General features: G+C 28.1%; 53 protein-coding genes. 26 read left to right on the top strand and 27 right to left on the bottom strand.

Features of this window, described 5'->3' with window-relative positions:
* The first annotated feature begins 32 nt into the window (after positions 1–32).
* The gene (locus tag WC168_RS01975; RefSeq protein ID WP_372617247.1) at positions 33–1,787 is read left to right on the top strand and encodes a YgiQ family radical SAM protein; all 1,755 of its coding nucleotides are present in this window, start codon (positions 33–35) and stop codon (positions 1,785–1,787) included.
* 43 nt (positions 1,788–1,830) lie between these two features.
* On the opposite strand, the gene WC168_RS01970 is transcribed toward WC168_RS01975, so the two are convergent.
* Positions 1,831–2,472 carry an adenylate kinase gene (locus tag WC168_RS01970; RefSeq protein WP_115588469.1) on the bottom strand — a complete coding sequence of 214 codons (642 nt, stop codon included), beginning with the start codon at positions 2,470–2,472 and terminating at the stop codon, positions 1,831–1,833.
* Between the two features lie 212 nt (positions 2,473–2,684).
* Between WC168_RS01970 and WC168_RS01965 the strand changes: the two genes are divergently transcribed.
* From WC168_RS01965 to rhuM, 3 genes are read left to right on the top strand one after another with little or no spacing between them, the layout of a single operon-like run.
* A complete protein-coding gene (locus WC168_RS01965) occupies positions 2,685–3,254 on the top strand; it encodes an adenylate kinase (RefSeq protein ID WP_372617245.1) in 570 nt (189 codons plus the stop codon).
* An 18-nt stretch (positions 3,255–3,272) separates the two neighbouring features.
* Positions 3,273–4,031, top strand: coding sequence for a competence/damage-inducible protein A (locus WC168_RS01960; protein ID WP_372617243.1), 759 nt, complete (start codon positions 3,273–3,275; stop codon positions 4,029–4,031).
* Entirely contained in the window at positions 4,024–4,680 is a 657-nt protein-coding gene (rhuM, locus tag WC168_RS01955; protein WP_372617241.1) for a RhuM family protein, read from the top strand. The genes WC168_RS01960 and rhuM overlap by 8 nt, the downstream gene beginning before the upstream one ends.
* Here rhuM and WC168_RS01950 read toward each other — a convergent pair.
* The 6 genes from WC168_RS01950 to uvrC all read right to left on the bottom strand — a co-directional run bounded on the left by WC168_RS01950 (position 4,672) and on the right by uvrC (position 11,704).
* Positions 4,672–5,016 (bottom strand): type II toxin-antitoxin system HicB family antitoxin, encoded by a 345-nt coding sequence (locus WC168_RS01950; RefSeq protein WP_066351012.1) that lies wholly within the window; start codon positions 5,014–5,016, stop codon positions 4,672–4,674. The genes rhuM and WC168_RS01950 overlap by 9 nt on opposite strands.
* Positions 5,016–5,264 carry a type II toxin-antitoxin system HicA family toxin gene (locus WC168_RS01945; protein WP_066161635.1) on the bottom strand — a complete coding sequence of 83 codons (249 nt, stop codon included), beginning with the start codon at positions 5,262–5,264 and terminating at the stop codon, positions 5,016–5,018. Before WC168_RS01945 ends, WC168_RS01950 begins: the two co-directional genes overlap by 1 nt.
* A gap of 44 nt (positions 5,265–5,308) precedes the next feature.
* The gene (locus WC168_RS01940) at positions 5,309–6,469 is read right to left on the bottom strand and encodes a MalY/PatB family protein (protein WP_372617238.1); all 1,161 of its coding nucleotides are present in this window, start codon (positions 6,467–6,469) and stop codon (positions 5,309–5,311) included.
* Between the two features lie 17 nt (positions 6,470–6,486).
* On the bottom strand, positions 6,487–8,760 hold the full coding sequence (locus WC168_RS01935) for a methyl-accepting chemotaxis protein (RefSeq protein ID WP_372617236.1): 2,274 nt from the start codon (positions 8,758–8,760) through the stop codon (positions 6,487–6,489).
* Positions 8,761–8,838: 78 nt separating this feature from the next.
* Positions 8,839–9,870 carry an alanine racemase gene (locus tag WC168_RS01930; RefSeq protein ID WP_372617234.1) on the bottom strand — a complete coding sequence of 344 codons (1,032 nt, stop codon included), beginning with the start codon at positions 9,868–9,870 and terminating at the stop codon, positions 8,839–8,841.
* A complete protein-coding gene (gene uvrC / locus WC168_RS01925) occupies positions 9,842–11,704 on the bottom strand; it encodes an excinuclease ABC subunit UvrC (protein WP_372617232.1) in 1,863 nt (620 codons plus the stop codon). Before uvrC ends, WC168_RS01930 begins: the two co-directional genes overlap by 29 nt.
* Before the next feature lie 158 nt (positions 11,705–11,862).
* Between uvrC and WC168_RS01920 the strand changes: the two genes are divergently transcribed.
* The 4 genes from WC168_RS01920 (at position 11,863) to WC168_RS01905 (ending at position 17,405) form a co-directional block, all read left to right on the top strand.
* Positions 11,863–14,283 carry a methyl-accepting chemotaxis protein gene (locus WC168_RS01920; RefSeq protein ID WP_372617230.1) on the top strand — a complete coding sequence of 807 codons (2,421 nt, stop codon included), beginning with the start codon at positions 11,863–11,865 and terminating at the stop codon, positions 14,281–14,283.
* 176 nt (positions 14,284–14,459) lie between these two features.
* Positions 14,460–14,642: a hypothetical protein gene (locus WC168_RS01915; RefSeq protein WP_279133426.1), complete on the top strand. Its 183-nt coding sequence runs from the start codon at positions 14,460–14,462 to the stop codon at positions 14,640–14,642.
* Between the two features lie 32 nt (positions 14,643–14,674).
* Complete coding sequence (locus tag WC168_RS01910; protein WP_279133424.1) at positions 14,675–15,019, top strand: hypothetical protein; 345 nt, start codon at positions 14,675–14,677, stop codon at positions 15,017–15,019.
* 154 nt (positions 15,020–15,173) lie between these two features.
* A complete protein-coding gene (locus WC168_RS01905; protein WP_372617228.1) occupies positions 15,174–17,405 on the top strand; it encodes a methyl-accepting chemotaxis protein in 2,232 nt (743 codons plus the stop codon).
* Between the two features lie 86 nt (positions 17,406–17,491).
* Here the strand turns inward: WC168_RS01905 and WC168_RS01900 are convergent, their stop codons facing one another.
* The 14 genes from WC168_RS01900 to WC168_RS01835 all read right to left on the bottom strand — a co-directional run bounded on the left by WC168_RS01900 (position 17,492) and on the right by WC168_RS01835 (position 33,956).
* Entirely contained in the window at positions 17,492–19,147 is a 1,656-nt protein-coding gene (locus WC168_RS01900) for an efflux RND transporter permease subunit (RefSeq protein ID WP_279135455.1), read from the bottom strand.
* Positions 19,144–20,703: an efflux RND transporter permease subunit gene (locus tag WC168_RS01895; RefSeq protein WP_372617226.1), complete on the bottom strand. Its 1,560-nt coding sequence runs from the start codon at positions 20,701–20,703 to the stop codon at positions 19,144–19,146. The genes WC168_RS01900 and WC168_RS01895 overlap by 4 nt, the downstream gene beginning before the upstream one ends.
* A complete protein-coding gene (locus tag WC168_RS01890; protein ID WP_066161619.1) occupies positions 20,696–21,418 on the bottom strand; it encodes an efflux RND transporter periplasmic adaptor subunit in 723 nt (240 codons plus the stop codon). The genes WC168_RS01895 and WC168_RS01890 overlap by 8 nt, the downstream gene beginning before the upstream one ends.
* Positions 21,415–22,776, bottom strand: a complete 1,362-nt coding sequence (locus tag WC168_RS01885) for a TolC family protein (RefSeq protein ID WP_372617224.1) — start codon at positions 22,774–22,776, stop codon at positions 21,415–21,417. The genes WC168_RS01890 and WC168_RS01885 overlap by 4 nt, the downstream gene beginning before the upstream one ends.
* A gap of 117 nt (positions 22,777–22,893) precedes the next feature.
* Positions 22,894–24,840 (bottom strand): HD domain-containing phosphohydrolase, encoded by a 1,947-nt coding sequence (locus WC168_RS01880; protein WP_372617222.1) that lies wholly within the window; start codon positions 24,838–24,840, stop codon positions 22,894–22,896.
* A 20-nt stretch (positions 24,841–24,860) separates the two neighbouring features.
* Positions 24,861–25,589, bottom strand: coding sequence for a flagellar type III secretion system pore protein FliP (fliP, locus tag WC168_RS01875; RefSeq protein WP_066161613.1), 729 nt, complete (start codon positions 25,587–25,589; stop codon positions 24,861–24,863).
* Between the two features lie 54 nt (positions 25,590–25,643).
* Entirely contained in the window at positions 25,644–27,422 is a 1,779-nt protein-coding gene (gene mrdA, locus WC168_RS01870; RefSeq protein ID WP_066350996.1) for a penicillin-binding protein 2, read from the bottom strand.
* Complete coding sequence (locus WC168_RS01865) at positions 27,419–27,847, bottom strand: hypothetical protein (RefSeq protein ID WP_372617219.1); 429 nt, start codon at positions 27,845–27,847, stop codon at positions 27,419–27,421. The genes mrdA and WC168_RS01865 overlap by 4 nt, the downstream gene beginning before the upstream one ends.
* A 6-nt stretch (positions 27,848–27,853) precedes the next feature.
* Positions 27,854–29,092, bottom strand: a complete 1,239-nt coding sequence (locus tag WC168_RS01860) for a murein hydrolase activator EnvC (protein WP_279135472.1) — start codon at positions 29,090–29,092, stop codon at positions 27,854–27,856.
* Entirely contained in the window at positions 29,085–29,903 is an 819-nt protein-coding gene (locus WC168_RS01855; RefSeq protein WP_372617217.1) for an FtsX-like permease family protein, read from the bottom strand. The genes WC168_RS01860 and WC168_RS01855 overlap by 8 nt, the downstream gene beginning before the upstream one ends.
* Positions 29,890–30,552: a cell division ATP-binding protein FtsE gene (locus tag WC168_RS01850; RefSeq protein ID WP_066350988.1), complete on the bottom strand. Its 663-nt coding sequence runs from the start codon at positions 30,550–30,552 to the stop codon at positions 29,890–29,892. Before WC168_RS01850 ends, WC168_RS01855 begins: the two co-directional genes overlap by 14 nt.
* Entirely contained in the window at positions 30,549–31,739 is a 1,191-nt protein-coding gene (gene trmB / locus WC168_RS01845) for a tRNA (guanosine(46)-N7)-methyltransferase TrmB (RefSeq protein WP_372617215.1), read from the bottom strand. Before trmB ends, WC168_RS01850 begins: the two co-directional genes overlap by 4 nt.
* A gap of 8 nt (positions 31,740–31,747) precedes the next feature.
* The gene (locus WC168_RS01840; RefSeq protein WP_372617213.1) at positions 31,748–33,022 is read right to left on the bottom strand and encodes a hypothetical protein; all 1,275 of its coding nucleotides are present in this window, start codon (positions 33,020–33,022) and stop codon (positions 31,748–31,750) included.
* Positions 32,970–33,956, bottom strand: coding sequence for an RluA family pseudouridine synthase (locus WC168_RS01835; RefSeq protein ID WP_372617211.1), 987 nt, complete (start codon positions 33,954–33,956; stop codon positions 32,970–32,972). The genes WC168_RS01840 and WC168_RS01835 overlap by 53 nt, the downstream gene beginning before the upstream one ends.
* 18 nt (positions 33,957–33,974) lie before the next feature.
* Here WC168_RS01835 and WC168_RS01830 point away from each other — a divergent pair, with 18 nt between their 5' ends.
* Positions 33,975–35,090, top strand: coding sequence for an FtsW/RodA/SpoVE family cell cycle protein (locus WC168_RS01830; RefSeq protein WP_066161591.1), 1,116 nt, complete (start codon positions 33,975–33,977; stop codon positions 35,088–35,090).
* Between the two features lies 1 nt (position 35,091).
* On the opposite strand, the gene WC168_RS01825 is transcribed toward WC168_RS01830, so the two are convergent.
* Complete coding sequence (locus WC168_RS01825; protein ID WP_372617209.1) at positions 35,092–35,802, bottom strand: energy transducer TonB; 711 nt, start codon at positions 35,800–35,802, stop codon at positions 35,092–35,094.
* Positions 35,803–35,906: 104 nt separating this feature from the next.
* Here WC168_RS01825 and hemL point away from each other — a divergent pair, with 104 nt between their 5' ends.
* The 4 genes from hemL to WC168_RS01805 are packed head-to-tail and all read left to right on the top strand — an operon-like array spanning position 35,907 to position 38,367.
* The gene (gene hemL, locus WC168_RS01820) at positions 35,907–37,190 is read left to right on the top strand and encodes a glutamate-1-semialdehyde 2,1-aminomutase (protein WP_372617207.1); all 1,284 of its coding nucleotides are present in this window, start codon (positions 35,907–35,909) and stop codon (positions 37,188–37,190) included.
* Positions 37,190–37,513: a pyrimidine/purine nucleoside phosphorylase gene (locus tag WC168_RS01815; protein ID WP_066161582.1), complete on the top strand. Its 324-nt coding sequence runs from the start codon at positions 37,190–37,192 to the stop codon at positions 37,511–37,513. Before hemL ends, WC168_RS01815 begins: the two co-directional genes overlap by 1 nt.
* 7 nt (positions 37,514–37,520) lie before the next feature.
* The gene (locus tag WC168_RS01810; RefSeq protein WP_319045026.1) at positions 37,521–37,832 is read left to right on the top strand and encodes an AtpZ/AtpI family protein; all 312 of its coding nucleotides are present in this window, start codon (positions 37,521–37,523) and stop codon (positions 37,830–37,832) included.
* A complete protein-coding gene (locus WC168_RS01805; protein ID WP_372617205.1) occupies positions 37,819–38,367 on the top strand; it encodes a hypothetical protein in 549 nt (182 codons plus the stop codon). The genes WC168_RS01810 and WC168_RS01805 overlap by 14 nt, the downstream gene beginning before the upstream one ends.
* Before the next feature lie 18 nt (positions 38,368–38,385).
* Here WC168_RS01805 and rpoD read toward each other — a convergent pair whose 3' ends face one another.
* Complete coding sequence (rpoD, locus tag WC168_RS01800) at positions 38,386–40,260, bottom strand: RNA polymerase sigma factor RpoD (RefSeq protein WP_109065805.1); 1,875 nt, start codon at positions 40,258–40,260, stop codon at positions 38,386–38,388.
* A 155-nt stretch (positions 40,261–40,415) separates the two neighbouring features.
* Here rpoD and WC168_RS01795 point away from each other — a divergent pair, with 155 nt between their 5' ends.
* From WC168_RS01795 to WC168_RS01785, 3 genes are read left to right on the top strand one after another with little or no spacing between them, the layout of a single operon-like run.
* Positions 40,416–40,913, top strand: coding sequence for a 3-isopropylmalate dehydratase small subunit (locus WC168_RS01795; protein ID WP_066350962.1), 498 nt, complete (start codon positions 40,416–40,418; stop codon positions 40,911–40,913).
* A complete protein-coding gene (gene leuB / locus WC168_RS01790) occupies positions 40,913–41,980 on the top strand; it encodes a 3-isopropylmalate dehydrogenase (protein ID WP_066408965.1) in 1,068 nt (355 codons plus the stop codon). Before WC168_RS01795 ends, leuB begins: the two co-directional genes overlap by 1 nt.
* A 9-nt stretch (positions 41,981–41,989) precedes the next feature.
* On the top strand, positions 41,990–42,919 hold the full coding sequence (locus tag WC168_RS01785; protein WP_066161566.1) for an exopolyphosphatase: 930 nt from the start codon (positions 41,990–41,992) through the stop codon (positions 42,917–42,919).
* On the opposite strand, the gene WC168_RS01780 is transcribed toward WC168_RS01785, so the two are convergent.
* Entirely contained in the window at positions 42,916–43,275 is a 360-nt protein-coding gene (locus tag WC168_RS01780) for an HIT family protein (RefSeq protein ID WP_372617202.1), read from the bottom strand. The genes WC168_RS01785 and WC168_RS01780 overlap by 4 nt on opposite strands.
* 214 nt (positions 43,276–43,489) lie before the next feature.
* Between WC168_RS01780 and rpmJ the strand changes: the two genes are divergently transcribed.
* The 8 genes from rpmJ to guaB all read left to right on the top strand — a co-directional run bounded on the left by rpmJ (position 43,490) and on the right by guaB (position 49,354).
* Positions 43,490–43,603, top strand: coding sequence for a 50S ribosomal protein L36 (rpmJ, locus tag WC168_RS01775; protein ID WP_066161561.1), 114 nt, complete (start codon positions 43,490–43,492; stop codon positions 43,601–43,603).
* Positions 43,604–43,608: 5 nt separating this feature from the next.
* Positions 43,609–43,977: a 30S ribosomal protein S13 gene (gene rpsM / locus WC168_RS01770; protein WP_066161559.1), complete on the top strand. Its 369-nt coding sequence runs from the start codon at positions 43,609–43,611 to the stop codon at positions 43,975–43,977.
* A 9-nt stretch (positions 43,978–43,986) separates the two neighbouring features.
* Positions 43,987–44,379, top strand: coding sequence for a 30S ribosomal protein S11 (rpsK, locus tag WC168_RS01765; RefSeq protein WP_066161557.1), 393 nt, complete (start codon positions 43,987–43,989; stop codon positions 44,377–44,379).
* A 10-nt stretch (positions 44,380–44,389) separates the two neighbouring features.
* A complete protein-coding gene (gene rpsD / locus WC168_RS01760; RefSeq protein WP_066161555.1) occupies positions 44,390–45,016 on the top strand; it encodes a 30S ribosomal protein S4 in 627 nt (208 codons plus the stop codon).
* Between the two features lie 18 nt (positions 45,017–45,034).
* Positions 45,035–46,033 carry a DNA-directed RNA polymerase subunit alpha gene (locus WC168_RS01755; protein WP_066161553.1) on the top strand — a complete coding sequence of 333 codons (999 nt, stop codon included), beginning with the start codon at positions 45,035–45,037 and terminating at the stop codon, positions 46,031–46,033.
* Positions 46,034–46,045: 12 nt separating this feature from the next.
* Positions 46,046–46,396, top strand: a complete 351-nt coding sequence (gene rplQ / locus WC168_RS01750; RefSeq protein ID WP_066161551.1) for a 50S ribosomal protein L17 — start codon at positions 46,046–46,048, stop codon at positions 46,394–46,396.
* A 136-nt stretch (positions 46,397–46,532) separates the two neighbouring features.
* Positions 46,533–47,891 carry an Asp-tRNA(Asn)/Glu-tRNA(Gln) amidotransferase subunit GatA gene (gene gatA, locus WC168_RS01745; RefSeq protein WP_066161548.1) on the top strand — a complete coding sequence of 453 codons (1,359 nt, stop codon included), beginning with the start codon at positions 46,533–46,535 and terminating at the stop codon, positions 47,889–47,891.
* 17 nt (positions 47,892–47,908) lie between these two features.
* Positions 47,909–49,354 carry an IMP dehydrogenase gene (gene guaB / locus WC168_RS01740; protein WP_319047702.1) on the top strand — a complete coding sequence of 482 codons (1,446 nt, stop codon included), beginning with the start codon at positions 47,909–47,911 and terminating at the stop codon, positions 49,352–49,354.
* A gap of 31 nt (positions 49,355–49,385) precedes the next feature.
* Here the strand turns inward: guaB and rmuC are convergent, their stop codons facing one another.
* Genes rmuC through WC168_RS01725 form a run of 3 tightly spaced genes read right to left on the bottom strand, consistent with a single transcriptional unit; the run spans position 49,386 to position 51,699 of the window.
* Positions 49,386–50,744 carry a DNA recombination protein RmuC gene (gene rmuC / locus WC168_RS01735; RefSeq protein ID WP_372617196.1) on the bottom strand — a complete coding sequence of 453 codons (1,359 nt, stop codon included), beginning with the start codon at positions 50,742–50,744 and terminating at the stop codon, positions 49,386–49,388.
* Positions 50,741–51,232 (bottom strand): type II toxin-antitoxin system antitoxin SocA domain-containing protein, encoded by a 492-nt coding sequence (locus WC168_RS01730; RefSeq protein WP_372617194.1) that lies wholly within the window; start codon positions 51,230–51,232, stop codon positions 50,741–50,743. Before WC168_RS01730 ends, rmuC begins: the two co-directional genes overlap by 4 nt.
* 8 nt (positions 51,233–51,240) lie before the next feature.
* Positions 51,241–51,699, bottom strand: coding sequence for a J domain-containing protein (locus WC168_RS01725; protein WP_066161539.1), 459 nt, complete (start codon positions 51,697–51,699; stop codon positions 51,241–51,243).
* Between the two features lie 93 nt (positions 51,700–51,792).
* On the opposite strand from WC168_RS01725, the gene WC168_RS01720 reads away from it, so the two are divergent.
* Together WC168_RS01720 and WC168_RS01715 are read left to right on the top strand one after the other, a co-directional pair.
* On the top strand, positions 51,793–52,059 hold the full coding sequence (locus WC168_RS01720; protein WP_372617192.1) for a DnaJ domain-containing protein: 267 nt from the start codon (positions 51,793–51,795) through the stop codon (positions 52,057–52,059).
* An 8-nt stretch (positions 52,060–52,067) separates the two neighbouring features.
* Positions 52,068–53,153: a glycoside hydrolase family 3 N-terminal domain-containing protein gene (locus WC168_RS01715; RefSeq protein ID WP_372617190.1), complete on the top strand. Its 1,086-nt coding sequence runs from the start codon at positions 52,068–52,070 to the stop codon at positions 53,151–53,153.
* Positions 53,154–53,356: the final 203 nt, after the last annotated feature.

Raw genomic sequence — 53,356 nt, 5'->3', positions numbered from 1 at the left:
TACTTTAAAACTTAAAATATAAAAGAAGAATTATGAATAAACAAAATAGATTTTTGCCAACAACAAAAGATGAGATGAAACAGCGAGGCTGGGATGAACTTGATGTTGTTTTAATAACAGGAGATGCATATATTGATTCTCCTTTTATGGGAATTGCAGTTGTTGGAAGAATCTTAGAAGATATTGGTTTAAGAGTTGGAATTATTGGGCAACCAGATATTAACAGTGATGTTGATATAAAACGACTAGGGGAGCCAAAACTGTTTTGGGGAGTTAGTGGTGGAAGTATTGATTCTATGGTTTCAAACTACACTGCTACAAAAAAGTTTAGAAATGATGATGACTATACTCCAGGTGGGAAAAACAACAAACGACCAGATAGGGCTACTTTAGTTTATACAAATCTTATAAGAAGATATTTTAAAAATACAGTTCCTATTGTTTTGGGAGGAATAGAAGCAAGTTTAAGACGACTTACGCACTATGATTATTGGTCAAACACTCTTAGAAAACCAATTTTATTTGATTCTAAGGCTGATTATATGATTTATGGAATGGGTGAACAAGCAATAATAGATTTAGGTCTTTATTTAAAAGAGGGTAAAGATGTAAGAACTATTGCAGGATTATGTTATATCTCAAAAGAGCCTGTAAAAGAGTATTTACAAATTCCATCACACAAAGAGTGTTTGGATAACAAAGAGAAATATATTGATCTATTTAGAGCTTTTTATGATAACAACGACCCAATGTATTCAAAAGGTCTTTGCCAAGAAGTAGATGGCAGATTTCTAATACAAAATCCACCAAGTAGGTATTTAGAAGAGAGTGAGATGGATAAAATTGCCTCTTATCCATATCAAAGAGATTTACATCCATATCATGCAAAAGATGGAAAAGTAAAGGCATTGGAAACTATAAAATTCTCAATTATGACTCATCATGGATGTTGGGGAGAGTGCAACTATTGTGCGATTGCAGCTCATCAAGGCAGAACCATAAGAACAAGAAGTGAAGAAAATATTTTAAGTGAAGCAAAACATTTTACAACACTAAAAGATTTTAAAGGAATAATCTCAGATGTTGGAGGACCAACAGCCAATATGTATGGTTATGAGTGCAAAAAGAAGATGAATCTTGGAACTTGTATAGATAATAAAAGATGTGTGGATGCTCATAGACTTTGTCGTACAATGAAAGTAGATCATAGCAGAAACATAAAACTTCTAAAAGATATAAGAGCTATTCCAAAGGTTAAAAAAGCATTTATTGCTTCAGGTATTAGATACGATTTTATAGCTGCTGATAAAAATCATGGAAAAGAGTATTTAAAAGAGATAATTGATCATCATATATCAGGTCAAATGAAAATTGCACCTGAGCATACAAGTGATGAAGTGCTTCATCATATGGGAAAACCTGGTAAACAATCACTTATTGAGTTTAAAAAGATGTTTGATGATTTAAATAAAACAAGTGGTAAAAAACAGTTTTTAACATATTATCTAATTGCAGCACATCCAGGATGCAAAGAGAGCCATATGCATGAGCTTAAACAATTTACAACTCATGAATTAAAGATTAATCCAGAACAAGCACAAGTTTTCACACCAACACCTGGAACTTACTCAGCTGTTATGTACTATACAGAGTTGGACCCTTTTACAAAAAAGAAGATATTTGTTGAAAAAGATACATTAAGAAAAGAGAGACAAAAAGAGATAGTAGTTGCAAAAAAAGAGTTTGCTAAAAATAAAAAAGGTAATAATTTAGGGATGCAAGGTTGAAAATTTAATATAAAGCAACCAAAAAATGGTTACTTTAAAATATTTAAGCTAAAGCGTTTATCATATCTTTTGTAACTTCTGATACATCTTTTGTACCATCAAGTTCCATAAACAGACCCATTTTTTTGTAAAAATCAATTAGTGGTGCCGTTTGAGAGTGGTATGCTTCAAGTCTGCTTTTTACAGTTTCTGCATTATCATCTTTTCTAATAGTTAATTCTCCACCACAATAGTCACAAACACCATCTTTTTTTGAAGGATTAAACTCAACATGAAAAGATGCTCCACAACCAGAACAAACTCTTCTTCCTGTAATTCTTCCTACAATTAAGCTATCAGGAACATTTAAAGAGATTACTTTATCAAGTTTAATTTTCATATTTTCCATAAGTTCACTTAAAGCCTCAGCTTGAGCCAAAGTTCTTGGAAAACCATCAAGAATAAATCCATTTTTACAGTCAGCAACAGCTAGTCTATCTTTGATAATTCCAATAATAGTTGAATCTGGAACTAATTGCCCAGCATCCATAAATTTTTTTGCTTCCATTCCCATATCTGTTTTGTCTGCAATTGCTGCTCTTAAGATATCTCCTGTTGAGATTTGTGGGATATTGTACTTCTCAATTAAAAATTTAGCTTGAGTTCCTTTTCCAGCTCCTGGTGCTCCAAATAGCATTAAATTCATATTTTATCCTTAAAATTTTTTCGCTTATTGTAGTAAAAAAGGATTTAATAGTAGATAAGTTATAGATAGTAGATTAGGAATTTAATCGATTTTTGATACAATGATTGCTTAAAACTCAAGGCTTCATTCTTGAAGCCCTTTAGAATTTTGCTACTTTTAGGAATTTTTTATAAATTCCGTTAAAAAGTAGTAATAACAGAAAAAGGAAATGAATGAAAAAACTATTTTTAATTATTGGAGCACCTGGAAGTGGAAAAACAACAGATGCCGAACTTATAGCAAAAAAACATGAAAATATAACTCACTATAGCACAGGCGATATGCTAAGAGCTGAGATGGCAAAAAATAGTGATATAGGAAAAGAGATAGCAAAATATGTAAATGCTGGAAATATAGTACCTATTAAAATAGCTATACAAACTATAGTAAATGCTATAAAAAATGCTCCAACACCTACAATAATAATAGATGGATATCCTAGAAGTTTAGAGCAGATGAGTGCTTTGGATGAGTATTTGAAAAATGAAAAAGAGTTAGAGCTAGTTTCTTGTATAGAGGTAGTTGTAAGCGAAGAAGTTGCAAAAGATAGAGTGCTTGGAAGAAATAGGGGAGATGATGATAAGGTTGAAGTATTTAACAACAGAATGAGCGTATATATAGAGCCTTTAAAAGCTATTCAAGATTTTTATGAATCAAAAAATATTTTGAAAAAAATAGATGGAGAGCGAACTATAGGAGAGATTGTAGATGAGATGGAAAGTTTCATTTTGTCAAAAATATAGTCAAAAAGATTTTAAACAGTGAATAGAAAAGTAAATTTTTATAGCGTAATTATTGGAACTGAACTTTTAAATGGCAGAAGAAAAGATGCTCATTTTGCATTTTTAAATGAAGAATTTCTTAAAAGAGGTTGGGAACATAAAGCATCTTTTGTGATTGAAGATGATAAAGAGCTGATGCTAAAAATATTTAATCTTATAAAATCTGATGAGAATAGTGTGATGTTTTGTTTTGGTGGAATTGGAGCAACTCCAGATGATTTTACAAGGCAAATAGCTGCAGATGCTTTTACGAACTCACAAATGGAGTTTCATGAAGAAGCAAAGAAGAGAATCGAAAATAGATTTAAAGAGGAGGCTTATCCTCACAGAGTAAATATGGCGTATCTTCCAATAAATGCAAAACTTCTAAAAAATGTTGTAAATGATGTAGCTGGGTTTTATTTAGAAGATAGATTCTTTTTCACACCAGGATTTCCATCTATGAGTCAAAGTATGGTTTTGGAGGCTTTGGATAGACACTACACAAAATCAAATATCAAAAAATATAGAAAATCATTGACAATTGTAAGTAGTGAAAATGACTTAATAGAAATTATGAAAAAAATTCCAACACACCTTGAGTTTTCATCTTTGCCAAATATTATTGGAAATGAAAGAAGAGTTGTAATATCTGTTGCTGGATATAATCAAGATGAGGTAAATTTTGCTTTTAAACTCTTTTTGGATTTTTGCCTTGAAAATAAAAAAGAGTATGTTTTGGAAGATATAAATGGATAAACAAATACGAAATAGTACAGCTGAATTTTTAATTTTTACTTCACAAAATAAAGAAGATAGTATTGAGGTAAAAGTATTTGATGAAACGGTTTGGCTTACTCAAAATATGATAGCACAGCTTTTTGAAAAATCAGTATCAACAATAAATGAACATATAAAAAATATTTATAAAGAAAAAGAACTTTCAGAAATTGATACTATTAAGAAATTCGGAAATTCCGAATTTGCTAAAAAGCCAACAAATTATTATAACCTTGACCTTATTATTTCTGTTGGATATAGAGTAAATTCAAAAAAAGCTACACAGTTTAGACAATGGGCTACAAGTGTATTAAAAGAGTTTGCTATAAAAGGATTTGTTCTTGATAAAAAAAGGCTAGAAAATGGCTCATTTTTAGGTCAAAACTATTTTGATAGATTACTTGAAGAGATAAGAGAGATAAGAGTTAGTGAAAGAGTGTTTTATCAAAAGCTAACAGATATTTACTCTACAAGTGTTGATTATAATAAAGATGATGAAACAACTAAAAACTTTTTTGCAAAAGTGCAAAATAAAATTCATTTTGCTATTCATGGGCAAACAGCAGCTGAACTGATTTTTAATAGAGCAAATAGCCAAAAAGAGAAGATGGCCTATGCCCTAATTTAAAGACAATTTACTATCTTTTTCTATCAAATTCTTAATATAGGTATTTAGAGAAACACCTATTTTTGTAGCATTTAAAACTGCAAGTTTGTGAAGTTCACTTCCTGTTCGTACATTAAAAACACCTTTAAATGCTTTTTGTGGTTCTCTATTTAGCTCTTTACAAGTCAATATATATTCATCAACTGCATTTTTAAAATTTTCTTCCAATTCAGTTGCATTTTGTGCTTCAAATGTTACTAAATCATTTATCATATCTATTTTCCCAAAAAAACATTTATCTTCTTGTGAATACTCAATTGTTCCTATATAACCATTGTATTCAATAATATTTGCCATTATAAAAACTCCTTAAGTTTGTTTTGTATCTGTTTTATAAGATAAACTTTTAAAATATCACTTGGATGCGGTTTATGTAGATTTATTAATAAATCTTTATCTTTATTGTAAAATTTAACAGCAGAACCAGCACCTTCAATTTTTATAAACCCTAAATAAGTTAATAATGTATTTAACTCTTTAAAAGTTAAATCTTTTTTTGGTGGATTTTCTAAAAATTTTAATAAAAGCTTATCTTTTTTACTCATAGCAAAATGATACCATAATTTAGTTGCAAATAAATAAAAAAATATTATAAATTTTCAACAACTCTTTTTATACCCTCTAAAGCCTCTTTTAAAATCTCAAGAGGTGTTGCTATATTTACTCTTATAAAATTATCACCATTTTCTCCAAAAGTTACTCCTGAGATTACTCTTACATTTCCTAGCTCTTCTAGTTTTTTTGTAAACTCTTTTGAGTTTAAGCCAAGATTACTTATATCAATCCATAGTAGATATGTAGCTTCGGCTTTGACTACTTTTAGGTTTGGGATATTTTTTGTTATAAAATCTTCCAAAAAGTTTTTATTTTTTTCAAGATAAATAAGTAGTTCAAAAAGCCAATCTTCACACTCTTCATAAGCACTAATCAAAGAGTAAATCCCAAAAACATTAACTCCTTTCATCTCATTTTTGCTCAGAGTCTTATCCAAAATAGTTCTTAGTTTTTTATTTGCCACAACTATATTTGAGGCTTTTAAAGAAGCAATATTAAATGTCTTACTAGCACTTGTACAAGTAATAGAGTTTTGCTCAAACTCTTTATTTATGGATGCAAAAGGTGTGAAGATATAATCTTTGAAGACCAAATCCCTATGAATCTCATCACTTATTACCAAAACACCATATTTTAAACACAATTCGCCCATTTTTTGCAACTCATCTTTTGAAAAAACTTTTCCAACAGGATTGTGAGGATTTGATAATATAAATAGTTTTGGTCTATCATTTTTTAGTTTCTCTTCAAAATCAACAAAATCTATCTCATATTTTGCATCTTTATATATCAAATTGTTTGTTATAACCTTGCAATCATTGTTTTGTATAACTATATTAAAGTAGTGATACACAGGCGATTGAATTAAGATTTTGTCATCTTTTTGACAAAAAGTTTGAATTATTGCACTTAAAGATGGAATTACACCAGCTGTTGGAATAATATGCTCTTTTTTTATCTCATAGTTAAATCTTTTTTTCCACCAACTAATCTCAGCTTCAAAATACTCATTTGGAACCATTGTATAGCCAAAAACTGGATGCATTGCTCTTTTTATAATAGAATCCACAATAGGCCTTGCAACCTCAAAATCCATATCAGCAACCCACATAGGAATCACTCCATCTTTTGTAGTATCCCATTTATAGCAGTCTGTATTTTTTCTATTTATCACTTTATCAAAATTGTATTTCATATATTTCCTTTAAAAAATTATAACTTTTTAAAATCTATACTATCTTTTCCTACAAATTTTTTTTCATCTGTTTTTTTTACTACCATTTTTGCAATCTCATCAGTTTCAACTGCAACATCATGAGTTAAAGATGCTATTTGTGCATTTTGTTGAGTCTGTTCATCCAAACTATTTACAGCATCATTAATCTGTTCAATACCCAAAAGTTGCTCTTTTGAAGAGTTTTCAATATCATAAATAAGTTTTGAAGAGTTTTTTATATTTTCATTTAACTCTTTATACCCTTCAATCATAGAGTTTGCAATCTCTTTACCTTGATTTGCCTTTAATGTTGCATTTTCAACAATATTTTTTATCTCTTTTGCAGCCTCTGCACTTCTGTTTGCTAAGTTTCTAACCTCACCAGCAACAACTGCAAATCCTTTTCCAGCTTCACCAGCTGTTGCTGCTTCAACAGCTGCGTTTAGGCTTAAAATATTTGTTTGAAATGCGATATTATCAATCACACTTATTGCTTCATTTATCTCAGATACTTGACTACTAATATCTTCCATAGAAGCAGTTGTTTGGTTTGCAAGTTTCTCACCCTCAATAGAAGAGTTAAGAAGTTTTTGTGATAGTTGAGTCATTTTTGATACATTTTGTGAATTGCTTCTAATATTTGATGTAATTTGTTCTAAAGATGCTGATGTTTGTTCAAGAGATGCGGCTGCTTCATTTGAACTTATATTTAATTTATCTACATTTTTAAGTAATATATTTGAACTCTCATCAAGTTTTAATCCAATTGATTTGTTTTCAATTAACATTTGAGTAATTGAATCACCCAAAGTATTCACGCCATTTGCAAGTTTTAAAAGATGTTCTTTTAAATTTTTTGTTGATATTTTATTTAGATAGTTATAGTTAGAGTATTGTTCTAATACATTTAATACATTTTCAATATTTGATTCAAGATTATTTGCCATTCTGTTTAATACATTTTTCAATTCCATTAATGCAGGATTTGAAACTTCAATATTAATTCTTTGACATAAATCTCCATGTTCAAACTCTGATAAAACAGCAACTGTTTCATCGATTAATTTTCTATCCTCATCTGTTGCTTTTTTTGCTTTCTCAATATTTTCATTAATCTGTTTAGCCATAATTCCAAACTCATCTTCTGAATCAATAGCAATTTTTTCAATACTATTACTCTCTTTATTTAAATATCTAAAAAATGACAATAACCCATCTTTGATTCTTTTAAGAGATTTTAAAGATATTGTTAAAGTTATAAAAATAGAGATAGATATTACAACTAAAGTTATAATAGATAGTGTGATGATTAAATACATCAGTTTATTTGCATCTTTAAAAATTTCATTTGAATTAACTCCACCAACTAAAAGCCAATTCCATTCATCAAAGTTTTCAAATACTGTAAATTTCTCTTCATCATTCCAAATATATGTAAGGTTGCCATTTCTCTTATTTAAAATCTCTTTTACAATATAAACTCCATTTTTATCTGAAATATCTAAACCAGATTTTTTGCTTAATGTTGGATGAGAGATAAACTCTCCATATTTTTTATCATTTATATTTGAGTTTAAAATGTAGTAGTAACCACTTTCTCCTATAACTCTATTTTTAATAGTTTGCATTAAATCATTTAAATCAGAGCTAATATCAGAACCTATAAAAGCTATTGCAATAACTTCATTATCTTCTATTATAGGAATATATTTAGTCATATACTCTTTGCCAAATAACAAGGCTTTTCCTAAATAAGATTTTCCCTCTAAAACACTTTTATATCCAGGATGATTGCTATCTAGTTTAGTTCCAATAGCTCTATTTCCATTCTCTTTTTTTAAGCTAGTAGATACTCTAATAAAATCATTATCTTTTCTAACAAATATTGTAGCAACAGAGCCATTAGTAATTTGTGTAAATTTATCAACCAAATCAAAATTTAAATTTACTAAATCTCCATTTATATATAAAGCAGGAGTTTTTAAATTTTCAATCTCTATGTTTTTTGAATTATCTATTTTAATATCATTTAACATACTTAAAAATATATCACCAGATAGATTTGCACCACTTTTTGCAACTTTATTGAAGGTATTTATATTTTCTATTAATAAAGACAACTCTTTTTGAACAGTTTTTTCAGTATTTGTTTTCATCATCTCAAAACTATTATTAACAACTAAAAAAGTTAATATAGCCATTGAAATAGATATTGATATTATTGATACAGATACTACTTTTGCAATAACTGAATTTTTTATAAAATTCATTTTAATCTCTCCGCTTATTTTGGTTAAAATTATTTGACCGTAATTATAGGCAGAATTTAATTTAATCTTAATGAAACTCTAAATAATCTCTCTTTTTATACTCTCTTTTAAGCTACAAGTTATTTCATAAGTTATTGTGTTGTGAATTTTTGCTAAATTTGTAACATCTTCAAAAAGACAAACCTCTTCATCATCACTATTTATTGTTAAATTATCCATAGAAACACGACCTAAAACTTGATAGCCTTTTGGAGTTGTGTAGCTGTGATTTTCATTTAATCTTAAAAAACCATCTCCATATCCAATATCATAAGTAGAAACAACCATATCTTCACTGGCACGGAATGTTCCACCATAACCAAGGCTTTGATCTTTTTTTAAAGTTCTAGTTGCCATTTTTGATGCCCAAAGACTCATTACAGGTTTTAATTTAGCAAAATCAAAAACTTCATCACAATCAAAATATCCATAAGTAGCAATTCCAACTCTAGCAAAATCATCACCCATAGAGTCAAAATTATTCACTCTAAAAAGTGCATTTGAATTGCAAGAGTGAAAAGATGGGATTGGTAAAAAAAGTTTTTCACATACCTCTTTTACCTTAGCTTTTGCTTTAGAAAAATTTGAATTTTGCCAAAAAAAATCTGTGCTTAAAGTATCAGCACCTCTGTGGTGTGTAAATACTCCTGTAATAGTCGCTTTTTGTTTCAAAAGCCCTAAAAAAGCCACTTCTATCTCATCTATGCTTACACCATTTCTATGCATTCCTGTATCGATTTTTAAATGAACATTTGCATTTTGTGGTACTTTTGCTATATCTTCAAGGCTATTTATTGCTATGTGAAAAGTATGTGAATAGTTGTGAAAAGTGCTATCTGCAAGCACTAAAATATAGGAGAAAAATTGTTCTATTTTTATTGCATCTTCTATTGTTTGAACTACAGCTTTTTTTATTCCAAACTCACTTGATAGTTTTGCAATCTCAACTAATCCATGACCATATGCATTATCTTTTAAAACAACAGCAACTTTATCTTTGTTTGTTGCTTTTTTACTAATAACTTCAAGATTGTAAAAAAGATTATCCTTGTTTATTAATATCTTCGCCACTTTTTTCCTTTTTAAAATAATCAACTATATTTTTTGCATCACTTTGATTTAAAACAGTTTTTAACTCATCAAATGTTGCATTTTTTATCTTTTCAAACTCTCCAAAATATAGAAGTAGTTTTTTGATTTTTGCTTCACCAATACCCTTTATTTGAAGAAAAGAGATATCTTTGTCCTCTTTTCTTTTCTGTTTTTTATGAAAACTAATAGCAAATCTATGAGCTTCATCTCTTAATCTTTGAACAAATTGCAATCTTTTATCACTTGGAAGAAGATTTATACTTTTTATCTCTTTATTTTCAATAAAGTGCAAAATATCTTTTGCATTTCCTTTGGCTCTATAGGCTTTTGCATCTACTTTTTGTTTTGAAATGGCAATAATATCTAAATTTACCCCAATAGAAGAAACTATCTCAAAAGCTAAATTTAGCAAAGTTGAACCACCATCAATAAGCCATAAATCAGGAGGAGAGTTTTTATCAAAACTCTCAACTCTTCGCATAAGAAGTTCTCTCATTTGTGAGTATTCATCAAGTGATTCAAGATTGTAGTGTCTATATGATTTTTTATCAAAACTCTCTATTTGGCTATTCCAAACAACCATAGCTCCAACTCTTGCTTGTCCCATTAAATGAGAGTTATCAAAACTCTCTATTATGTTTGGACTATTTTTTAAAGAGAATAGCTCTTTTATTTCACTATATATAGAGTTTTGCTGTTTAATACTCTCCAATCTTAAAAGCTCATCACAGTTATTTAAAGCAATTTTTACAATAGTAGCTTTTTTATCTATTTTTGGATTTACTATTTTTATCTTTTTATTAAATTTTTGATATAAAAAATCTTCTATAGAGTCAAGCTCTTCAATCTCATTTGCTACAAGTATCTCTTTTGGAATTATTGGCAAATCATTTGAGTAGTAGTTTATAATAGCTCTTCTATAAGCCTCTTGTATATCAAACTCAACATCATCGTTTGATTTCATAAAATCATAGTTTGAAGATGCTAATTTTCCATCTCTTATAAACATTCTTACAATTACAGCTTTTTTGTTGCTAGATTTTATTGCAAAAATATCTAAATCATCATTTGATGTTAAATCAATTCCTGTTTTGATTTGCGATTTTTCAATAGTTTTTATTCTATCTCTTAATACAAGTGCCTCTTCAAATCTAAAGTTTTGTGAATAAAAAAGCATCTTCTCTTTTAATTTTGTTAAAATTTTTGATTTATTGTAGATATAACTTAAAGCCTCATCTAAAATCTTTTTATAATCCTCTTTAGAGATTTTATCTTCACATGGAGCTAAACATTTACCTATTTGAAAAAATAGACAAGCTTTTTTACCCTTTACACAAGATTTTTTTTGCACCAGTGGAACTATCTCATAGATACTATCAAGCATATCTTTTGCTCCACTTGAATATGGACCAAAATATTTTATATTTTTACCTTTTTCTATTTTTCTTGTAATTTCAAGTCTTGGAAAATCATCATTTAAATTTACAAAAATATATGGATATGTTTTATCATCTCTTAAAAGTACATTGTATTTTGGTTTTAGCTGTTTTATTAAGGAGTTTTCTAAAATTAAAGCATCGTGCTCATTTGGTACAACAATCCACTCTAAAGAGGATGTTTCACTAATCATCTTATAAATTCGTGGACTTAAATCGCTTGAAGCTTGCAAAGTAGGGCTAAATTTAAAGTAGCTTTTTACTCTATTTTTTAAGCTTTTTGCTTTTCCTATATATAATAGATGCCCTTGATTATCAAAATATTGATAAACTCCAGCTTCATTTGGGAGTTGCTTTAATTTCTCTTCTAAATTCATTTTGAAATAGTAGCTAAAAGCTATTTTAATACTCTTTATACAAAGTGTTACTTTTTAAATCATTATTACTACTTATAATAAAAATAAATTATTATTTTAATAAATATAACTTTTAAATATATATAATTTTTGACACACATTACACAAAAGGAAATACAATGTTTAAAAATTTAAATTTTGGTACAAAATTATTAATAGTACTAATATCCACAGTTGTATTATCATTAGCTACGATGGTATATTTTACAACTTCAAAAAGCTATGAAAATGCTGAACGACAGGCAAAAGATTATATAAAAGCTACTGTTACATCTTATGCAAATGAACAAAAAACTTTACTAGATAGCACTATTAATATTGTTCAATCTATGGTAAATAGAGTTGAAACAGGGATAAATACAGATGAAAAGCTAACAAATGCAGGAATGGTTGAGTTTCAAAAAGATATTTTGAAAAATAATGACTTTTTATTCACAGCTTGGATAGGTTTTTCAGATGATTCATATATGTTTAATAGATACGATGGAAGAGATAAAAATCCATACTATACTCCAAAAGGTGTTTTCCAACCTTTAGTTACAAACAATAATGGAAAATTTGAATTAGAGTTTTTACCAGAGTTCAACAAAGATGATATATATTTAAAATATGCAGTAGAGAATAGAAGAATCTCTATAACAGAACCTTATGAATATGAGATGGCTGATGGTAGAAAAGTTTTAATGGTATCAATTTCAGCTCCAATTATTATAAATAATAAAGTTATAGGAGTTGCTGGTGTTGATTTTACTCTTGAAACTATTCATCAAAGAGTTTCAGAAATAATTCTATTTGATAGTGGTTATTTATCAGTTTATGAACCACATGGTATTGTGATATCTCATCCTAGAACAGAAGCAATAGGAAAGCCTTTTTCAAATATGACTTCTAATCCTATGGTTTTACAAATTACTGAAAGAGGTTTAAAAGGTCAGAATTATGAGTATGTAGCAAAGAGTTTAAGAGATGGAAAAGAGGGCTATACTTACTCTTATGCTTATGAGTTTGGAGATACTAAAAGATATTGGATTATGGCGTGTTCTGTTCCTGTTGCTGAATTTATGAAACAATCAAATGAGATAAGAAATTTCTCTTTGATTTTTGCTTTAATTGTGACAGGATTGATTATAGCAATAGTTATGTACAATATGAGATTATTGAGTAAAAATTTAACACTAATAAGTGGTGGATTACTAGACTTCTTTGCCTTTTTAAATAAAGAGTCAAATAATACAACACCGATAAAACTAGACTCAAATGATGAGTTTGGTGTTATGGCAAAAGTTATAAATGAGAATATTTCAAAAACTCAAAACTTGATAGTACAAGATCATCTTCTAATAGAAGATGTAAAAAGAGTGGTTGAAGAGGTAAAATCTGGTCATTTAGATAAAAAAATAGAAAAATCAACAGCAAATGCTGGACTTGAAGAGTTAAAAAATAGTTTCAATGATATGCTAAGTATTACTCAAGAAAATGTTTGTTCAGATATAAATAAAGTTGTAGCTTTATTGGAAGATTTTAGTAAATTAAACTTTAGAGTAAGACTTGAAAATGACAATGGTAAAGTAGCAGTTGGTATAAATAATCTTGCAACTATTATAAATGATATGTTAAAAGAGAATAAATCAAATGGTTTAACTTTAGAAGAGAGTTCAAAAGAGTTATTAAAAGATGTTGATAAATTAAACTTAAGCTCAAACGAAGCAGCAGCTTCTTTAGAAGAAACAGCAGCAGCATTAGAACAAATAACTTCAAATATAAGAAATAATACAGAGAATATTGCAAAAATGGCTGAACACTCAAATGAGATTACAAAAGCATCTGCTTATGGAGAGTCTTTGGCAAATCAAACAACTTTAGCAATGGATGAGATAAATACTCAAGTAAATCTTGTAAATGAAGCAATAAGTGTAATAGACCAAATAGCATTTCAAACAAATATTCTAAGTCTAAACGCAGCAGTAGAAGCTGCAACTGCTGGAGAAGCAGGAAAAGGATTTGCAGTTGTTGCACAAGAGGTGAGAAATCTAGCTTCACGAAGTGCAGAAGCAGCTAAAGATATTAAAAATATAGTTGAAGATGCTACAAAAAAAGCAAATGAGGGAAAACAAATAGCTTCAAATATGATAGAGGGTTATAAAGGATTAAATGAATCAATAGTTCAAACAACTAATCTAATATCAGATGTAGAGATGTCAAGTAAAGAGCAATTAAATGGGATTGAGCAGATAAATGATGCGGTAAATAGCCTTGATAGACAAACTCAACAAAATGCAATGGTAGCAACAAAGGCAAATTCTATAGCACAAAATGTAGATGAACTTGCAAAACTAATAGTAGAAGATGCAAATAAAAAAGAGTTCAATGGTAAAAATGATGTAAGAGCAAAACAGATAAATAGTTCAAATATACAAACAAAAAGTGTAGTATCAGAAGTGAAAAAAGATACAAAAGTAACAACTTCAAAAACAACTAAACCTTCAAAACCTCAAACTATTAGTGATAATAGTTCTAAAGATGAGTGGGAGAGCTTTTAAAGCTCTTTCATAAACTTTTATAATAAAGCTAATAAAAAATATAGTTAAAACTTTCAAATAAAATAAAAATTGTTCCTAAAATACACATAATAAGAATTGTTAAATAATAATTTGGTTGAATAATAGCAAGATAAGATAAGATAAGATGTCCTCATATTTACATTATAGGATTAAGAATGCTAAATGAGGAATATTTAGAACTTCATAATAGAATTTTAAAGTTGTTGAAATATATCGAGAGTGAAAACAGTAAGTATAATTACGATTTTGATGATATATCAAAAAAGTTTTTCTTTAAAGATATTATAAACCAACTACACGAAATGAGAAGAGTTGTAGAGAAACTTCAAGAGAGATAATTTTATTAAAATAAAGAGTCAAAGAGAGTAAAATGCCAATAAAACTAGATTCAAATGATGAAGAGATAACTTCAAATAAGGATTCACTTTTAGATATTAAGAATTTAGAGGAGCTTTATATAAGTTCAGCAAAATCTTTAGATGAGATATTTACAAATAAGAGTAATTTTGTAGAAGAAGAGATGGTGATATTAAATAAGATTAAAAGTGTAGAGAGTAAAACACTTCCATTAGTAAAAGAGATTATAAAACTAAAATCACAAGAAGAGAATACAAAAGCTCTAAATTTACTTTTAAATGAAGCTGCTCCTTTGTTTACAAACTGGTTGGCTGTGATAAATGAGTTTATAGATTATCAAGAGGCAAAAATTAAATGAGATAAATCAATAGTTAAAACTTTCCAATAAAATAAAAATTGTTTCTAAATTACTCATAAGAAAAGATTATCTTAAATTCATTTGGTTGAATAATGGCAAGATAAGATAAAATAAGATATTTTTATATTTATATTAAAGAAAATGAGGGAGAGATATGTTTAAAAATATGTTAATAAGAAGAAAGCTATTTTCTTTATTTATTATGCCACTATTTGTAGTTATATTCTTACTTGGATTAGGTATTACTATACTATTTTATGAGTATCAAAATGCAACTAAAGCTGCTTCTATAGATGAAATAAAAAAAGTTGGAAATTTAATTCATGAGTTACAAATAGAAAGAGGTTTATCAGCTGGATTTGTTGCTTCAAATGGACAAAATAATAAAGAGGCTTTAATTAATCAAAGAAAAAAGGTTGATAGCTCTTTTGATGATTTATTACAATATCAAAGAAGATTAAATATAAATATTGCTAATAAAATACTCAATGATTTGAAAAATAAAAGAGAAGCTATAAACTCTATCTCTTTAAATGCAAACCAAAGTAGCTCTTACTTTACAGGTATAATTTATGATTTTTTTGAATATTATAGAAATATCTTATTTAAATCAGAAGTAACTAGTATTAAAAATCAGCTATTAGCTCACTATTGGATAATTTTTGGAAAAGAGAATTTAGGTCAGTTAAGAGCAAATTTAAATGCAACATTTACAATAAATGAGTTTAGAGATGATACTTTTGCAAAAGTTGGAGCAAATAAAACTATTTTTGAAACAGCATTTAAGAATTTTGAAGTAGATGCAAATAAACAGATTGTAAACTATTTTAAAACTAAATATCAAGGGGCAGATGTTTTAGCTATAAAAAATATGATGGATATTGCATTCACAAAAAATAAAGAGGGGAATTTTGATATTTCAGCACAAGAGTGGTTTACAAAAGCAACAATAGTTATTAATATTTTAAAAGAGGTTGAGGATTTTAGTATCAATTTTATAGAAGAAGAGATGAATAATAAAATTTCAACTATAATCAACTATATTTTACTCTTTTGTATTATTGGATTAATTATTCTTATTTCTACAATATTTTTATTTATAAAAATTTCTTCTAATATAGTTGGTTCTACAAAAAATTTACAAACAGGATTGTTAAACTTTTTTTCTTATTTAAATAGAGAAGAAAATAGTGTAAAAACACTTGATGATAGTGCAGAAGATGAATTTGGACAGATGTCAAAAGTAGTAAACCAAAATATCATAAAAACAAAAAAAGGAATAGAAGAGGATAGAAGATTAATAGATGAAACAATAGCTGTATTAGGAGAGTTTGAGCAAGGAGATTTGTGTCAAAGACTAAATATAGAAGTATCAAATCCAGCACTTACTCAATTAAAAAATGTTTTAAATAATATGGCTTCTAATTTAGAGAGTAATATAGATAATGTATTAAGTGTATTAGAGCAATATTCAAGCTATAACTACTTAAATAAGATAGATCAAAAAGGATTAAAAGAGCATTTACTAAAACTAGCAAGTGGTGTAAATAGTTTGGGTGATTCAATTACATCTATGTTAAAAGAGAATAAATCAAATGGATTGACTCTTGATGAGAGTTCAAATCTTCTTTTGACAAATGTTGATAAACTAAATCTTAGCTCAAATGAAGCAGCAGCAAGTCTTGAAGAAACAGCAGCAGCTTTAGAGCAAATAACTTCAAATATAAGAAACAATACAAATAGTATAGCTCAAATGGCAAGTTTTTCAAAAAATGTAACTGCTTCAGCATTGCAAGGAGAAACTTTGGCAAATCAAACAACAACAGCAATGGAAGAGATAAATACACAAGTTAGTGCAATAAATGAGGCAATTTCAGTGATTGACCAAATAGCATTTCAAACAAATATTCTTTCATTAAACGCAGCAGTTGAAGCTGCAACTGCTGGAGAATCTGGAAAAGGCTTTGCAGTAGTTGCTCAAGAGGTGAGAAACCTAGCAAATAGAAGTGCAGAAGCTGCAAATGAGATAAAATCTATTGTTGAAAATGCAACTTCAAAAGCAAATGAAGGAAAACAAATAGCAAATAGTATGATTGAAGGATATAAAGAGTTAAACACAAATATATCTAAAACTATGAACCTAATATCTGATATTCAAAATGCTTCAAATGAGCAACTTTTAGGAATAGAGCAGATAAATGATGCAGTAAATAGTCTTGATCAACAAACTCAACAAAATGCTATGATAGCTTCTCAAACTCATGATGTAGCAATCTTAACAGATGAGATAGCAAAACTTGTTGTAAAAGATGCTAATGACAAAGAGTTTATTGGTAAAAATGATGTTAAAGCAAAACAGATAAATACTGCAAAATTCTCTTCTTAATCACACATAATAGTACAAAACAAAGAGCCATTAACTTGGCTCTTTTTATATCTTAAATTTTCTAATATCTTTTTTTATTCAATAACTTAAACAATCTTTTTTAAACTATTTTTAATAACAACAGGTACAAAGAACATAGAAACAACATAAGAGATAAGTGTACCTCCAATAAGTGCAACTCCAAGCCCACCAAAAACTGCATCATTTGCAATTAAACTACTAGCAAAAACAAGAACTAAAACAGTTAAAATAATAGGTTTTGATCTTGTGGCTGCTGCTTTTGCTATTGCTTCGTTTACTTCTAAATGGTTTTCTAAAACAAGTTGTTTTGCAAAATCAATTATCAAAGTTGAGTTTCTTGAGTTTATCCCAATTAGTGCAATAAATCCTATAAGTGAAGTTGCAGTTAAATAAAAAGTATCACTTGTAAATATATCCATAATAATATGAGCTAGTATAACTCCAATAATTGATATAAAACTAGATAGCACAATCGCCCCACTTAGAGCAAAATTTTTATAATAAACAACCATTAAAAGAAAAATTAAAACAAGTGCAATAATAAAAGCAGTTCCCAAATCAATAAAAGTATCAATTGTAACTTTTAGCTCTCCATCAAAAACCAAATCAAATCTCTCATTAGTTTTTTTATCAATAAATGCAAGATTTAGCATATTTGTTTTTATTACATCATAATCTTTACTAAACTCTTCAATCATCTGTTCTCTTGATTTTAAAAGAGGATATATTTGACTATCATTTGAAGTTTCGGCTATTACATTTATTAAAATATTTAGATTTTTTGATGTAATTTCTGGCTCTTTTAAACTCTCTTTTATAGTTACAAGTTCAGAAATACTTATCATTTCGCCACGACTATTCATAATTTTTAATGCACTAAGTTTTGAGTTTAGGGCATCTTTTGAGTGATTTGTTATATTTTTACTATTCGATAATCTTAAAAAGATTGGAATTTGACTCTCTTTGTTTCTATCATTTATAACACCAACTTGCATTCCTTCAAAAGCTAGATATAAAGTTGCTTTTAGATGTTGTAAATCAACTTGACTCATCAAAGCTTTGTTGTTATTAATCTTCAAAGAGTAAGTTTTAAAATCACGATTTGCTAAAACATCAATATCCACTAAAGTATCTTGATTTTTAAAAATTTTTGCAACTTTTAAAGCAAAATCTCTTTGATTATTAAAACTATCTCCTCCATAAATTTCAGCAACCAAAGATGCAAGAACAGGAGGACCAGCTGGAAGTTGAATAAATTTTATTATTGCATCATCTTTAGAGCAAGAGTTTAAAACTTCATCTCTTAAAATATTAACAAGGTTGTAACTTGTAATATCTCTATTCTTAAATCTTTTAATATTTACCATAAGTTCAGCTTGACTCTCTTTGTCTTTTAAAGAGCTAAGCTTTACAAGACCTGCAAAATCTATTGGTTGACCTTGTGATAAGAATGCTGAAACATTTAAGACATTATCATTTTTTTGTAAAGTGTATGCAATACAATCAACCATAGATTTTGTCTGTTTTAAACTTGAACCATCTTTTAAATCTAAATATACAGAGAAACTATCTGAGTCCTTATCAGGAAGCATTTTTGCTTTTACAATTTTTGTTGGAAATGTTAAAACTGAAACTATAAAAAGTATTAAAGTAAAAAGTAATACAAACATACTCTTTTTTTTATTGTTTAAAATATCTAAAATAATATGCTCTAATCTCATTTTTTAGCCTTTAAAACTTTTTTTACTAAATATGGCGTAAACGCATAAGCAACAAATAGTGAAACTGCCAAAGAAATAGGTACAAATACAGGAAGAGGGTGCATAAACTCTCCCATCATTCCACCAACAAAAAACATTGGAATAAATACTAAAATAATAGCAATAGTTGCAATATTTGTTGGATTTCCTATCTCATTTGTTGCCTTTATTGCAATTTTTTCAATATCATCATTTGGATTTTGAATTTTGTGTCTATGAATATTTTCAATTACAATAATAGCAGCATCAACCAACATTCCAAGAGATACAATTAGAGCAAAAAGTGTTATTCTATTTACAGTTTCACCCAGTAAAAAACCTATAAACAGAGTTAAAGATAGAATCATAGGAACTGTTAAAGATACTATTAAAGCCTCTTTAAATCCAAGTGTAAAAATAAGTAAAATAAATATAATTACAATTGAGATAAAAAGATCTTTAATCAAAGCATTTACAGCATTATTAGCAGTATATCCATCATCTCTTGTGATTGTATATTTGATATTTTTTTCTAAAAGTGACTCTTTTATACTACTCATATACTCAAATATCTTCTCATTTATAACAACACTATTTGCACCTTTTAATTTTGATGCCATAAGTGTAATTTGTGGATATTCTTCTATATTTCCACTCTCATTTTTTAGATAAATATAGGCATCTTTTTTATTTTGTATCTCATAAGATCTCTCTATTTTTGCAATATCTCTTAGGTAGATTGGAGTTTGATAATTGTATGAAATGATTAGATTTTCCAAATCTTTTACGCTTTTTATAGCTTGATCAATACTCATTACAACAAGTTTGCCATCATCTGCATTTGTAGCTATATTTGGTGTGTTGTAGTTTAAAGCTTCAATACTTTTCATAACATTTGCAAGTGCTATGTTATAAGAGCTTAATTTGTTAATATCAACTTGAATATTAAATTGCTCTCTTTTTTCACCTTTTAAATCAACCATAGCAACATCTTCTATCTTGTTTATATCTTTTGATATACGATTTACTTCATTAAAAAGTTGCTCTTTGGTTAAAATATCTTTTCCATCTTTTTTTGAAGAGTAGAATGCGATTGTTGCTATTGGAATACCTGTATCAATATCCATTGTTTTAATTATTGGTTGTAGAGCATTTTTTGGCATTAAATCCATATTTCTCATAACTTGATCATATAGTTTTAGATTTGAGAACTCTTTATCTTCACCAATAAAAAATTGAACTTGAACAATTCCAACACTATCTTTTGCATAAGAGTAGATATGCTCAACCCCTTTTATCTCTTTTATCTTTTTTTCTAAAGGTTCAATAATTACTTTTTGAACTTCACTAGCTTTTGCATCTGGTAAAGCTACAATTACAACTCCACCACTAACTTTAATTTGAGGATTCTCCTCTTTTGGCATAAGTAAAAGTGAAAAGTAGCCTAAGATTAAAATAAAAATACCCAAAATTGCTGTTAATGGATGATTTATAAATGTTTGTGCAATCTTACCTGCAATATTTAAATCTCTACTCATTTTGATTATCCAAATATATTTTTACTTTTGCATACATAGCTGGATAGATATTGTAATCTTTTTTATCAAAAGCAATTTTTACTACAAATGAGTGAGAACTACTTTGATAGTTTGGAAATATTGCAATAACTTCTCCTTGTGAAAAGAAGTTTTGTGAAGGAATCTGTATATCTAACTTTTGATTTAAACTTATATTTTTTAAATTCGATTCAGATATATTTGTTTTTATAATTAAAGAGTTTAAATCTGTCAAAACCATATGAGGCATTCCAGGAATTGCCATCTCTCCCTCTTTGATAGATTTTTTTATAACTAAAGAGTCATTTAAAGCTCTTATTTTTAGGTAGTTATAGTTTGCATTTAACTCATCTAATTTTGCTTTAGCAGTTATTAAATTCAACTCCAACTGTTCATAATCAAATTTAGATATTAAATCTTGATCTAATAGCTCTTTGTATCTTTTTAGATTTAATTCAAGATTTTTTACCTGATTTTTAACTATTTGTTCATTATATTTAATATCTGTTGAGTCAATCTCATATAAAAGCTGAGCTTTTTTTACAATATCACCCTCATTTACATAAACTTTTGTGATATTTCCCATTACTCTACTTGAAATAATCTTCTCATTTTGCGACTCAACAACTCCATCAAGTTCTAAGTAAGAAGAGAGTAGTTGAGTTAAAGATAGAAGTATTAAAAACAGAAATCTCATTTTGTATCCTTTGTTAAGTTAAGTCCTAAAACCTGTTTTAATTTGGCTTTTGCTAAAGATGTTTCATATCTAGCATTTAAAAGCAAAGTTTGAGTTTTTCTAAAATTTGTCTCTTGAGCTAGAAGTGTAGTCATTGATATAAGTCTATTTTTGTATTGAAGTTTTGCTTGTTCTAAAACCTCTTGAGCTAACTCTAAACTTTTACTATTTGTTTCAACTGTTTTTTGCTTTGAATTAAGATTTAAAATCGCCTCTTGAAGCTCTAGTTTGATACCATCATCAAGCTTTTGCATATCTAATTTTGCTTTTAGAAGCTCTAATTTACTCTTTTCTAATTGGCTACTTCTAGTTTGATCAAATAGTGTAAGATTTACTCCTAAAAATGCCATATAGTAATCTTTGTCACTTGAAGCTGTAAAGTTGTTATCATTGTATCCATACTCTAATCTTGAAAAAATAGTTGGATAGTATGAGCCTTGTTTTGCTTTTATATTTTTACTATTTGCCTCAATTTCTATATTTTGCAAAGCTTTTTCATCTCTATTTAATAAAGCAATCTCATATAGTTTTTCAAATTCGTTTAGAGTAAACTCTAAGCTCTTTAAATCTTCTACATCTTTTATCTTCTCATTTGAGCTTAAAAACTTAAGATATGCAATTGATAAATCAAAATTGTTTTGTGCTTGTAGAAGTTGTGATTCAATATTTAGTAAGTATAGTTTTGCCTCATTTACATCTAGTTTTGTAACAAGTCCGTTTTCATGAAACTTAACTGCACCATTGGCAATAAACTCAACACTCTGTTTTGCTTTTTGTAAAGTTTTTACAAAATCTTTTGCCAAAACAGAGCTATTGTAGGCTTTTAAAACTTCAAGCTCAAGATTTTTTTCATTAAGATTATATAAAATTTCATTTGCTTTTTCTTGAAGTTTTAAGATACCTTTTTGGTGATAAAGAGCAAATCCTGTAAACAGAGGTAAATCATATGAAATATAGCTATTAATAGCTGTATATGCTTCTGGATAGTTTAAATCTTTAGGTTTTACATCTAAAACGTTTGGATTTGAAGAGTTAAATTCTCCTGCTCCAAAATCTTTAAATGTTGCCTCTCTACTAGATAGTTTTCCCATAAAAACATACCCAGAGTGATTTGTACGGCTAATATCACTATTTAATGATACTTTTCCAAAGTTTAAACCATCAATAAAATCACTATTTGTTTTTGCAATATCTATATTGATTTTTTGCTTTTGTAAATCTTTACTATTTTCTAAAGTTTGAGTTAAAAGTTCATCAAAAGATATTGTTTGAGAAAATAGAGTTGAAAAGAAGCTTATCAAAAATAAAATTTTCTTCATAAAAATTCCTTAAAATTAAAGTGGAAATTATAACAGAAAATTCTATTTTTTTCAAAAGAATTATAATTTAAATTTATAATTATAAATAAACATTCATTTACTTATAAGATATTTTTATTAAATATCTGAATACTCCTCTTTTATTTTAAGTATATCATCTAAATTTTCAAAGAATATATCAACAAGTTTTGGATCAAAGTGTTTTCCTCTTTGCTCTTTAATAAACTCTAAAACCTTTTCCAACTCCCAAGCTTTTTTGTAGCATCTATCGCTTCCAATAGCATCAAATACATCTGCTAAAGCTGTTATTCGACCAAATATTGGTATATCTTCACCTTTTAAACTATTTGGATATCCCGTTCCATCATACTTTTCGTGGTGAGTCAAAGCAATTTGTGAAGCTACTTTAAATAGAGGTCTATTTGAAATATGTAACATATCATAACCTTTTTGTGCATGAGTTTTAATAATCTCAAACTCTTCATTAGTTAGTTTTGCTGGTTTATTTAAAATAGCATCAGGAATTGCAATTTTACCAATATCATGCATAGGACTTGCAAGTTCTAGCATATCAACTTCATCTTCACAAAGACCATAAGCAGTTGCTAAAACTTTTGAATATTTTGCAACTCTTTTAATATGTTCACCTGTCTCTTGAGATCTAAACTCAGCAATAGATCCCATTGTAAAAATAATCTCTTTTTGAAGCTCCTCTATCTCTTTATTTGCTGTAATATCTTCTCTAACAGCAAAATATCCTATATGATTTCCTAAATCATCATATTCAGGCTCCAAATCAGCAATAACCCAATAATATGAGCCATCTTTTCTTAAGTTTTTTATCTCAATAGTTATCTTTTTTTCAGCCTTTAAACTATCCCAAATCTTTTTAAATGTAGATTTTTGCATATCTGGATGTCTTACAATACTGTGTGGTTGCCCCAAAAGTTCCTCTTTTGTATAACCACTAATTTTACAAAAAGCACTACTTGCATGAGTGATTGTTCCTTTTAAATCAGTTCTTGAGAAGATTACATTTTTATCATAAATATCAAGTAGTTTTTCAAGTCTGTTTTGTTGTTCTTGAATCATTTTTGTTTTGATTTTTACATCATTATCAAGCTCTTTTGCATACATAGTTTTTAGAAGATATAAAAATCCTATAAGATATAAAGCAGAAAAAATTATAACAATTGATAAATATTGATTTTTAAAGTTTATTAGTGGTGAATAATCCAAATTCTTTTTCTTAAAAAAGAGTAAAAATAGTCCCATATCTTGACCATTTGTATCTTTTATCTCTATATTTGTAAGGATATATTTATCTATTAATAAATAGTTTTCAATATTTAAAAAACTATTAACACCTCTTTTTTCAACTAATTTTAAAAGTGATTTATTTGCATCAATATTTACAACATAATTATCACCTATAAAAGTGTTGCTAAAAGGTTCGATTATTTTTCTACTCTTTTCTCTACTTAATATAAAAATAGGTTCTACATTTTCAAAATTCAAGTTTCTTGATATTGAGTTAAATTTAGATATAAACTCTACAAAACCTAAAACTTCTCCATTTGTATCATAAACTGGATTTATAGCTTTTAAAGTTAAATCAAATAGACCAGAACTTATATTTGTAGTTGGTTTTGGATTTTTTAAAAGCTCATTTAAATCAGTTCGAACAGTTGATAAGTCATCTCCTGACATCTCTTTCCAAGATCTATAAAAACTTCTTCCATTTTTATCAACAATATGCAACCAAAGATTTTTATAATCACTGTTTTCGTGTAAAAAATTTAGAGTTTTATTATAATTTAATAAACTTCTATCTTTTGTTTTTAAAGCTTGTATTAATTTTTCATCTTGACTTAAGATAAATGCCATGTTCAAAGTGTTGTCTTGTTTCTTTTTTATCTCATCTGTAAAAAGTTTTCTCATTTGAATACTTTTTTCTAAATATATATTGTTATATATTTCAGTTTTATTTGGAGAGTAGTAAAAATAGTGTGAAAAGGAGATTAGGCTTAAAAAGCCAATAGCAAAATATAAAATTTTTTTCATAAATATAAAACCTTAAATAGTTATTTAAAGGATTGTGCTAGGTTACCAATAATTAGTGGCCACCCATCAACAACAATAAAGAATATAATTTTTATAGGCAAAGATATCATTACAGGAGGTAACATCATCATACCTAAACTCATTAAAATAGAAGCTACTATTATATCAATAATTAAAAACGGTAAAAAGATAAGAAATCCTATTTCAAAAGCTGTTCTAAGCTCACTTACTATAAATGCTGGCATTAATAGTGTTAATGGAACATCATCGATATTTTTTGGATTTGGCTCTTTTTTTATTCTGTAAAATAGAGCTAAATCTGATTCTCTTGTGTTTTTTATCATAAAATCTTTAAAAGGGGCTACACCTTTTTCAAAAGCTTCTTGATAAGATATTTTTTCATCCATATATGGAACAATACTCTCATCCCAAGCTTTTTTCCCATAAGGTTCCATTATAAATATTGTCATAATAAGAGCTAAAGATATTACAATTTGTGTGGGAGGTGTTTGTTGAAGTCCCATAGCTTGTCTTAAAAGTGATAAAACAATTACAATTCTTGTAAATGAAGTTACCATTAATAGCAAAGTAGGAGCAAGAACTAAAAGAGCTAAAATAATAGCTATATTTATTGTTTTTACAAATTGTACTGGCTCTTCAAGGGCTGCAACAGATAGATTTATCATAGGAACAGGATCAGCAGCGAAGCTAAAAGTAGTTAAAAAAAGTACTCCTAAAAAAAGTCTCAATAAAAATTCCTAATAAATAAAATAGTTATGATTGTATCTAAGTTTAAATTAAAACTACTCAAGTTCAGTTATGTAACCTAAATCATAAAGCTTATTGTAAATATTACTTAAAATCCCACCAGTTGCTCTACCACCACTCTCTCCGTGCTCAACTATAATTGTAACAACATATTTAGGATTTTTATATGGACCAAATGCTGTAACCCAAGCATGAGATCTTTGATAATATTCAAGTTCACTCTCTTTCATTCTTACTTTTTCATCTTGAGGAATAGTATAAACTTGAGCAGTTCCTGTTTTTGCAGCTATTTTAACTTTTGAAGATATATGTCTATTGGCTGTTCCTTTTGGTGAGTGTACAACATCAAACATAGACTCTCTCATTAAATTTAAGTGCTCTTTTTTAAAATCAAGCTCTTTTGGCTCTTCATAAGCATCTTTTGTAAGATGTGGTTTTGGAAGTTTACCATTTGCAAAATATGCTGTAAATCTTGCAATTTGAAGTGGAGTTGTAAGCATATTTCCTTGACCAATAGATGTAATTACAGTCTCTCCAATGTACCAAGGTTCATTAAACCTTCTAGCTTTCCACTCTTTATTTGGATTTATTCCAATAAATTCATTATCCAAATCAATTCCTGTTTTTTGACCAAATCCAAATTTATCTAAAGTTTCAGAAATTTTGTCAATTCCAATTTTTAGGCTTCCTTTGTAGTAAAAATCATCACAACTTTGAATAATAGAGTCTTTAAAATCAACATTTCCATGACCTGTTAGTTTCCAACATCTAAAATTTCTATTTCCAATCTCTAAGCTTCCTGTACAATTTACACTGTAATTTTCAGGAATTCCATGTTCTAAAAATGATAAAGCAACACCCATTTTAATTACAGAACCAGGTGGATAAAGACCATTTGTAATCTTATTTGTAAAAGGGTGATTAAAGTCATTTCTTAAAACATCCCACTCTGCTTGAGATATACCTTTTACAAAGATGTTGCTGTTATATTCAGGAAAAGATGAAGCTGCTAAAATCTCTCCATTTTCTGAATTCATAATTACAACAGCACCACTTTTACCTTCAAACTCTTTTTGTAGAAATTTTTGAAGTTCAATATCAATTGTTAATTGAACATTATTATCTATAGATGGATCTCTTTGAGATATAATTTCAAGCTCTTTGTTATAGGCATTTACTTTGACCTCTTTGTATCCAATTTGACCTTGAAGTTTTTCATTATAATATTTTTCAATTCCACTTTTACCAATCATTGTTCCAAGTCTTGCTACTTCATTATCTTGTGCTTCTTCTTTTGTAGCTTTTCCAACATATCCAATAATATGTGTGGCTAATTCATTAAAAGGGTAGTGTCTTTTTGAAGAGAGTTCAACTTTAATATTTTGATTACTCTCAAGATATGTAAATTTTGCCAACATATCATCATAATCAACAAAATCTATAATTTTTATGAAATCATGATTATATGGTGAGTCGTTTCTTATGTATGTTTTATAAAGCTCTTCTTTGTTGTAGTTTGGTAGATGTTTAATAATATTTTCTAATGTTTCATCAAGTTCAGCTTTGTATCTATTAGCACTCATATGAGGTTTTATATTTATTGAAAATCCTATTAGATTTAGAGCTATTAAAGTATTGTTTCTATCTTCAATAATTCCACGAACTGGTAATTGATAACTCTTTTTAATATAGTTGTTTTTTGATAACTCTTCATAATAAGTATTTGACTTAATAGATAAAAAATATACTCTAGCTAGAATCATTAATGAAAGTGTTGTGATAATAATAAATACAATATTTAGCCTAATTTTCATAAAAATATTCCAAATAGTATAATGTCAAGAATTAGTCCAAAAAGAAGCACGAAAAAAATATATATTGAAATATCATAAAAAATTGTAAAAACAATTAGCATTCCAAGGTAAAAAAACATAATATAAATATAGTTATTTGCCTTTTCTTGCTCATATTTTGGAATTACAAACAAATATATAAAATATGCAATTAGTGATAGTGAAAAAGGCTTTAATCCCATATTTAACTCTATTAAAAGAAGAGCAAATACCACAAAAGAAAAAGAGTAGTAGTGCTTTTGTTTTAAAGTTCTATAAAATGCTATTGAAATAATTCCAGCAAAAGGAATAGTAATAAAAAAAGATGATGCTATAACAGATATAAATACTAAAATATAGATAAAAATTATTAAAAAAATTGGGTTATCTAAACTATTTATTGACATAATATCCTAACTTTTAAATAGCTCTTTTGGGTCTATATAAGCACTATCTTTTGTAACTTGAAAGGTAAGATTACTACTAACTCTTCCAACAACACTACCTTTTTGTATCCACTTACCAACAACAATATTAGGAGCTATATCATCCAAATGAGAATATACAGTATGAAGTCCATTTGAGTGTTGAACAATTACAACATTATCAAGCATTCCAGCATTTTTTTTTGCAAAAACAACTTTTCCATTTAAAACAGAGACAACTTTTGCATTTTTCTCTTTAGAGTTTAAAACAATAGATTCATTAAATAGTTTTATTTTATAAACAGGGTCATAATATGTTCCAAAAGGTTTTTCAATACTAAAAGATTTTAATGGTGCTATCGTTTTTTCTCCTCTATATTTTACAATTTTAACACCATTTGTAGATGAGCCTATTTTTCTAACATCCAAGTCCAAACTTTTTGCAAACTCTTGATTTCTTTGATTCTCTGTTTTTGCTAATTGTTCAGCTTTTTGTGCCTCCTCTTTTCTTTTTATCTCCTCTTGTTTTAAAATTTTTAAATCTGCTAATATTGAGTTAAGGCTCTCTTGTTGTGATATAACTTTTTTTAACTCAGCTTGATAAAGTTTATGCTCTTTTTCTAAATTTGCTAAAGATTTTGTATGGCTCTTTTTTAACTCTAAAAACTCCTCTTTTTTCTTCTCTCTTGCATTTATATAGCTACTAAGTTTTATAATAGCCTCTTCATTCTCTTTTGTATTTTTAGATAGTTGATTATAATTTTGATTAATTTGATTTATTCTATCTTTTGAGTGTTCAGATAGAAGTGAAAAAACTTCACTATCAATTAACTCTTCAATTGACTCTTTTGAAGCTAGTTTTATAGCCATTGATACTGAAAATTCTTCAATTATAATATCTACAATCTCCTCTTCACTCTTTCTCTTTTCAATAATTAAATTTTTTGTATCACTTTGAAGTTGATTTAGTTTTTTTTCAGAGCTTTCAAGCAAATTTTGATGTTTTAAGATATCTAGATTAATACTCTCTATGTTTTTTTCTAAATTTAAAATATTTCTGTTTTGTTCTTCAATACTTTTTGCAATCTCTTTTGTTTTATCATTTGCATCTTTTCGTTTTTGTTGAGCTTGAGATAAAACCTTTTCATTTTGTTCAATTTTTTGATCAATATTTGCTTCTAAATTTGATAAAAAAATAGCAAAAATAAGAAAAATATTTTTAATCATTGTCAATCTTATATTTAAATAGTGTTCCAAAAATTGTGAATAAAGATATTACAAAAGCAAGAGCAAATATTTTTAAAATCTCCTCCTCAAGATGAATTTGAATATTTACAATATCTTGCAACTCAAATGGAAAAATTGACTCTATATTATTTGAAACATAGATTAAAAATATTGAAGAAACTATAAAAGCTAAAAATGAACTAAAAAAAGCATACTTTATAACACTTGAAGCACTATAAATAATTGATGCTCCATGTAGTCTTAAAATAGATATTTTAACTCTATGTTCATGAAACCATAGTTTTATCTGTTTTGCTAAAATAATAACTGCAAAAATTGTAATAATTACAAATAGAGTAAAAGAGATAGTATTTAAAATAAGCAATAAAATATATACTTGACTATGATTTTTATAAAAAACTTCTACAGTTTTTATGCTCTCTTTACTTTGTAAAGTTTTTCTTATCTTTTCAAGTTCAGTGCTTGTTGGAAAATCCTCTAAATATAGTTGATAAAAATATGGAAGTTTAGTTCTTAAAAGTGTAATAGAACTTGAAGATAGATTTGACTTTATATTTTCTATAATTTTTTCATTTGAGATTAGTTTTAACTCACTTACATTTATTCCAGCAAGATTTCCTAAATCCTCTTTTTGTAAAGATTTTTTTGAAACTACTATGATTGAATAATCTTTTGATATTTTATTTTTGTAGTTGTTTACAATATTATCAATTAGTAAAAATATACAAAATGCAATAAGCATAGATAAAAGAGGTATGAAAAATCCAAAAATTGAGTTAAGAGACCTCACAAATAACCCCTTCAACAATTGAAAGTTGTCTAAATTTTATTCCTAAATGTCTAGGAACTCTATGTGTTACAACTACAATTGTAATACCAAGTCTCTCATTTGCACTTTTTAACAAATTCCAAACAACATCAGCCGAACTATCATCTAAATTTCCAGTTGGTTCATCTGCAATTATAATTTTAGGATTATGTGCTAAAGCTCTTGCAACAGCTATTCTTTGTTGCTCTCCACCACTTAATTGATTTGGGTAATAACCTTTTTTATGAAATAGTTTTACATGTCTTAACAAATCATCAGCTTGTTTTCTTGAAGTCTCTTCAACATAGTTATTTACTCTAAGAGGAACCATAATATTCTCTTCAATAGTAAACTCATTTATAAGTTTATAATCTTGAAAAATAATTCCAATATCTTTTCTTAAAACTCTTAATTTATTTCCTTTTATCCCAACAACACTCTGTTTTGCAATATTTAACTCACCATGTCTTATTGGTAGCTCTCCATAAAATGATTTTAGCAAAGTTGATTTTCCACTTCCAGAGTTTCCACCAATAAATACAAACTCTCCCTCTTTAATAGAAAAATTTCCCTGTTTTATAATATACTTATTATTATCATAAGTAAGATATAAATTTCTAGCTTGAATCATTTTTGTAAAACTTCTTTTAACTTTTTATGTGAAATTATATTTGAGCTTGTTGGAAGAGGTTCACCTTGATAGTAAGATACTTTTCCATTTAAAATCAAAATATACTTTGTAATTGGGCGGTCAAAATTACCCATAGTAACTTTTATTAATCCAGAGTTTTCTTTATCTAAAATTTTATAAAGCTCTTCAATATGTACAAAATAGTTGCCCATAATCAAAGCTTTTAGAGAACTTTGTTCAAAAAATCTATTTAAATCTAAATCAAAATCAAAAGAGAAATCAAAATTTAAATCTCTTTTTTTATCTTCTGATTTTGAAACTAAAACTACATCATAGATGTTTTTACCTTGTCTTCTCCATCTATCTTCATATTTACTAACAACTTTTAACTCTTTGTTTACATCAATTAAAATTGAAGCTTGATTTAAATTTGTAAGTAAATCTACACAAAAATCAAAGTAGTTTCTACTATCAGTTCTAAGTTCAAGTGTTCCATCAATTTTTAAGACTCTTAAAGCCTCATTTACAAACTCTTTTGAAAAAATTCTTCTATGTGGTTTTTTATCCCAAGGAACAGGAAAGTGTACAAAAATTTTCTCAACTTGGTTTGACTCTATAAACTCCATAAAAAGTCTTGCATCATAATTTACAACTAAAACATTTGTAATATTTTGAAGCTCTAACTGTTTTAATAACTGCTCAATTGATGGATAGTGAATTTCAAGACCAATAAACTGAACATTGGGATTATTTTTTGCTTGATATAAAAGGTGTCTTCCACTTCCAAAACCAATCTCTATTTGAATCTTTTTATCTGTTTTAAAATCATCTACAAAATACTCAATATCTTTTAAATATTTATGAGGAATCTCTTTTTTATCTTTTAAATTTGATGTATTTGTAAATAATATATCAGTTCCATTCTCTTTTGCATAAGAGTTTATAGCATCTTTTATTATAGCAACAGGAGATATTCTTGTTGTTTTATCTGATTTAATTAAAAAATTATCATCTTTCTCTTTAATAGCTAGCATAAAATCTCTATTTTGATATTTTACAGCAACTTTATACTCAGTTTTTCTGTCGCTCTCTTTACTAAAACTTTGAGCAACAAATAAAAACTCCATATTATTTGATTTAAATGGAGTCTTTACTATTGGGTTAGATTTAAAAACAATATGTGGCATTATACTCTTTATTCCGCTGTTGGAAGTATTACTTTAGTTTCATTACTAGCTTCTGAAACTAAACCAAACTCATCTATAGCTTGAACACTATATTGATACTCTAAACCAGCTACAACATCAAAATCTTCATATCTTAAATCTTTTACACCTTTTATAATTAGTGTATCAGTTTGCAAAAAACCTTTTTTTGTTTTTTTGATAATATTATATGCAACAGCTCTACTATCACCTTCTTTCCAATTCAAAATAGCTTTTTTATCTTGAATTTGAGCCAAAGTTAATATTGGTTTTGCAGGGCTTATTAAAGTTGAACCTAAAATAGCAGTTATATCTTGAGTGCTTTCTAATTTATCTTTATCAACACTTACAACTTTATAAAAATATTTTTCATTATCACCTTTTAGCTCATCTGTATAATCTAAAGTTTTAGAATCAACAGTTGCAATTTTGCTAAAGCCATATTTCTCACTACTACTTCTGTAAATATCATAAGATACTACATCTAAAGTTGAACTAGCTTCCCAAATTAAATATATCTTTTTTGGAATATCAGTAGAAGCTTTTAAATTTGAAGGTGGTAGAGGAAGAGGTTTTGTATTTGCCTCTAAAATTAAACTTGGATTTGACTCTATATTTTCAAATGTATATGCTTTTATTCTATATTTATAAATTGTATTATCAAGTAGGTTCATATCAATAAACTCAGCTGATAGTCTATTGTTTATTTTACCACTTACAGAACTCCATTTTTTAGATTTAGAGTCAAATCTCTCAACAATGTAGTATCCAACTCTTTTATCAGGATGTGGTTGCCAAACAACTTTTACTTTTCTTGGAAGATTTGAAATAGCTTGTCCCATTTGAACACCTTCAAGTCTTGGAAGAGTTTGAGCTAAATATGCTTTAGTTGTTTTTGACTCTTTGTTATCTTTCAATTTTACAGAAATTTGATAAAGATATTTTGTATTTGGTTCAAGGTTTTTGTCTACATAGTGAGTCTCAAATCTATTTTTACTTGAATAAATTAGTTTTAATTTAGTCTCATTTTTATCAGCATTTGCTCTATAAAAGTTGTAACCAACAACTCTCTCATCATCAACTCTTTTCCACTCAAAACCAATTGATGTCATATCTGAAATAGTTATTATTGAATCATAATCAATAGTTTCAAAACTCTCATCAATTTCAACTTTTGAATTACCAAAATTTTGAAAAGTATTTGCGCATGAACTAAGAAACAAAACTAAAAGAGTCAGTAAGCTTAGCTGGATTAATTTTTTCATCTATTATCTCCTTGGAAAAGTTAATATCTATAAAATTTTCTATATCTTTTGGAATATCTGCTTTAAAGCATAAATTTGTTTTTTTTATCGGATGCATAAACTCTAGATAATATGCATGCAAAAAAATTCTGTTGATTTTACTTAATTCGCTCTTAAAACCATATAAAGTATCTCCTAGTATATGTCTTGAGATTGAGTTTAGATGTACTCTAATTTGATGAGTTCTTCCTGTAAAAAGTTTACAAGCAATTAGTTCATATTTTTGATTATTTGAACTCTCTATTTTACAAAAAGCAGTTCTTGCATCTTTTCCATTTTCAACAATTCCCATTTTTAATCTATTGTTTGGATTTCTTGCTATTGGTCTATTTATAACAACATTATCTTTTAGTGCTAAGTCAATAATTGCTAAATAGTATCTTCCAATATTTCTATTTTCAAACTCTTTACTTAAATTTTGATGAGCTTCATTTGTTTTTGCAATTACTAAAATTCCACTTGTTCCTTTATCAAGTCTGTGAACAATTCCATGTCTTAACTCTCCACTAATAGTTGAAAGTGAGAAATTTTTTAATTTTAACCAATCAACTAAAGTTGGCTCTTTTACACTAGATGCTTCATGAACAGTTAAATTTGCTGGTTTATTTAAAACTAAAATATCCTCATCTTCATATATTATTTTAATCTCAAAATCTTTGAAAAAATCCAAAAGATACTCAGGGCTTTTTATCTTAATTTCTTCAGGCTTTGGAATCTCTACTTCTACAGTTTGATTCTCTTTTAATTTGTAAGCGTTTTTATCTATAGTTTTATTATCAACTTTAACTAGATTTTTTTTAATAAGCTGTAAAATTTGATTTCTTGAATCTTCTAAGTTTTTACTTAAAAACTTATCTAATCTATCTTCACTATCTACAATAAATTTTTTATACATTTTATGATACTCTTTCGCATGCGATTATTTGATAAAAGAACTATTTCTCACTTTGACTCTGTTTCGATGATATTAGTTATTCCATTGATACTATTATCATATTATTTAATTCAAGAGACAAATGATGCTCTTGCAAATAAACAGCTTTTTTATTATACAGTTTCATTGTTTATATTCTTTTTAGTCTTTATTTTACCAATACGAAAAACACTCTTTTTGGTTCCAACTTTATACTGGTTTGCAGTTATTTTATTAATTTTAGTTGAGTTTATTGGTGTTACAAAATTGGGTGCTAAAAGATGGATTGCTATTCCATTTACAGATTCAACGATTCAGCCATCTGAGATTATAAAACCTATATATATATTAATGCTTGGATATCTAATACAACATAGACCTCCTCCAATTGGTGGTTATAATATAAAAGATTTTTCTTATTTTTCTATATTTATTTTAATACCATTTTTTTTAATTGCTATTGAGCCTGATTTAGGGTCAGCTTTGGTTATGCTTTTAGTTGGATATGGAATACTTTTTGTTGTGGGAGTTAATTGGAAAATTTGGCTAACTATTTTTATTTTCCTAGCAGCTCTTTTTCCACCCTTTTATACTTATGGTTTAAAAGATTATCAAAAAAAGAGAGTTCATGACTTTATTGTGGCTGAAAAACCAAGTTATCATGTCCAACAATCTATTATTGCCATTGGTTCAGGAGGATTAACTGGAAAAGATAGTGATGAGGCAACTCAAACTCAACTTAGATTTTTACCAATTGCTACTAGTGATTTTATTTTTGCTTATTTAGTAGAGAGATTTGGATTTTTAGGCGCCCTAACTGTCGTAGCTCTTTACTTTTTTTTAATAGTTCATCTTTTGACATATAATTTAAGTATAGCTTTCAAAAAAGATTATGTCACAAAAGTTTTTGCAACGGGTCTTGCTTTGCTTATATTTTTTAATATGAGTGTAAATATTTTAATGGTTATTGGTTTTGCACCAGTTGTTGGAATACCATTGCCATTTTTCTCTTATGGTGGAAGTTCTTTTACTAACTTTATAATTATGTTAGCAATTTTGCAAAACTTGGTTTCATACAGATATTTAGATAGTTATAGTTATGAAAGAAACTTATAGCTTAATATAGTCGATAAAATACCTTAAATCTTAAAAGTGTTGGAGTCTGTGGCTTTGGATACTCTTTATAGGCAATTTGAATTAACTCTAAAGTTCTATTATCCAAAATTGAGTAACCAGAGCTTTGAATTATTCTTAAATCACTAATATCTCCATTTGGATGAAAAATAAATTCAACTATATTTATTCCAGTAATTTTAAGTCTAACTGCTTCGTGTGGATAACCAAGTCTATTTAAAACTCTTTGTGTAATAATTTGAAAATTGTTTATATTTTTTTCTAAATATGCTTTTTGAACAGTTGTAAAATTATCATACTCTTTTCCATAAAGCTCTTTTAATTCATTAAAAACTTCACTATTATAAATAGTATCTTTTTGGCTTAAAAAATTTTCTAAAGTTTGCTCTTGAAGTTTGCTACTCTCTTTTAATATTTTTTCTTGAAAAGATTTTGCCTCTTTAAGCTTTTTTGTTTCAACTTTCTCTTTTGTTATCTCTTTTTTAGGTTTTGGTTCCTCTTTTTTTAAAGGTTTAGCCCCTTTTTGTGAAGCTATAGGCTCACTTGGAGTTAATTTTACAAACTTCACTTCACTTATATTGTGAGGTTTTTCTGTTTGCTCTTTTTTTTCTTCATTTTTTGTATCATTAAAACTATAAATAAAAAAAGAGTGAATTAGCAAAGATATGATAAAAGCAGCTAATATTTTTTTCATTGTGCAAATTATAGTAGATTTTTTGTTAATTAAGTTTATGAGCTTATCTTTTGCTTATTTAAATTATTGTAGAATATTTGCTTACTACAAATTTAGGATAGAAAATGTTTAAGAAATCAATAAAAGCTTATGAAAAAGCTTGTCAAGTAATCCCAGGTGGTGTTGATTCACCAGTTCGTGCTTTTAAAAGTGTTGGTGGAACACCTCCATTTATTAAAAAAGGGAAGGGCGCTTATTTATATGATGTTGATGGAAACAAATATGTAGATTTTGTACAAAGCTGGGGACCACTAATATTTGGTCATTGTGATAAAGATATTGAAAAAGTTGTAATAAAGACTGCAAAATTAGGTTTAAGCTTTGGTGCTCCAACTAATCTTGAGACAAAACTAGCAAAAGAGATTGTTGATATGTACGACAATATAGATAAAGTGAGATTTGTAAGCTCTGGAACAGAAGCTACAATGAGTGCAATTAGATTAGCAAGAGGTGTTACAAATAAAAATGATATTATTAAATTTGAGGGTTGTTATCATGGGCACTCTGATTCTTTGCTAGTACAAGCAGGTTCAGGTATGGCAACATTTGGAAGTCCAAGTAGTCCAGGAGTTCCAGCTGATTTAACAAAACATACACTTTTATGTGAATATAACAATATAGAGCAGCTAGAGAAGTGTTTTGAAGAGAGTAGTGATATTGCTTGTATTATTATTGAACCAATTGCTGGAAATATGGGATTAGTTCCTGCAACAAATGAGTTTTTAGCTACTTGTAGAGAGCTTTGTGATAAGCATGGTGCTTTATTAATTTTTGATGAAGTTATGAGTGGTTTTAGAGCTTCTTTAAAAGGTGCAAGTGGAATTTTAGATGTAAAAGCAGATATTTTAACATTTGGAAAAGTTATTGGTGCTGGTATGCCTGTTGGTGCATTTGCAGCATCAAAAGAGATTATGGGGCATCTTTCACCTGAAGGAAAAATTTATCAAGCTGGAACTTTAAGTGGAAATCCAGTTGCTATGGCAGCAGGGCTTACAAGTCTTAAAAAATTAAAAGCAAATCCAAAAATTTATGAAGATTTAGAGAAAAAAGCGAAAAGATTAGTAAATGGATTTAAAAAAGTAGCTGATAGATATAGTATTCCACTTCAAGTAAATACAAGAGGGAGTATGTTTGGATTCTTCTTTTGCGAAAAAGAGCCAACAAATTTTAAAGAGGTAGGACTTTGTAATTTTGAAAGATTTGCAAAATTTCATCAAGAGATGTTAAAAAGAGGTTTCTATTTTGCTTGTAGTCAATATGAAACTGGATTTATTTGTACGAAAATTACAAATAAAGAGATTGATTTGTGCATTCAAGCAGCAGATGAGATTATGAAAGAGTTTGTTTAATGGAAAATTTAAATAGCTTTAAAGGTGTAGAGTTAATAAAAAAAGCAAATATTTACTTTGATGGAAATGTTACAAGTAGAACTTTTATAGATGTTGATGGAAGTAAAAAATCTCTTGGAATTATGATGGTTGGAGAGTATGTTTTTGGAACAGTTGAGGCTGAAAAAATGGAGATTATTGAAGGTGAAGTTGAGGTAAGATTAAAAGGCGAAGATGGTTTTAAAACATATAAATCTGGTAGCTCTTTTGATGTTGTTGCAAACTCAAGCTTTGAGATAAAAGTAAAAAAAATAACAGATTACTGTTGTTCATATATAAATTAGGAGTTTTATGAAAGATAATAATATAGAAGAGAGACCAAAACATAGAGATAAAATAGAGGCTTTAGATAATCTATCTTTAGGAATATCTATGGTTGTTGCTATTGTTTTTGGAGTTCTTATAGGTATTGGATTAAAACATCTTACAGGTTATACTTGGACTTTATGGCTTGGAGTTTTTTGGGGAGTTGCGGCAGCTGGATTAAATATATACAAAGCGTATAAAAGAGCTCAAAAAGTTTATGAAGGTATGGAAAACGACCCTAGATATGCTCATAGAGCAAAATATGGTGACAAATCACCTGATGATGAAGATAAATAGTACTATCTTAAACTTTGCAAAGGTTTTTATTTTTTTAAACCTTTGTTTAAGTGTTTATGCAATTTTATTTCAAAACATAATTTGGCTTTTAAATCTTCAAATTGCATTTTTCTCTTCACTTTTTGTAACGATTGCTTCATTTTTATCTTATAGAAAAAATATAAAAAATAGATTATCAAATATTGATGATACAAATAGATTTTCAGTAGATGATAGAGATAAAATTGATGAGATTGATGACCCTTATGATTTATATAGTGAATATGAAGAGGTTCCTGAATCTGAACTTACATCTGAAAAGATAAAAGAGATAATTGAAGAAGAGAAGAGAAAAGTAAAACAAAATAGTATAAAAAATACAGTTTTTAGTGCAGGTGGTTTTGTATCTATTTATAGAGTTTTTGGATACGCGTTTTTAATATTTGGATTTTTTGCTTTAAATAATAATAATTTGTTTATTCCTTTGGCGTTTATTATAGGATTAGGAATTGTTCCTATTGGAGTGCTTTTAACAAAGCTTTTTAAAAAGGATTAGTTTGGTTTTATGTAGAGATTAGCTCTCTACATAATTTTTAAGATTTTTACCAACTTTTGGGTGTTTTAGTTTTTTAATAGCACTTGATTCAATTTGTCTAACTCTCTCTCTAGTTACATTTAACTCTTTTCCAATCTCTTCAAGAGTTCTATCACTAGCATCATCCATTAAACCAAATCTCATTCTAATAACTGCCTGTTCTCTTTCATTTAATTGACCAAGTATTTGATCAATTTGCCCTTGTAAATCCTCTTTCATGATATTATCAATTGGAGTTGGAGCTTTTTCATCTGGCACAAAATCTCCAAATTTACCATCATCATCACTTCCAATAGGAGCTTCAAGTGAAACTGGCTCTTTTGTAATTTTAATTACCTGTTTTACTTTATCAACAGGTAATCCAACCTCTTTTGCAATCTCTTCAACATCTGGCTCTTTACCATTTTCTTGAATAGCTTTTCTTATAATTTTATTAATTCTATTTATAGTTTCAATCATATGAATAGGAATTCTAATAGTTCTTGCTTGATCTGCAATTGCTCTAGAGATTGCTTGTCTAATCCACCATGTTGCATAAGTAGAGAATTTATAACCTTTTTTATACTCAAACTTATCAACAGCTTTCATAAGACCAATATTTCCTTCTTGAATTAAATCCAAGAAAGCCAAACCTCTATTTGTATATCTTTTTGCAATTGAAACAACAAGTCTTAAATTTGATTTTGCCATTCTATCTTTTGAAGTATCTGTTATTTGTTTACCTCTTTTTATCTGCTCTAAAACTGCTTTTAACTCTTCAGGAGATAAATCAAATCCATCTTTTGATGCTTCAACTGTTTGGAAAAGTTTTTTAATCTCCATATAAGTAGAAACCATAGTAGCTTCAGGAACCATTGCAGTTATTTGTGCTTTTGATAAATTTACAATATTTTCTAGAATCTTTTGGTGATTTTTTTGTAAATTTTCGTTAAATAGTGGAAGTTTATACTCCAATCTTTTTAACTCATTCTCAAAACCATCTTCGCTTTTTAGAGTTGTCTCCATAGCTTTTACTATTTCAGTAATTAATTTTGAAGTTGGTCCTAAATCAAGCAAAGCCTCTTTTAGCAATTTTTTTCTAAATGCAACATTTAGATTAAAAGTCATCATATCAACTTCATCATCAGATTTTGCTGTCTCTTTTGCTTGAAATTTTAACCACTCTTTTTTCTGTTTTTCAAGATTTTTGAAGGCTTCTATAATTGTTTGAGCTCTTTTATCAAGTTTTTTCTGTTTTGCACCTGAGAGTCTCTTTTCATCATCTTCAAACTCTTCATCCTCAAACTCTTCATCCTCGATCTCTTCAATCTCTTCTTCCTCTTCTTCATTATCATCGTCGAAGTTTTTAAATAGCTCTTTTACTTTTCTCTCTCTATTTACTAAAGGCTCTTTGTACTCTAAAATAAAATCTATTAAGTATGGAACATAACAAATAGCATCAAGGATAATATCCTCTCCCATCTCAATTTTTTTAGATATTTCAACCTCTTCATCTTTTGTTAAAAGTGGAATTTGTCCCATCTCTCGCAAGTACATTCTTACAGGTGAATCTGATCTTGACCACTCTAGCAAATCTTTGTTTTTTAATAAGTCAAACTCATCATCTTCTGCTTCGATTAGTTTTTCTCTTTGCTCTCTTCTTTTTTTTGCCTCTTCATCATTTAAAAGTTTTGCTTGTTCTTGAGAACTTAAAACTTTTACATTATATAGTTGAAGTAGTGCCAGAATTTTTTTAATTGTGGCTGTATTTGGTGTTTTAGGAAAGATTTTTATTAACTTTTCATAAGTTAAAGTAGAGTCTTTATACTCTTTAATTAACTGCTCAATAGCTTTGTTTATGTCTTTTACGCTCATTTTTTGGGAAATCCTTCTTTTTAAATAGAATTTGTATTATACCCAAACTTTTTGAGCTTTTGGTTAAATAGGGTTTTATTTAAACAGATATTTTTATTTTCTTAGATAAAATAACCGTTTAACTAAAATTAGTGTTTAATATTTAAGGATAAATAATGAGTAAAATCACAGGTAAAGTATGGAATTTTGGTGCAAACATTGATACAGATGTTATTATTGCAGCACGATATTTAAATAGTTCAGATCCTGAGCATTTAGCAAAATATGTTATGGAGGATGCAGATCCTGATTTTCCAAAGAAACTAAAAAAAGGTGATATTATAGTTGCTGGTGAAAATTTTGGCTGTGGTTCAAGTAGAGAACATGCACCAATTGCTCTAAAAGCAGCAGGTGTTGCTGCTGTTGTAGCTCCTTCTTTTGCTAGAATTTTTTATAGAAATGCTTTTAATATGGGATTACCAATATTTGAACTTCCAGAATCTTTAGAGATAAAAGAGGGTGAAGAGATTAGTATTGATTTAGATAATGGAGAGATTACAAATAATACAACTAAAAAAACTTATAAATTTATACCAATTCCTCCATTTATGCAAGAGTTAATTGCAAGTGGTGGATTAATTAATTATGCAATAGATGAAATGAAGGCTAAATAATGAAAAATTACAATATTTCAATAATAAAAGGTGATGGAATAGGTCCTGAAATAGTTGATGAGGCTATTAAAGTTTTAAATGCTGTTGCAAAAAAATGTGATTTTACACTTTCATATAAAGAGTATTTAATGGGTGGAATTGCAATTGATACAACAGGTGTTCCTCTTCCAGAAGAGACAGTTCAAGGTGTATTAAACTCTGATGCATGTTTATTTGGTGCAATTGGTGGAGAGAAATGGGATACTTTACCAAGAGAGCTAAGACCAGAAACTGGGCTTTTAAACTTTAGAGAGAAAATGGGTGTTTATGCAAATTTAAGACCAGCTATTGTTTATGATGAGCTTGTAAACGCTTCTACACTAAAAGCAGATGTTATAAAAGGTTGTGACATTATGGTTGTACGAGAGCTTATTGGTGGAATATATTTTGGAAAACCAAGAGCTAATGATGGTTTTAAAGCATATAATACAATGGTTTATACAAAACCAGAGATAATTAGAATTGGAAAAACTGCTTTTGAACTTGCGATGAAAAGAGATAAGAGAGTTTGTTCTGTTGATAAAGCAAATGTTTTAGAGGTTTCTCAACTTTGGAGAGATACTATGAATGAATTAAGTAAAGAGTATCCAGAGGTTGAATTAACTCATATGTATGTTGATAATGCAGCAATGCAATTAGTTCGAAATCCAAAACAGTTTGATGTTATTGTTACTGGAAATATTTTTGGTGATATCTTAAGCGATACAGCTTCTATGGTAGTTGGTTCTATTGGACTTTTACCATCAGCTTCAACTGGAGATAAAACTGCTATTTATGAACCAATTCATGGATCAGCTCCAGATATTGCAGGTCTTGGAATTGCAAATCCAATAGCTACAATATTAAGTGCTGCTATGATGTTAAAATATACATTAAATGAGCAAAAAGCTAGTGATATGATAGAAAAAGCAATTAAAGATGCTTTAAAAGATGGATATAGAACAAAAGATTTAGCCTCTTTTGATGCAAAAGAGGTTTTAAATTGTGTTGCTATGGGTAATAAAATAGTTGAGTATATCAATAAATAAAGGTTATTAATGAGTGAAAAAAAGTATAGACTTGTAACACGAAGTGATATGGATGGTCTTGTTTGTGGAACACTTTTAAAATATCTTGATATTATAGATGAGATTACATTTGTTCATCCAAAAGATATGCAAGATGGTTTAATAAAAATTACAAATAGAGATATTACTACAAACCTACCATATGTTGAAGGAGTACATTTAGCTTTTGATCACCACTACTCTGAAACTTTAAGAAATGAAAAAAGAGCTAACCATATAATAGATCCAGATGCACCAAGTGCTGCACAAGTTGTTTATGACTATTATGATGGAGATAATGTTTTCCCTGGATATTTTACAGGAATGATGATGGGTGCAAATAAAGCTGATAGTGCTGATTTTATGTATGAAGATATTGTAAGACCAAGAGCATGGACACTATTAAGCTTTTTAATGGATTCAAGAACTGGACTTGGAAGATTTAGAAACTTTAGAATTTCAAACTATCAGTTAATGATGGATTTAATTGATTACTGTTCAAGACACAATATTGACCAAATATTAGAGTTACCTGATGTAAAAGAGAGAGTTGATATATACTTTAAATATGAAGAGCAGTTTAAAGAGCAGTTAAAAAGATGTTCAACTGTACATGGCAATTTAGTTGTTATTCACTTAAAAGATGAAGAGATTATATATCCAGGAAATAGATTTATGATATATACACTATTTCCTGAACAAAATATATCAATTCACTCATTCTATGCAAAAGATAGATCAAAATTAGTTTACAGTACAGGAAAATCTATCACAAATAGAACTTCAAAAACAAATATAGGTGAGCTAATGCTTAAATATGGTGGTGGTGGACACGCAAATGCTGGTGCTTGTCAAATACCAGTTGAAGAGTCTGAACAAGTTTTAAAAGAGTTAATAGAAAAAATTAATCAAGATGGCTAAAAACTCTTTTTTAGCTCATCTATAAAGTTCTCAAAAGAGGGGAGAAGTAGTTTTGCCTCTCTTTGTTTAACTCCCCACATAGGCTCTGGAAAAAAGCTATCGTCTTTAAATCGTGCCATGATATGAAAGTGAACATGCGGAACATAGTTTCCAAATGAGGCTATATTTATCTTATCAGGATTGTAATAATTTATCATAGCTTTTTCAATAATATCTAAGTATTTCCAAATCTCTTGTTTTGTATTTAAATCACAATCAGAAAACTCTTTTAAATTTTCATTTGTAAATATTTTAAGCCAAGGTATTTCGCTTTTTTCTATTTGAATATTAATTAGACTATTTTTAAAAATTTCCATTATTAACCTTTTTATATAATTGAAGCGAAGTATATCATATTCAACAAATTTTAAGTAAGATTTAAATAAAATGCAATTTCGTTTTTTCAACCATAAAAGAAGTTTTTATAAAATTTGTTAAAACATAGCTGTTTTATAGAGAGTTGGAGATGCTTCTTTTAGCAGCACTCCTGTTGAAAAAATAGAAAACACAAATTAAAGAAGGATAAGACTTATGAAAGTAAGAGCTTCAGTAAAAAAAATGTGTGATAAATGTAAAGTTATCAAAAGAGATGGTATCGTAAGAGTAATCTGCGAAAACAAAAAACATAAACAAAGACAAGGATAAGACACATGGCAAGAATCGCGGGTGTTGATTTACCAAACAAAAAAAGAATGGAGTATGCTTTAACATACATCTTTGGAATTGGATTACATAATTCAAGATTAATTTTAGATGCAACTGGAATTGACTACAATAAAAGAGCTCATGAATTAACAGAAGATGAAGCAGCTTTAATTAGAAAAGAGATCCAAGAAAACTACATGGTAGAAGGGGATTTAAGAAAAAAAGTTGCAATGGATATTAAAGCTTTAATGGATTTAGGTTCATACAGAGGATTAAGACATAGAAAAGGTTTACCTTGTAGAGGGCAAAAGACTAAAACTAATGCTAGAACAAGAAAAGGTAAAAAGAAAACTATTAGTGCGGCAAGTAAATAAGGATAGATGATGGCAAAAAGAAAAGTTACTAGAAAAAAAGTTGTAAGAAAAAATATTGCTGACGGTATCATACATATTGCTGCAAGTTTTAACAACACTATGGTTACAGTTACAGACAAAGCTGGAAACGCTATTGCATGGTCAAGTGCTGGAAATCTAGGGTTTAAAGGTTCTAAAAAATCAACTCCATTTGCTGCTCAGGCTGCAGTTGAGGATGCTTTAACAAAAGCTATGGAACATGGAATTAAAAATGTAGGAATAAAAATTCAAGGACCTGGTTCAGGAAGAGATACAGCTGTTAAATCAGTTGGTTCAATGAATGGAATCAAAGTTGTTTGGTTTAAAGATGTTACACCATTACCACACAATGGTTGTAGACCTCCTAAAAGAAGAAGAGTGTAAGGAGTAAATAATGGCAAGATATAGAGGACCAGTAGAAAAAATCGAAAGAAGACTTGAAGCGGATCTTGGACTTAAAGGTGAGAGAAGACTTTCAGGTAAAAGTGCTTTAGAAAAAAGACCATTTGCTCCAGGACAACATGGACAAAGAAGATCTAAAATTTCTGAGTATGGATTACAATTAAGAGAAAAACAAAAAGTTAAATTTATTTATGGTATTTCTGAAAAACAATTCAGCAACTACTTCAAAGAAGCAGTTAGAAGAGAAGGAAATACAGGAACAATTTTAATTACTCTAATTGAACAAAGATTAGATAATGTTGTTTATAGAATGGGATTTGCTACAACTAGAGCATTTGCTAGACAAATTACAACTCATGGACATGTTTTAGTTGATGGTAAAAAAGTTGATATTCCATCATATTTAGTAAAACCTGGACAAAAAATTGAGATTAAAGAGAAAACTAAAAATAATCCACAAGTACAAAGAGCTATCGAGCTTACAAATCAAACAGGAATGGTTGATTGGGTAAATGTAGATAAAGATAAAGTTTTTGGAATTTTCACAAGAATACCTGAGAGAGAAGAAGTAGTTATTCCTGTTGAAGAGAGATTAATAGTAGAGTTATATTCTAAATAAAAAATAAAAAGGTAGCCAATGAAAAAGTTTGCAGAAACTCCGTTTTTACCAACTGAAGTTGAGATTGAGGCTATTAGTGCAAATGAAGCAAAGATAACAGCATATCCATTTGAAGATGGATTTGCTATTACTTTAGCTCATCCGTTAAGAAGATTACTTTTAAGTTCATCTGTTGGTTATGCACCAATTGCTGTTAAAATTGAGGGTGTTACTCATGAGTTTGACTCATTAAGAGGAATGCTTGAAGATGTTGCTATGTTTGTTATAAATTTAAAAAACATTAGATTTAAGATAAATAGCGATAAAGATCAAGTATCTGTTGAATACTCTTTTAGTGGACCAAGAGATATTAAAGGTGAAGATTTAATCAATTCTGAAATTGATGTAGTATCAAACAACGAGCATTTAGCGACTATAAATAGTGATTGTAACTTAAACTTTACAGTTATTATTCAAAAAGGTATTGGATATATGCCATCTGAAGATATCAGAGATATCGTTGGACCAGATTTTATACCAATTGATGCATTTTTTACACCAGTAAAAAAAGTAGTTTATAATATTGAAAAAATGTTAGTTGAAGATAATCCTAACTTTGAAAAAGCAGTATTTAATGTAATTACAAATGGACAAATTAGTCCTGTAAATGCATTTAAAGAAGCAGTTAGCGTTATGTACTCACAAATGTCAGTATTTAATAAAGTTTTTGATTTATCTGAAGTTTCTATTGCTGAAACATCTGAAGATAGCTCAGAAATTAAAGATTTAGTAGTTAAAATTGAAGACTTAAATTTAAGTGCAAGAAGTTTTAACTCTCTTGATAGATCAGGAATTAAATACTTAGGTGAGTTAGTTCTTATGAGTGAAGTGGAAGTAAAAAGTATAAAAAATCTTGGAACAAAATCTTATGAAGAGATAGCTATGAAGCTTGAATCTTTAGGTTATCCAGTTGAAAATACACTTCCAGAAAATATTGCTTCTTCTTTAAGAAGAAAATTAGAGCAATTAAAAGCATAATAAAGGTTTAATATGAGACATAAGCACGGATATAGAAAGTTAAATAGAACTTCTGCTCATAGAAAAGCATTGCTAAAAAATTTAGCAATTGCTATTATTGAGAGAGAAAAAATCGAAACAACTGTTCCAAAAGCAAAAGAGCTAAAAAGATATATTGAGAAATTAGTAACAACTGCAAGAAATGCTGATTTAAATACACACAGAACTGTATTTGCTGCATTACAATGTAAAGAAGCTACTAAGAAATTAATTAATGAAATAGCTCCTAAATATGAGGGAAGAAACGGTGGATATACATCTATTGTTAAAACAAGAATTAGAAAAGGTGATGCTACACCAATGGCATTTATCTCTTTCATCTAAATTTTAAATAAAAAGAGATTTTTCTCTTTTTATTTCTCAAAAATTACTACAAAACCTACCTACACTTTTTTTAAACTTTTTTTTGATATAATCAGCCTTTTATAAAAGAACCTACAAATATTAGGAGAATTGATATATGACTCTAAAAGAAGCACTAAGTTTAAATAGTGAAGAGATTAAAAAACTTAAAGATGATTTAAAACATAAGATAAAAAATAGCAAAATTGGTGCTTATATTGAGCAATTAGAGAATATTGAACTAAACGAGAGTGGTTGTGGAGTTCCAATTGCAATTAAAAATAATATAAATGTTAAAAATTGGGAATTAACTTGTTCTAGCAAAATTTTAAAAAATTATATAGCTCCTTTTAATGCAACAGTAATAGAAAATCTAGAAAAAGCAGGATTTAGTCCATTTGGTTTAACAAATATGGATGAGTTTGCTATGGGAAGTTCAACTGAATCTTCTTGTCATGGTAAAACATTAAATCCAATAGATAATAGTAGAATTCCAGGTGGAAGTAGTGGAGGAAGTGCTGCTGCTGTTGCTGATGGAAGTGCTATTGCAGCACTAGGAACTGATACAGGTGGAAGTATTAGACAACCAGCTGCTTATTGTGGTGTTGTTGGAATGAAACCAACTTATGGAAGAGTAAGTAGATATGGAATAGCTGCATACTCATCTTCGCTTGATCAATGTGGAGTTATCACTCAAAATGTTGAAGATGCTGCAATATTATATGATGCAATAGCTGGATATGATGAAAAAGACTCTACGAGTGCGAATATTGAATATGAAAAAATCACTCCAAATTTAAATTCAAACAAAAAATTTACAATTGCTGTTATTGATAACTATATTGAAAGTGCTAGTAGTGAGATTAAAGAAGCATTTAATAAAACTGTAAAACTTTTAGAAGAGCAAGGTCATAAAATAGTTCATACAAATATGCTTGACTCAGATAAAATAATTTCAACTTACTATATTATCTCTGCTGCAGAAGCTAGTGCAAACCTAGCAAGATTTGATGGTGTTAGATATGGATTTAGAGCAAATAGTTCAAGCTTAAAAGATATGTATGTTAATACAAAAACTGAAGGTTTTGGATATGAGGTTAAAAAAAGAGTTATGGTTGGATCTTTTGTTTTAAGCTCTGGATATTATGATGCATATTATACAAAAGCACAAAAAGTTAGAAGTGTTATTAAAAAAGAGTTTGATAATATTTTTGCAAGTGCTGATTTAATATTAAGTCCAGTTGCTCCAACAACTGCTCCAAAATTTGGCTCATACTCAAATGCTTTAGAGATGTATTTGGCAGATTTATATACTATTAGTGTGAATTTAGCAGGACTTCCAGCTATTAGTTTACCTGTAGGAAAAGATAGTGAAAATTTACCAATTGGGCTTCAACTAATTGCAAATAGTTTTCAAGAACAAACTTTGTTTGATGGTGCTTTATCTATGGAAAAAGCTGTAAATTTTAAAAAATAATTGAATAGGATTTAAAGATGAAAATAAGAAAAAGAGCTTTAACGTTTGAAGATGTGTTGTTAGTACCTGCTAAATCTGAAGTATTACCAAAAGAGGTTTGTGTCAAAACTAAACTTACAAGAAATATAGAGTTGAATATTCCATTTGTAAGTGCAGCTATGGATACAGTTACAGAGTATCAAGCAGCTATTGCAATGGCAAGACTTGGTGGAATTGGAATTATTCATAAAAATATGGATATTGAGTCACAAGTTTTACAGTGTCAAAAGGTTAAAAAATCAGAATCTGGAATGATAATAGATCCAATCACAATAAAACCAGAGCAAACTCTGCAAGATGCTGAAGATATTATGGCAAACTATAAAATCTCTGGAGTTCCTGTTGTTGATGATAATGGTATTTTAGTTGGAATTTTAACAAACAGAGATATGAGATTTACAAAAGATTATAGATTTAAAGTTTATGAAAAAATGACAAAAATGCCATTAGTTACAGCAGTAGAAGGAACAACACTTGAGCAAGCTGCTGAAGTTATGCATCAAAATAAAATAGAGAAACTTCCAATTGTAAATAAAGATAATAAATTAATTGGTCTTATTACAATTAAAGATATTAATAAAAAAATTGAGTATCCAAATGCTTGTAAAGATGAGTTTGGAAGACTTAGAGTTGGTGCTGCTATTGGTGTTAATCAACTTGATCGTGCTAGAGCTTTAGTTGCAGTTGGAGTTGATGTTTTAGTTTTAGACTCAGCTCATGGTCATTCAAAAGGTATTTTAGATACAGTTAAAGCTATTAAAGCTGAGCTTGATGTTGAGTTAATTGCTGGAAATGTAGCAACTGCTGAAGCTACAAGAGATTTAATTGCAGCTGGAGCTGATGGTGTTAAAGTTGGAATTGGACCTGGAAGTATTTGTACAACTAGAATTGTTGCAGGAGTTGGTGTTCCTCAAATGAGTGCTATTGATGAGTGTGCAATTGAAGCTAAAAAATCAGGAACTCCAATTATTGCAGATGGTGGAATTAGATATTCAGGAGATGTTGCAAAAGCTTTAGCAGTAGGTGCTAGTTGTGTTATGATGGGAAGTGCTTTAGCTGGAACTGATGAGTGTCCAGGTGAAGTTATTTTATACCAAGGAAGAAAGTTTAAATCTTATAGAGGTATGGGAAGTATTGGAGCTATGACAAAAGGAAGTACAGATAGATATTTCCAAGAGGGAACTGCTGCTGATAAACTTGTACCTGAAGGAATTGAAGGAAAAGTTGCATATAGAGGAAGTATTGCTGATATTATTCACCAAATGGTTGGAGGACTTAGAAGTTCAATGGGATATTTAGGTTCAAAAGATATATCTATTTTCCAACAAACAGCCGAGTTTGTAGAGATTACAAGTGCTGGATTAAAAGAGTCTCATGTTCATGATGTAACAATTACAAATGAAGCACCAAACTATCATGTATAATTTTTAAATGTAATAGAGAAATCTATTACATTTACTCTTCAAGCATCAAAACTTCAATCCTATTTTCATCAAAATCCTCAAACTCTATTTTTGAATCTTTTAAAGTTTTTGTAGTTTTTGCACCAAGTTTTTTTAAGTTTTCAACTCTAGTTAAAATATTACCACTACCTTCACTTAACTGTTTTGAAGCAGTTTCGTAACTATTATTTAAAGCTTTTATTTGGTTTCCTATTTTATTGAAGCTATCTGTATAATTAACCATTTTGTCATATAACTTTCCAGCTTCATCAAATAGTTTACTAGCCAAAGTTGAAGATTGTTCGCTTTGCCAATATAAATATATAGTTCGTAAAGATACTGTTAAAGTAGATGGATTTACTATTGCTATATGCTTTTTCAAAGCATATTCATACAAAGTTGGATCTTTTTGAACAGCAAGTGAAAATGCACCTTCTATTGGTACAAACATAAATACATATTGAAGCGTTCCAATTTTGTAGTGTGCATAATCTTTTGAATCAAGATTATCTATATGGTTTTTAAAAGAGCTTACAATATTGTTTAAGCTAATTGCTCTTTGCTCATCACTTTGTGCTCTTATATACTCTTCATAATCATTTAATGAAACTTTTGAGTCAATTATCATAGATCTATTTTGTGGAAGTTTTATAATAACATCTGGTCTTTTTGTATCACCATGCTCATCTTTATAACTTTGTTGAGTAAAATAGTGAATATTTTTTAAAAGTCCTGAATACTCTAAAACACTCTCTAAAATCATCTCACCCCAGCTTCCTTGAGTCTGTTTTTTACCCTTTAATGCTTTTGTTAAGTTTTCTGCCTCTTGAGAAATATTAAGTCCAGCTTTTGTAAGCATCTCAATCTCTTTTGATAGCTCGGCAAATTTCTTTGTACTATTTTCTTGAGACTCTTCAACTCTTTTTTGAAAAGAGTCAATATTCTCTTTAAATGGTTTTAAAATATTATCAAGACCTTTTAGTGAAGTTTCATCAAATTTTTTTAGCTTATTATCCAAATTATTTTGCATAATCTCATTTAGTTTAAGCTCTAATTTTTTGCCTTGCTCTTCTAAATCATCTTTTAATTTTTGATTATTCTCTTTTTGAAAATCTATATTTGCATTTAAAGATGAGTTTTCAATTTTAAGCTTAATATTTTGCTCTTCTAAATTTGCAATATTTTTTAATAACTCTTGCTCATTTTTTAAAAAATCATCAACTTTTTTTGATAAAAACTCAAGGTTTTGGCTCAGTTTTGCATGTTCTATATCTTTTTGAGATATTTTTGATTTTATAGTAAATAAAAATATAAGAGATATTAAAAAAAGAGAAAAAAATAGTATTGCCAAAATATCAATGTTTTCTATCATAAAATTAAATCTCCAAGTTCCGCACTTCTTACTTTATCAATAGAAAAAGATTCATTTGCAAGATTTCTTACAGTTGTATCTTTATATAAGCTTACAACTTTATGAATAGTTTTAAACTCATCTTTTGAAAATAACTCTTCACTGAAATCCTCTTCAAATTTTGAGAAGTTAAGCTCTTTGTAACCATTTTTTTCAACAATATCAATCTCTAAAAAATCTAAAAGTTCTTGAATAAAATAGACTCTTTCATCATCTTCATCAATATCAACTTCATCTATAATTAACTCAAAAATCTCACTAAGATTTTTTGCTTTAACACCTCTTTTATCTTTTATAAACTCTTCATTTACAATTTTTTGATTAAAAAAATCAAGATGATTTTTTTCCATAAAAAATAGCATCAACTCTACTTTTTTGTTATTTAAACCTTTTACTTGCTTATGTAACATATATAAAATTATATTTGCCACTTTTGTCATATCTACCATATTAATCCTTAGTTCCCATAGTTTTGCATTAAAATATCTCTATACTCATTTAACTTTTTCATCTTCTCATCATCTTGCCCATTTAAATCAGGGTGATAAATTTTTGCTAACTCTTTGTATCTTTTTTTTATATCCTCTTTAGAAGGAGTAGATGAAAAACCAAAAAACTCTTTTGCCTCTTGTAATTTTGAACTTTGAGTATAAAAGTTTCCTTGAAAATTTTGATTGTTGAAGTTTTTAAAGTTTCTAAAGTCAAAATTTTCATAATCTTTATTTGTAAAACTCTCAAATTTAAACTCAAATTGCTGTGCTCTTTTTCTAAGCTCTCTTTTTAAAAAATAGATGATTAAAACAAAAGATAGAACAATTCCACCAATAACTGCTAAAAACACTCCAAAATTTGTGAAAATAAGATATAAAATCCCAAAAATTATTGCATATTTAATTAGTGTTGCTAAAAAATTCATATAAAATATTACCTTTTTAAAAAATTTTGACATTATACAATAAGTAGATTAATCATAATATTTGTGTACAATATAGACTTTTAAAGGATTTTTATGAGTTATGAAGATTTTATAAAAGCAGTTGAGATTTTTGGAATAATCTCAACAATGAGTAAAAAAGATATAAAAAAAAGATATTTAAAGCTTTCAAAAAAATATCATCCAGATGTTGAGGGTGGAAGCAATGAGAAGTTTATGGAGCTAAAAAAAGCTTATGATACTTTGCAAGAGTATATTGAAAACTATAGTTACTCTTTTGAAATTGATGATTTTAAAAAGCAGTTTCCATCGTTTACAAACTATAAAAACTGGGTTAAGTAGGAGATTTTATGAAAAAAATATTATTGGTTTTAGCACTTGTTATTTCAAGTTTTGCACAAGAAAAATATAGTGAAATACAAATAAAACAGATGATTGCAAAAATGGTTATTCTTGGATTTACAGATACAAAAATAACTAAAAATAGTCAAATTTATAAAGATGTAGAGTTTGGTTTGGGTGGAGTTATATTGTTTGATAAAGATCCAAACGATAAGACAAAAGCAAAAAATATAGAGAATTTAGAGCAGTTGAGAGTTTTAAATCAGACTTTGCAAAAAATTAGTGATAGAAAATTACTTATCTCAATTGATCAAGAGGGTGGAAGAGTTCAAAGATTAAAAGCTGATATTGGATTTAATGAAACTTTAAATGCAAGTGAAATTTCAAAAAAAGGTGAAATTTTTGCAAAAGATAGTTACAAAGCTATGGCAAAAGGTTTAAGTGATGTTGGTATTAATTTAAACTTTGCGCCTGTTGTTGATTTGGCTATAAATAAAAACAATAGTGTTATATATAAACTTGGAAGAAGTTACTCAAAAGATGCAAATGAAGTTACAAAATATGCATCTATTTTTGTTGATGAGTTAAAAAAAGAGGGTGTTCTTGCAACTTTAAAACATTTTCCAGGGCATGGTTCATCTTTGGCTGATTCGCATTTAGGATTTGTTGATATATCAAATACTTGGAGTGAAGTTGAGTTGGAGCCTTATAAATATTTTATAGAAAACAACAAGGTTGATTTAATAATGACAGCTCATGTTTATAATGAAAATTTAGATAAAAATTATCCAGCAACACTTTCATACAATATAAACACAAAACTTTTAAGAGATAGACTAAATTATAAAGGAGTTTTAATAACTGATGATTTACAAATGAGTGCTATTAGTAAACATTATGATTTAAAACAGACTTTAACACTAGCTATTAATAGTGGAGTAAATCTGCTTCTTTTTGCAAATCAATTAGCAAAACCAATAAGTTTAAAAGAGATTGTAGATACAACTTATGGTGAAGTTTTAAATAAAAATATTAAAATAGAGAACATTATTGAGTCAAATAAAAAAATTGATGATTTATTGAAGAAATTGTGATATAATCTCACAATTTCGGCATACTTCGGTCTATGCCTGACTTCGTTTATGTAGATTTTCTACAACTCATTTAAATTCAAATTATTCAACCTAGATCGTAACTTAAGCTAATCACTTTTGTAGGTTCATAAAACAAAGGTAATTATGTCATTTTTAAATTTAGGATTATGTCCACAAATTCTTCGTGCAGTAGAAGAAGAGGG

The organism is Aliarcobacter sp. (assembly GCF_041672065.1).
Taxonomy (GTDB): Bacteria; Campylobacterota; Campylobacteria; order Campylobacterales; family Arcobacteraceae; genus Aliarcobacter; species Aliarcobacter skirrowii.
Note: the sequence above shows the minus strand (reverse complement) of the source record. Positions and strands in the feature narration are given on the sequence as shown.

Coding starts and splice junctions, on each gene's coding strand:
- WC168_RS01725 (WP_066161539.1), bottom strand. CDS start 51,699: ATGAATTTTTTAGCAACACTAATTAAATATGCAATAATTTTTGGGATT.
- WC168_RS01895 (WP_372617226.1), bottom strand. CDS start 20,703: ATGAGTAGAGATTTAAATATTGCAGGTAAGATTGCACAAACATTTATA.
- leuB (WP_066408965.1), top strand. CDS start 40,913: ATGAAAAATTACAATATTTCAATAATAAAAGGTGATGGAATAGGTCCT.
- rmuC (WP_372617196.1), bottom strand. CDS start 50,744: ATGATAGAAAACATTGATATTTTGGCAATACTATTTTTTTCTCTTTTT.
- rpsM (WP_066161559.1), top strand. CDS start 43,609: ATGGCAAGAATCGCGGGTGTTGATTTACCAAACAAAAAAAGAATGGAG.
- WC168_RS01880 (WP_372617222.1), bottom strand. CDS start 24,840: ATGAAAAAAATTTTATATTTTGCTATTGGCTTTTTAAGCCTAATCTCC.
- mrdA (WP_066350996.1), bottom strand. CDS start 27,422: ATGAAAATTAGGCTAAATATTGTATTTATTATTATCACAACACTTTCA.
- WC168_RS01975 (WP_372617247.1), top strand. CDS start 33: ATGAATAAACAAAATAGATTTTTGCCAACAACAAAAGATGAGATGAAA.
- WC168_RS01920 (WP_372617230.1), top strand. CDS start 11,863: ATGTTTAAAAATTTAAATTTTGGTACAAAATTATTAATAGTACTAATA.
- trmB (WP_372617215.1), bottom strand. CDS start 31,739: ATGCCACATATTGTTTTTAAATCTAACCCAATAGTAAAGACTCCATTT.
- WC168_RS01905 (WP_372617228.1), top strand. CDS start 15,174: ATGTTTAAAAATATGTTAATAAGAAGAAAGCTATTTTCTTTATTTATT.
- rpmJ (WP_066161561.1), top strand. CDS start 43,490: ATGAAAGTAAGAGCTTCAGTAAAAAAAATGTGTGATAAATGTAAAGTT.
- WC168_RS01825 (WP_372617209.1), bottom strand. CDS start 35,802: ATGAAAAAAATATTAGCTGCTTTTATCATATCTTTGCTAATTCACTCT.
- WC168_RS01850 (WP_066350988.1), bottom strand. CDS start 30,552: ATGATTCAAGCTAGAAATTTATATCTTACTTATGATAATAATAAGTAT.
- WC168_RS01720 (WP_372617192.1), top strand. CDS start 51,793: ATGAGTTATGAAGATTTTATAAAAGCAGTTGAGATTTTTGGAATAATC.
- WC168_RS01810 (WP_319045026.1), top strand. CDS start 37,521: ATGAAAGATAATAATATAGAAGAGAGACCAAAACATAGAGATAAAATA.
- WC168_RS01935 (WP_372617236.1), bottom strand. CDS start 8,760: ATGAATTTTATAAAAAATTCAGTTATTGCAAAAGTAGTATCTGTATCA.
- rpoD (WP_109065805.1), bottom strand. CDS start 40,260: ATGAGCGTAAAAGACATAAACAAAGCTATTGAGCAGTTAATTAAAGAG.
- uvrC (WP_372617232.1), bottom strand. CDS start 11,704: ATGAATTTAGAAGAGAAATTAAAGCAACTCCCAAATGAAGCTGGAGTT.
- WC168_RS01785 (WP_066161566.1), top strand. CDS start 41,990: ATGAGTGAAAAAAAGTATAGACTTGTAACACGAAGTGATATGGATGGT.
- gatA (WP_066161548.1), top strand. CDS start 46,533: ATGACTCTAAAAGAAGCACTAAGTTTAAATAGTGAAGAGATTAAAAAA.
- WC168_RS01830 (WP_066161591.1), top strand. CDS start 33,975: ATGCGATTATTTGATAAAAGAACTATTTCTCACTTTGACTCTGTTTCG.
- rpsD (WP_066161555.1), top strand. CDS start 44,390: ATGGCAAGATATAGAGGACCAGTAGAAAAAATCGAAAGAAGACTTGAA.
- WC168_RS01840 (WP_372617213.1), bottom strand. CDS start 33,022: ATGAAAAAATTAATCCAGCTAAGCTTACTGACTCTTTTAGTTTTGTTT.
- WC168_RS01970 (WP_115588469.1), bottom strand. CDS start 2,472: ATGAATTTAATGCTATTTGGAGCACCAGGAGCTGGAAAAGGAACTCAA.
- WC168_RS01900 (WP_279135455.1), bottom strand. CDS start 19,147: ATGAGATTAGAGCATATTATTTTAGATATTTTAAACAATAAAAAAAAG.
- WC168_RS01730 (WP_372617194.1), bottom strand. CDS start 51,232: ATGGTAGATATGACAAAAGTGGCAAATATAATTTTATATATGTTACAT.
- WC168_RS01860 (WP_279135472.1), bottom strand. CDS start 29,092: ATGATTAAAAATATTTTTCTTATTTTTGCTATTTTTTTATCAAATTTA.
- WC168_RS01965 (WP_372617245.1), top strand. CDS start 2,685: ATGAAAAAACTATTTTTAATTATTGGAGCACCTGGAAGTGGAAAAACA.
- WC168_RS01890 (WP_066161619.1), bottom strand. CDS start 21,418: ATGAGATTTCTGTTTTTAATACTTCTATCTTTAACTCAACTACTCTCT.
- WC168_RS01780 (WP_372617202.1), bottom strand. CDS start 43,275: ATGGAAATTTTTAAAAATAGTCTAATTAATATTCAAATAGAAAAAAGC.
- rhuM (WP_372617241.1), top strand. CDS start 4,024: ATGGATAAACAAATACGAAATAGTACAGCTGAATTTTTAATTTTTACT.
- WC168_RS01715 (WP_372617190.1), top strand. CDS start 52,068: ATGAAAAAAATATTATTGGTTTTAGCACTTGTTATTTCAAGTTTTGCA.
- WC168_RS01910 (WP_279133424.1), top strand. CDS start 14,675: ATGCCAATAAAACTAGATTCAAATGATGAAGAGATAACTTCAAATAAG.
- WC168_RS01815 (WP_066161582.1), top strand. CDS start 37,190: ATGGAAAATTTAAATAGCTTTAAAGGTGTAGAGTTAATAAAAAAAGCA.
- rpsK (WP_066161557.1), top strand. CDS start 43,987: ATGGCAAAAAGAAAAGTTACTAGAAAAAAAGTTGTAAGAAAAAATATT.
- WC168_RS01945 (WP_066161635.1), bottom strand. CDS start 5,264: ATGAGTAAAAAAGATAAGCTTTTATTAAAATTTTTAGAAAATCCACCA.
- hemL (WP_372617207.1), top strand. CDS start 35,907: ATGTTTAAGAAATCAATAAAAGCTTATGAAAAAGCTTGTCAAGTAATC.
- guaB (WP_319047702.1), top strand. CDS start 47,909: ATGAAAATAAGAAAAAGAGCTTTAACGTTTGAAGATGTGTTGTTAGTA.
- rplQ (WP_066161551.1), top strand. CDS start 46,046: ATGAGACATAAGCACGGATATAGAAAGTTAAATAGAACTTCTGCTCAT.
- WC168_RS01805 (WP_372617205.1), top strand. CDS start 37,819: ATGAAGATAAATAGTACTATCTTAAACTTTGCAAAGGTTTTTATTTTT.
- WC168_RS01835 (WP_372617211.1), bottom strand. CDS start 33,956: ATGTATAAAAAATTTATTGTAGATAGTGAAGATAGATTAGATAAGTTT.
- WC168_RS01795 (WP_066350962.1), top strand. CDS start 40,416: ATGAGTAAAATCACAGGTAAAGTATGGAATTTTGGTGCAAACATTGAT.
- WC168_RS01940 (WP_372617238.1), bottom strand. CDS start 6,469: ATGAAATACAATTTTGATAAAGTGATAAATAGAAAAAATACAGACTGC.
- WC168_RS01755 (WP_066161553.1), top strand. CDS start 45,035: ATGAAAAAGTTTGCAGAAACTCCGTTTTTACCAACTGAAGTTGAGATT.
- WC168_RS01865 (WP_372617219.1), bottom strand. CDS start 27,847: ATGTCAATAAATAGTTTAGATAACCCAATTTTTTTAATAATTTTTATC.
- WC168_RS01915 (WP_279133426.1), top strand. CDS start 14,460: ATGCTAAATGAGGAATATTTAGAACTTCATAATAGAATTTTAAAGTTG.
- WC168_RS01885 (WP_372617224.1), bottom strand. CDS start 22,776: ATGAAGAAAATTTTATTTTTGATAAGCTTCTTTTCAACTCTATTTTCT.
- WC168_RS01950 (WP_066351012.1), bottom strand. CDS start 5,016: ATGGCAAATATTATTGAATACAATGGTTATATAGGAACAATTGAGTAT.